The organism is Algoriphagus iocasae (assembly GCF_014206875.1).
GTDB lineage: Bacteria > Bacteroidota > Bacteroidia > Cytophagales > Cyclobacteriaceae > Algoriphagus > Algoriphagus iocasae.
In genome coordinates, this window is record NZ_JACIJO010000002.1 from 173,015 (window position 1) to 230,685 (window position 57,671).

Here is a 57,671-nt window from a genome sequence, read left to right on the forward strand (position 1 = left end):
TGACTTACATAAAGATTGGTTGGATTGATTCCGTATTGAGTCAGTGCCCCAATAAATTCCTCCTGCTCACTTTCTGCTACAGAAAGCGGGTCGAAATAAGAAAAGGTGATCTTCTCTGGACTGTAAGAATTAAATGTTCTGACTGTTTCTTCGATGGATTTTTGTAGCCTTTTCATTCCACCTGGCAGGTTATCTCCTACCAATAAAATATCAACATGAATCGGCTCAGTCAATTGCGACAGCACTTCTTCAGTTGCCGGATGCAAAGAATATCTTTTTTCCTCCGTTAAATCGATCCGAAAATTGATGATTTGGGAAAGAACCACAAATAGAATTACTCCTCCGAAAAGGATCAACCATGGCATCAAACTATGTAGGGCTGACTTTTTCATTTATTCTTCAAAGTCAAAATGCTCAATCCTAAAAACAGCCAGATCATTCCCAGCATAAAAAAGACATCTTTTGAGTCCACCACCCCACGGCTAAGGTTGATATAATGAAAACTCAGGCTTAACTCCTCCACCCAATAGGCGAAATCTCCCACTTGAAGATCGGCTAAGGCCGAAAACCCGAAGTATAACACAAAACACAAAAACACGCCTAGGACAAAGGCCAAAACTTGCTGTGAAGTCAAAGAGCTTGCAAATAATCCTACCGCCGCGAAAACTGCTCCGATCATCAAGAGCCCAATCCACGATCCGAAAAATCCTGCTTGATCCAGGTTTCCAACCTGATCACCCAATTGAATTATGCTAAAGAAATAGAGTAAAGTCGGCAAGACAGCCAGAATCACCAAAAACAGAAGTGCAAAATACTTGGCTAAAATGATTTGGAATAAAGAAAGCGGGGAAGTTCGAAGTAATTCCCAAGTTCCTGTTTTTCGCTCATCCGCGATAGTTCTCATAGCAATAGCCGGAACCAAAAACGTGAATACATAAGGAGTATATGAAAACAAGGCTTCTAGATCTGCATAGCCATATTCCAATACACTGCTTTCAGGAAAAACCCAAACAATCAATCCGATAGCCACGAGAAAAAGTGCTAAAACCAAGTAACCCAAAAGGCTTCCAAAAAACGCATTGATTTCTTTTAGAAACAGACTCTTCATTTAGTGATTTCTCTGAAAATTTGCTCCAAATTCTTTTTGCTTTGACTCATGCTGATCAAATTAAGATTACGCTCCTGCACAATCTTCATGACTGATTTTCTGGCTTCAGATGCATCCTGGCAGATAATATTTACTGAGTTTTTGCCTTTGTTACCATAGGAAGTGGCTCCAATGGATTCAAACCATTCCAATTCTAAACTTTCTTCAGTTTCCAATTCCAATCTCACTTCCGAACTGGTGGATTTTAGATTTTCCAAAGCCTCCGCAGCAAGGATCTTGCCTTTGTTGATGATTACTACATCTTGACAAATCGCCTCCACCTCCTGCATGATATGAGTGGACAAAATCAAGGTCTTGTCTTTGGCTATGTCTGAAATGAGATTTCTGATTTCCACCAATTGGTTAGGATCTAATCCTGTCGTAGGTTCATCCAGAATAACCACCTGTGGATCGTGGATCAAGGCTTTTGCCAACCCAACTCTTTGGCGATAGCCCTTGGATAACTGTCCTATTTTTTTGTGTTGCTCTGGATTTAAACCAGTCTTCTGCAACAGGTCTTTGATCCGTTCTTGTCTTTTAGCCCCTCTGATTCCATAAATGCCGGCCGAAAACTCTAAGAATTCCCGAACATACATATCCAGATACAAAGGGTTATGTTCAGGTAGATATCCAATCATTGGACTGACCAGCTTTGGATTTTCAAGGGCATCCTTCCCCATCACTTTGACAGCGCCTCCATCAGCTTGAATAAATCCTGTGATAATTTTCATCGTGGTGGATTTACCTGCACCATTTGGCCCTAAAAAGCCCAAAATCCTCCCAGGGCTAGCCGAAAAAGACACCGTATCTAATGCTTTTTGGGTTCCGTAAAGTTTGGTAAGTTGGGATACTTCGAGTGACATTGGGCTAATTTAAGCTATCAAAAGTACGGAAATTTTATAGTTTCGTTCGATCAAGATTCCTAAGCTTATTCTTTAGAAATCCCATGATCTTAAGTGAGGATTTCACTAATTATCCAAGACTTTCTTTTCGGAAAATTACTTGGCACTTGCAAGATTCCCCAGCAAAAGATCGATTTTGGTAACACCTACATACTCAGCGACAAGCTCCTGCTTTTTATTATAGCAGAAAATAGAAGGAAGACTTTTGATCTGAAGATAGCTTGCCACATTCATGTCTGCATCCAACAAAAAATGTACGTTTGATCGATCTTTAATTTCCAGATCATTCACAAAACCAATTACTTCTGGTTTTGGCTGCACGGTCGTGAAAATGAGGTTGTACTCTTTAAATTCATCGATTCTCTTTGAAATCTCACCCAGTTCATCTTGGCATAAATGACAAGTTGAATTGAAATAAATGAAAAGGGTAGGTTTGTCGCCTGCCAACTGGTGAATAGAACTTACTTTCCCATTAATATCATACATATTAAAATCCGGCAATAGTTTTGGAGTCGAGGTGTTTGCCGCAACTTCCAATTTCTCCGGCTGAAAAGAATACCCCATAATGGCAGTAGCTCCCAATAATAGTACGATCAAAATGATCAGGTTTAATTTTTTCATAGTATGATTTCAGAAAGAATAAGTGGCAATTTAACCACTATCCACACTGAAAACAATCTAAAGCGTGATTGTTAGGTTATCAGCCAATTTTACCTTGTAATAAAAAAACACCTATGAATTGATTTCATAGGTGCTCCAGTAAATCGAAGGTTCTAAATAAATTATTTCTTCCCCTTTGGTCTCAAAGGTCTGCATTCCACATCAGCGACAAAGTAATTAGGATGTGTTTCCAGAGTTTGGACCATGGTCGTAGCCACATCAATTGGTCTCATCATGTTTTCATTCGCATCCACACCAGGGATATCATCAAAGAAGTTTGTCTGGATCGAACCCGGGTAAATTGTCGAAACTTTTATTCCAAAGTCTCTAAGCTCCATGTATAAAGAATGAGATATTCCACGGACTGCATGTTTGGTCCCAACATACCCTGCAAACTTATTGACGCCATTCAAACCAGCTATGGAAGCTACATTTAAAATATGGCCTTCATCTGCTGCTTTCATCCCTGGAATCAATCTTTTTGTAGTGTAAAAAATCCCATGAACATTAGTGTCAAACATGGCTTTCCAGTCCTCTGATGAAAAAGTCTCCGTATCCCCAGCAACTCCAAAACCTGCATTGTTCACTAAAATCCGAATATCATTTCCAAGCTTAGCTACTGTTTCCTGAAAGGCATTTTCTACAGAGTCTTCCTTTGCTACATCACAGGTAAAAAAATGAAAATTCTCGTGATTGAAATCAGGAGCATTTCTTCCCCAACCTGCCACGATACTTCCTTTTTCGATTAAATGCTTGACTACCTCCAAACCTATCCCCTTACTTACCCCAGTGACTACAGCAATTTTATTTTTAAGTTCCATCTATTGAATTTTTGAGTTTTCTATCTAAAGCTTTTTCCTCTCAAATAGTTCTTTAATCGTATCTAATTCAGGTAATTCTTTTATTTGATAGACCTACTTCAGTGTATTTTTCTAAATTTGATTAATTAGAATCTAACCATCAACCATGAAAAAATTACTTTTACCCTTGCTGATTTTTCCAATTATTGGAACAGGAGCAGCACTCGCTCAGTCTTCTCTCAGACCAGCCATTGACTCTAAAGCAAACGCCATTGAGTCAAAAGTAGTCGAGTGGAGACGAGATATCCACATGCACCCTGAATTGGGAAATCAAGAATTCAGAACCGCCAAAAAAGTAGCAGACCATCTTCGATCCTTAGGAATCGAAGTCACGGAAGGCGTTGCCGTCACTGGAGTTGTAGGATATTTGAAAGGTGGAAAACCAGGCCCAACCGTAGCTTTAAGAGCTGATATGGATGCCTTACCTGTGACAGAACGAAACGATTTGCCATTTAAATCTGTCAATACTGCAACTTACAATGGACAAGAGACAGGAGTAATGCACGCCTGTGGTCACGACACTCACGTTGCGATTTTGATGGGAGTGGCTGAAGTTTTGGCTAGCATGAAAGATGACTTGGAAGGAAATGTAAAATTCTTCTTCCAGCCAGCAGAGGAAGGCGTATATGATGCAGATATTGCGGGAGCTGAATTAATGGTGAAAGAAGGAGTAATGGAAGATGTGGATGCGGTATTCGGCCTTCATATTGCCTCTCAAATGGAAGTAGGGAAAATCGGATACAGATCCGGACCTGCCATGGCAGCGGTTGATAACTTAGAAATCACTCTTACTGGTAGACAAGCACATGGAGCTTCCCCTTGGTCAGGCATCGACCCAATTGTGACTTCTTCCCAGATTGTCATGGGGCTTCAAACCATACTTTCCAGAAGTGTAAATATCACAGAAAACCCTGCCGTGGTTACCGTCGGAGCGATTCATGGCGGAATCAGACATAATATCATTCCAGAAAAAGTGGAAATGATCGGTACGATTAGAACTTTTGGAGATGATCAACAGGCTTTGGTTCATAAAAGAATCACCGAAATCGTTACCAATATCGCTGAAAGTGCAGGCGCTGAAGTTGATCTGAAAATCGAAAAACTATACCCTTCTACTGTAAATGATCCTGCTTTAACAGCTGAAATGCTACCAAGTATTCAAGCAACAGTTGGTGAAGGCAATGTCATCAGCATGCCTCCAATTACAGGTGCAGAGGATTTCAGCTTTTTCCAAAGAGAAAAACCAGGATTGTTTATTAATCTCGGCGGGATGAAAAAAGGCGGTGACCCATCAAAGACCCCATCTCATCATACTCCTGGATTTTATATTGATGAAGGTGGTTTCACCCTTGGAGTAAGAACCCTGAGCTACTTTGTGGTAGATTACATGGGGAAAAAGAAATAATTTCTGGTAAAAAGATGACAGCCTATTGTTAACCACTTCAAGTCCTAAGATGATAGATAGCCCTTTCCATTTATTTTTGGAAGGGGCTTTTTTTTTAGCTAAAAATTACTGTAAAAAAAGGTTCCTAAACCACATAGACACATAGTAAGCATAGAAAAAAACTATGCAACTCTATGTGGCTAATATATTATGCGGTTCAATTAATTAACTCTTTTGAAACAAATACAACTATTATCCAAAACTCATTGGACATGATCAATTTGGAACCTCATGAAGGATTTTGAGAGAATTTAAATCCTTCGAAAAATTATTGAATAATAAGTTCCCTAAACCACATAGACACATAGTAAGCATAGAAAAAAACTATGCAACTCTATGTGGCTAATATATTATGCGGTTCAATTAATTAACTCTTTTGAAACAAATACAACTATTATCCAAAACTCATTGGACATGATCAATTTGGAACCTCATGAAGGATTTTGAGAGAATTTAAATCCTTTGAAAAATTATTGAATAATAAGTTTCCCAAACCACATAGACACATAGAGTAAGCATAGAAAAAAACTATGCAACTCTATGTGGCTATGTGGTAACATTTCTTCCTCATTTATTCTAAGATTTTATCCTTTAAGGTTGAAATTAAGGCGAATAAAAACCTTTGACGAAGGACTTCGAAGAGCATCCTGATTTAATGCTTACCGAATATTTAATCTCCCAAATCACATAGATTCAATAGATCAAAAACTATTTAACTCTATGTGCCTATTTGGTTTAAAAAGGGGATTTAACTTACTGATCAAACCACCAAGGCGGTGTATCGTTGCTGCTATTTTTGAATTCACTACATCTTAAGCAGGTTTTAGGATAATCATCCAATGGCCTCGTTGGTGAATAGGTGCACACCTCGGCATTGAAAAAAGGAACATCTGCTCTTGTGGTATAAATCCTAGTCAGATTGACTTTGGCAACTTCAAAATAGCCTAGAACTATTTCACTCTCGTCATTTACGTTGTAAAGATTGCCTAGAACAGGTGCTGGGGGCGTATCAAAAACGGAACCTGTATTACCCACAAGTTCTTTGATCCTTCGCCAATATTCATATGCTTCTTTGTTGGTACTGACTTGCCTCACATTGAAGTAATGCCTACTCAAGAATGATTCATCTATGATTCGCTGGGCTACAATCCGCTTGGATTGATTCCCTTCATTATTCAGAAGGTCTCCATTGACCAAGGTAATTCTTTCTGGATCCGGATAACCAAAAACGTAACAATCTGGCGGAGCTCTATTAAATGGATTTGGGAAAAATGTCAAATTCCAGTAATAGGCCTCATCCACATCCCATCTCAGATAATACCCTCCTGTTTGTTGAGGTAGTGTCGCTTCAGTTTCTATAGAAATAAAAGGAGTTTCTGGCTGATCCTCGATAATTCCTCGGGTAAATGAATAAGAAAGTACATCAGAACCTACCACTGATGGCATCGTTTGGGGTTTTGATCGATACATTTTCCCTTTTACTTCGATTTCAAGGTAGATCTCGGAAGCAGATTCCAAATCAACTCCTGAGTTCATTTCATACTGCCCAGCTTTAGTTTCTGTATAAAGTACCGAAGCAAAACCATCTCCATATATTACCATCAATTTGATATTTGCCCCAGAAACAGGCCTTGGCAGATCATTCAACACATAATTTTTATTATCCTCAAATAATGGCTCTCGGTCTTTGGAAGTAGTTTCTGAAAGAAATACCAATTGAGGTTCATTGAGATTATTCACTTGGCCGGATACAATCAGCTTTTCTACTCCTTTATCCAAAGGGAAATCTATTTGCTCTACACAGGAATTGGCCAAAACAAAAATCAAGAATGCCGCAAAGGCCCGGATCAATTGAAACTTATTCATCAGCACCTCCTCCAAATTTGATACTGTAAGAAATAGAAGGGAAAATCGCTCCCAAAACGGCTAATCTATAGGGTCTCAACTGCTGTGAATCTCCATCTTTTTGCCAAAAAACAGAATAGGCATTTCGACGTCCCAATAAATTATATATGCTAAAGTTTAGGCTGTCTCCTTTCTTAGAAAAAACCTTCTCTACGGTATAAGAAACATCCACTCTGAAATAATCAGGAACCCGATATTCGTTTCTCCCTGAATAATCAGGCACAAACAATCCATTTAAAATATAGGAGGCATTGACTGCCGAAATTGGCCTTCCCGTAGAGTAATTCACACTAAAATTAAACAGCCCTCTTGGATACATTTTTCTACTTAAGATAAAATTGACTTCATGAGGCTTATCATAATTGGATGGAAACCATTCTCCATCATTTATCTGCTCCTCAGGGTACAGGCTGGTTGTTTTAAAGAAGGATCTGGAATACGTGTAAGCCAACCATCCAGTCACAAGCCCCATGTTTTTCTTAATCAAAAATTCCATTCCATAGGCTTTCCCTTCTCCAAAAACCAATTCTGTTTCCAAATGTGGGTTTTGAAATATCTGAGCAAAATTTCTGTACTCAATCTGATTATCTGTCAATCGGTAAAAGGCATCTACAGAAAACTCCCAGGTATTTCCTTCTGAGTTATGGAAAATCCCAACAGAGAAATTATCTGATTTTTGAGGGGCAATATTGGTAGTACTCAGCTGCCAAAGATCGATTGGAGTTGGTCCAAAGGTGTTGCTAACTGACTGCACATACTGAAACAATCTGGCATAACTTAATTTCAAAGAAGTCCTGAGATTGATATTCCTCCTTAATGAAAAACGGGGCTCAAATCCTGAATAACCTACAATTTTACCATCTCCTTTGACCTCTGTTCCTGAGATATTCTCTTCTGTAATAGGAGCGCCCTCCACATAATTGTAGACCGTATCAGGTCCCATTTGTGAAAAGGTTGAATATCGAATTCCGGCAACTATCCCAGTTTTTTCTCCTAGGTCCCACTCTATTTTCGTAAAAAGCGAGGCTTCTAAACCTTTTTCCTTTCCTACTTTGGATTCCTGAATGGATGAGAAATCTCCATATGGACTTAATGTTTCAGGTTTTCCTTTATAGTTAATCGCCTCAACTCCTCCAGAAACAGAAATATTATCTTTTGCCCAAACTCCCGAAAACTTACCCTGCTGATACCGCATTCCATTGCTCACAGAGGCAGCTTCAATCCCTTCCGGGTCAAAAAATGAATTATTGAAATCACCATCTGCGATTAAAGCTGAGACGGAGAAATTCTCACCTAAGACTCCTTTGTAAATAGCTGAACTTACCCGATTGGTCCAATCATACCCAAACTCATCAGAAAATTTAAAATAGTCACTGGTCAATAAGGTATTAACCTTTAACACGTGCCCTTGAGCCAGATTCCAGGATAATCCTAGGTAGCCATCATAAAAATTCAGTTTGCTGTTTTTTAGATCATAATTTCTGGCCTGATTCAGTAGCCAATTGGTATTTGAAATACGAGCTCCGCCAATAATGCTGATTTTATCCTTTGCTAAAGGCCCCTCTATTAAAAACTTTCCATTTGAAGTTCCAATTCCTACTTGCCCTCCCCAACTTTCCCGATCTCCATCTCGCATTTGGATGTTTAAAGCAGACCCTGATCTACCTCCAAAATTTGCCGGTAAGTTGCCTTTATATAAAGTGAAATTCTCGGTGACATCCGTGTTGAAAGCAGAAAGAAATCCCAAAGCATGATTTGAGCTCAAAACCATCACCTCATCCATTAATAAAAGATTTTGATCTGTTTTGGCTCCACGAACATTGATTCCGGATGTCCCCTCTCCCACTGTGCTTACTCCGGGAAGTAACTGCAAGCCTTTAAAAATATCAGCTTCTCCCAAAAATGCGGGGATTGCTTTCAGCTCCCTTGTCGTCAATTTTGTAATTCCCGTGATCGGCTCTCGGACATTTCTATCCGGCTGATCCGAAATAACCACCACTCCTTCCAACTCATAGCTTTTATCCTCCATTTGGAGGTTCAGAACTGCATTTTCATAAATACTGATCTCTGTAAAAAGTGGGATTTTGGCTAAATTCCTAAATGACACCCGATGTAATCCCGGTTTCAAATTGATCAGATAGGTGCCAAATCTATCAGAGGATATCCCCGTGAATGAACCATCTACATGAAGACCAACTCCTTCAATAGGATCACCCGAATCTTTATCGGTTATTTTCCCTGTCAAGACATAACTCCCAGCCAAATTGCCAAGATTTTTACCAAAAGTGAAACTCAGAGAATCACTTTGACCAAAGGCTGGAATTGACCCAAGCATTATCAGGATGATAATTAACTTGATGACATGGTTCATTCGAGGTTATTTAAAAAACAGTGGGTTTATTTTGCTACTTAAAATGACTAATATTTTTTAGGATAACTAAAGAAATTATATGAAAAACAGTCTTTTACATCCTTGTGACTAATTCCGCCATCAATTTCGCCATAATTGGCTCCGCCAAAGCAGCAGCAGCTAGTACCTCAGCAATAGTGACTTTTTTGATTTTACCTTCTACACCAAGGTCAGTAATTGCAGAAATCCCAAAAACCTCCAAGCCCATCTGTCTCGCAACAATGACTTCAGGAACAGTACTCATCCCTACTGCATCAGCTCCGATGCTCCGTAAATATTTATACTCTGCAGGAGTTTCCAGATTGGGACCTTGCACGCCTGCATAAACTCCGGTGTGGAACATGAAATTATTTTCCAGCGCGATATTCTGAGCCAATTTGATCAACCTAGGAGAATAAGCATCTGACATATCTGGAAAACGAACTCCAAACTCATCTAGGTTTTTACCTCTCAAAGGATTCTCAGGAAATAAATCGATATGATCATTGATGATCATTACTTCCCCGACATGCTGAGAAGGATTAAGTCCCCCACAAGCATTTGAAACCAATAGACTTTGCACACCGAGGAGTTTCATCACCCTCACAGGAAAAGTCACTTCCTTCATCGAATAACCTTCATAATAATGAAACCGGCCTTTCATCGCCACGACTTTCTTTTCACCTATTTTTCCGAAAATCAATTTTCCAGAATGGCTTTCTACCGTGGAAATCGGAAAATAGGGAATCTCACTATAGTCAATTTCAATATCCACCTGGATTTTCTCTCCTAATTTCCCGAGACCTGTTCCTAGAATAATTCCGATATTCACGGGCTCAGCATGAAGGTTTTGAATAAAGTGATAGGCTTCTTTTATCTGATCAGCGTAGTTCATTGTTTCAAAAATTCTTAATTAGTAAAGATATTAAAATTGGCCCTTGGGCAAACCATTCGATTAAACAGCTTGTTTAGGCTGACAAAATACACCGGAAATGATCAAAATCATCGTTGGCACCAACCGAAAAAATTCAGTCTCTAAAATTATCGCAGAACTCTATCAATCTATCCTTTCTGAAAAAGGAGCAGCTTCTGAAATCATGGAATTAGAAAATCTGCCAATTGATTTTATAGAGACAGCATTGTATGAAAACAATGGGAAAAACGAGGACTATAACCTCTTCCACGATAAGCTAGAGGAAGGAGAAAAATTTGTGTTTATCGTTCCGGAATATAACGGGTCATTTCCAGGAATCTTAAAAACGTTTATTGACGGGATGAACTATCCCAATACTTTTAGAAATAAAAAAAGTGCCCTAGTGGGCATCTCTTCTGGAATGGGGGGAGGTGGCATCGCATTGAGCCACCTCACCGATATATTCCATTATCTGGGTATGCATGTCCTTGCTCTCAAGCCAAAACTTGCCAAAATAGAGCAAAATATGTCAGATAACCTGCTCACCAACAGGCTTTACATGGACTTATTGCAAACCCAGGCAGACATGCTGCTTGAATTCTAAGCTTTAGTCCACATTGTCGTGCAAGAATCTGTTATTTCCCAGAATCTCATTATCATCGTTCAGATTGTACTTGCTGATGCTTTGCTCTGAACTGTGCTGAGGTTCGTTCAATTTCACATTCTTACGCTGGTAAGCTGGCACTTCCATTTTCTCTTTCAATTCTTCCGGAGTCGGATTGAAAGTACGGTTGCCTCTTAACTTCTCGAATCTCTCATGAGCTCTTTGAATCGCTTTTTGCTTCATTTGCTCATAATAGTCGTTTGCAAAAACCGGAGCCGCTGGCTCAGACTCTTCTTTGTTTGGCTGAGGCTCACTTTTGTCCTCTTCCTCATATAGATCATGAACGATCTTTTCTGGTTCAGGCTTGACAAATTCAAATTCAGCCGCTTCTTCTTGCTTTGGCTTCACTTCGAAATTAAACTCAGGTTCAACTTCTTCTTCTTTCTCCATTTTTGGAGCAGGCTTTTCTTCTACTGGCTTGCTAGCCTGTGGAGCAGCTTTAGGGAAAGAGAAAACAAATGTAGAACCATTGCCTACAGCCTCTTCTTTCACTTTTTCGCTCTTTCCAGAGTCTAGGTTAATCACAGTTTTAACAGCTTCCTGCTCAGGCGCTTTTTCTACTACACTTGGAGCAATGATAGGTGTTGGCAAAGGAGTTTTCATTTCTGCTTTTTTCGCAGCTCCTTGCAATCTGTCCATTTCAAAACCAGTAGCAATCACAGTTACTCGGATCGCTTTGCCTAATTCAGGATCAATACCTTGACCGAAGATCACCTCTGCATTATCACCTGCTTTCTCCTGGATATATTCAGTGATTTCACTCAATTCGTCCATAGAAAGTTCCTCGTCCTCACCGGACATAATAGATAGCAAGATTTTCTCAGCACCTTTGATATCCACATTGTTTAGCAATGGAGATGAGATCGCAGCACCAGCCGCACGGATAGCTCTTCCTTCTCCCTCTTCGGTAGAAGATCCCATTACTGCAGCACCGGCATCTTTCATTACCGTTTTCACATCTTCAAAATCTACGTTTACATCCTGATGGATAGTAATGATTTCAGCGATGGATTTTGCAGCGGTCGTCAAGATATCATCTGCTTTTCCAAACGCAGTTCTGATCGCAAGATTTCCGTAAATCTCTCTCAGTTTGTCGTTCAAAATCACCAACACGGTATCACAATTCTCACGAAGTGACTCGATACCCTGCTGTGCAACATTCATTTTCTTTTTACCCTCAAACATAAATGGAGCAGTGACAATACCCACTGTCAAAATGTTGAGTTCCTTGGCGATTTTAGCAATGATCGGAGCTGCACCTGTTCCGGTACCGCCTCCCATTCCTGCTGTGATAAACACCATTTTGGTATTATCCGCCAATAGCTCACGAATCTCATCCTGAGACTCAATAGCCGCATTTTTACCTTGCTCAGGATTTGCTCCTGCGCCCAAACCTTCTGTAAGGTTAGCTCCCAATTGAAGTCTCAAAGGAACTGGACTGGACTTCAAAGCTTGCGCGTCAGTGTTGACAACGACAAACTCTACATCCTTAATTCCTTGGCTGAACATGTGGTTTACGGCATTGGAGCCGCCCCCACCTACGCCAATTACTTTGATAATCGACTTTTGATTTTTTGGAAGATCAAATCTGTAATCTTTCATGTTATCTGACATATTTATTTTTGGTGAATTAGTTTCTGTTGTTAGTGGAAAGTTTAATTGGGGAAATAATCAGCAAGACCAATTACCTCCCCTCAATCATAAGCCCTAGTAGGTAATATCGTCTCCTATATCATCAGTGATCAAACCTTTCAGTTTTGCACCGATACTTCTGAAAATATCTTTTGAAAGCAGCTCCTTATTTTCCTGTCTTACTATGGGGCCTTCATTCGCTCTTCTTTTTTTATATCCTTCTTCGCGCTCATCCAGAGATTTGAAGCCTGCCAATACCAACCCGACTGAAGTGGCATACATAGGAGATTTCACTTCCTCCACCACTGATCTACCCAAATGCTCATTTGGATAGCCGATTCTTGTGTCGAGGCCAGTCATGTATTCAAACAGTTGGCTGATGCACTGCAACTGAGATCCGCCTCCTGTCAATACAATCCCTGCTGCCAATTTTTTGTAATGACCGGATTGCATGATTTCATTCTGGACGATCTCAATGATTTCCTCCATTCTTGCCTCAATGATGGAAGCAAGGTTTCTGATTGAAATTTCTTTTGGCGGTCTATTTCTCAGGCCTGGGATAGACACTATTTCATTTGGGTTGGCCTCATTGGCAATGGCTTTGCCAAATCTGGTTTTAAGGAGTTCAGCTTGGTTTTGCATCACCATGCATCCTTCTTTGATGTCAGTGGTGATGATGTTTCCTCCCAAAGGAATCACTGCTGTGTGGCGAATAATATTCTCGTAGAAAATGGCAATGTCAGTGGTTCCTCCACCGATATCTACCAAACAAACACCGGCTTCTTTTTCCTCTTCGCTCAATACCGACAAGGAACTCGCCAATGGCTCGAGAATCAACTGCTTGGAAGTGAGGTTGGCTCTACGAACGCATCTGTTTATGTTATTAATTGCTGTGGTTTGTGCGGTGATAATGTGGAAATCAGCTTCAAGCCTTGTTCCTGACATCCCTACAGGATCTTTAATTCCACCTTCGTAATCGACGGTGTAATCCTGAGGCATCACATGGATAATGCTGTTTCCTGGAGGCACGACGATATTTTCCATATCACTGGATAGTCTTCGCACATCTTCTACCGTGATTTCATCTTCGGTAGGAGTTCTCATGATGCTACCATGCACAATTTTGCTTTGAATGTGCTGTCCAGCAATACCGACAATCACCTCCACGATATCCACATCAGCCATTTCGGAAGCATCTTCCACGGCTTTTTGGATCGCATGAACGGTCTTGTCAATATTCGTGACCACACCACGGTTGACACCATCAGAAACGGCTTTCCCCATTCCGAGTACTTCGAGTTTGCCAAACTCATTTTTTCGGCCGATGATCGCACAGATTTTGGTTGTTCCAATATCCAGTCCGACAATTAGTCTTTCATTTTCCATTCCCAAGCTATTATTCACAAACAATTTGATCTTTAAACTTTACGCTTACCCTTGCATAGGCATTCCAGCCTTTTCGTGGTAATATCTCCTTATAGAAGACTTCAATCTTTTTAAACTTCTCTTCAATATCCTTCGCATCACCGAACTCAATCACCTGCTTTCCCACTTGCTGCATCATTCGGATATCTGTCTTCGAATTCACTTCCAATTCAGGAATCTGTGCCGACCAAAACTCATCTTCAACAATGAAATTGATCAGGTCCATTAACTCAGGCATTTGCTCTATCACATCTCCTTTTTCCATCAGCAATTCTGCCTGCTTACCCTGCAAAATCAGCACTCGGCTGGTGTATGAAGGAGAGGTGGGAATCACCTTGCCCTCCACAGTGATGTATCCATCAGCAGCATATGGCCGCGCAATTCTTGCAATTGGCTGATGCTGCTCTATCGTTAAATTCAAAATTCCTTTTTGACCAATCGAAGCCTCCACTGATTTGATAAATGGATGGCCATTCAATCGCTTTTCGATCTCTCTCAATCGTACTTCCTCTAGCATCAAACCTGCTTTCAATTCTGGAAATGCCGCTTTCATGATCTCCTGGATTTCTTTGTCTTCGACAAAATAAACCCCGCTTACTCCCTTGATATTTATCTCCGTTCCTTGGAATGTCTTGTACATTGTCTGCTTCTCCACAAAACCTATGAAGCCGACCAGCACTGCGCAGAGCACCAGAAAAACAAGCGTCTTTTTGATCCTGATCTTTTTCATACGACATTCAGTTTTTGTCTGGAATTCATCCAAGAAGCGATTCCTGGTACCAAACGGTCAATATCTCCTGCGCCTAAAGTCACCAAAACTTCAGGTGCTGATTTCTGCAAGTAATCCATCAATTCCCCCTTGCTCAACACCAGTTTTTTCTTGGAATTGATTTTTTCCAAAAGCATTTCAGAAGTCACTCCTTCAATCGGAAGTTCTCTCGCAGGATAGATATCCAGCAAAATCACCTCATCTGCCAGAGAAAGACTTTCAGAAAATCCATCTGCAAAATCTCTGGTTCTGGAATATAGATGTGGCTGGAATACCACGGTTAGTTTGCTAGCCGGATACATGGCAATCACCGAACTCAAGCATGCTCTGATCTCTTCTGGATGATGGGCATAATCATCGATGTACACTAATGAGTTTTGATTGACATGAATTTCAAATCTCCTTTTCACTCCACGGAAAGAAGCCAGACCCTTCTTGATTTCCTCGTCTGTAATTTCATGCGCTGAAGCAATCGCGATTGCTGCCAATGCATTTTCTACATTGTGGAAACCCGGAATAAACAGCTCCAATTGAGAGATCACTTTCTGCCCATCCACATAATCAAAAACAAAAGATCCCGGACGTGCCTGAATATTTTCTGCACGGATTCCTTCTGATCTCAGGCCATAAATTCGAGTAGGCACTTTTGGAAGCCTTGCTGCTCCCAACCGGTCTGCTGCATTGTACTGGATAAACAGCTTTCCTTTTTTATCTATCAGTTTGATAAACTCTCCAAATCCATCCAAAATGGTGTTTTCATCTCCATAGATATCCAAATGATCCGCATCGGTGCTAGTCAAAACTGCTTCGTTTGGATGCAATCGCAAGAAGGATCTATCGAACTCATCAGCCTCCACCACCACAAATCTTTGCTTCTTGGATTTCTTCTTACCCAAAATCAAATTGCTTTCATAGTTCTGGGTAATTCCTCCTAGAAAAGCTGCAATCGGCTTTCCGGCATCTTTAAATAAATGTGCGATCAAAGAAGAAGTAGTGGTTTTCCCGTGGGTTCCAGCTACAGCAATGGTGTAGAAATTTTTGGTCACCATTCCCAAAACCTCTGATCTCTTTTTCAGAGTAAATCCATTTTCCTGGAAGTACGCCAGTTGGATACTGTTCTTAGGTATCGCCGGAGTCCATACTATCAAAGTAGATTCTGGAGACTTCTTCACATTGGCTGGAATTGTATCCAGCGAATCTTCAAAAGTCACGTTCATGCCTTCGGCGATCAACTCATCAGTCAATGGAGAAGGGGTACGGTCATATCCGGATACATTGTATCCCTCATGCGCAAACCAACGAGCCAAAGCACTCATGCCTATGCCGCCGATTCCGAGGAAATAAACCCTATGTACACCTTCGAAGCTCATGCTACCAATTGTTCTAATTCTTTTCTAATGCCAATCGCCGCATCAGGCTTTGCCAAACTTTTAATATTTGCTCCCAATGCAATCCCGATTGCCGGATCCTGCATCAGTTCGTCTACTTTCAATTTCAATTTCCCAACCGCCTCATTGTCTTTCAGAAGCCAAGCCGCATCGTGGCTGACATAGGCCATCGCATTTTTTGTCTGATGATCCTCAGCCACATTGGGAGAAGGAATGAAGATTACTGGCTTTCCTACCAAGGAAAGTTCAGAAACCGACAATGCACCAGCACGGGAAACAATCACATCTGCTGCTGCATAAGCCAAGTCCATTTCGCGGATAAATTCCCTCAAATGGATATGTTTTAATCCAGAAGCGTCAGTCTTTTCAAGCATGTCTTTGAAATAGAATTTGCCTGACTGCCAAAGAACCTGATAACCCGCTTTGTCCAGTGCTTTCATGTCTTTCAGCACCGCTTGATTCAAGGTTCTTGCTCCCAAAGAGCCTCCTAAAATCAAAATGGTTTTTCTTTCCTCTTCCAATCCAAAGTGCTTCAGCGCTACTTCTCTCTTACCATTTAATTCCAGAATATCTTTTCTCACAGGGTTACCTGTGTAGGCAATTTTATTCGCAGGGAAAAACCGCTCCATCTCTGGATAAGCGACGCAAATTCTTTTCGCTCTCTTAGCCAAAATCTTATTGGTAAGTCCAGCATAGGAGTTTTGCTCCTGAACCAAAGTTGGAATTCCCTTTCTTTGCGCAGCGAATAAAACCGGTCCGCTTGCATATCCTCCTACTCCTACCACCACATCTGGGCGGAAATCCATTACCATTTTTCTAGCCTTCATCAGGCTTTTCAAAAGCTTGAAAGGGAATTTCAAATTCTCCAAACTCAAGCTTCTTTGCAGACCTGCCACTGGCAAACCTTCAATCCTATAGCCTGCTTCAGGAACCTTTTGCATTTCCATTTTGCCAAGCGCACCCACAAAAAGAATCTCGCTGTCCGGAAATTCTTCTTTCCAGGCATTCGCAATGGCAATCGCCGGATAGATATGTCCTCCGGTTCCTCCGCCACTGATCATGATGCGATATGTTCTTTTCGTTTCGATGTTATACTGGTTTTAATCTTGATTTATTCGCTGCAGTAACACTGCTCATTTCTTCATCCTGATGATCTCCTCGACTGACAGACAGAATGATTCCCAAAGAAATCCCTGTAAATACCAATGAAGTACCACCCATACTTAATAGAGGCAAAGGCAATCCGGTAATCGGTCCTAATCCGACCGCAACGGCCATGTTTACCAAAGCCTGAATCACTAATGCAAAGCTCAATCCGGCAGATAATAAACCTCCAAATGCCTTATTGGAATTGGCGACAATCCGCATCCCTCGATAGAGCAAAGCCAGATATAAAAAGAGAACTGAAACGCCTCCAACCAAGCCATATTCTTCGATGATAATTGCATAAATGAAATCTGAATAAGGGTGAGGAAGTGAGTTTCTTTGCTCACTGTTCCCCGGTCCTTTTCCAGTCACCCCTCCAGTAGCAATCGCGATGTAAGATTGCTCTGCCTGGAATGGAACATCTTCCTTATCCATAAATGCCTCGATTCTGGAGAAGAAGGTTTCCCCTCTTTGTCCAAGAAATACCGCTGCTGTCAATCCGAGCATACCTACCATCACTACCATTGCCAGATATTTCACCGGAACTCTCCCCACAAACATGATAAGCAGGCAGGTCAACAAAAGGAGAATGGCTGTGGACATATTTGCCAAAGCGATCAATAAACAGATCACGCCGATCGCAATAATGATCGGAACGAAGGTGTTTTTGAAGTCTTTGATATTATTCTGTTTGCTCGCCAGCATCGCTGCCAAAGCTGCAATCAGGGCTAGTTTTGCTAAGTCTGAAGGTTGGAAAGCCTGGTTAATCACAGGGATCGTCAACCAACGATTTGCCTCATTGATATTGGAACCAAACATGTAAGTCAGTGCCAATAGAGGAATGGACAAGTACATGGCCAGTCGGGCATACAAAGCATAATTTCTATATGGAATCTTATGTGCAAACCACATCACTACCAGTGAAACCAATACCAGAAATGAATGTCTGAACAAATACACTTCCGTATTGCCGCCAGCATATTTATAGGCCAAGGAACCCGTGGCGGAGTAAACCACCAGAATGCTGAACAGCGACAATAAGATCACAATCCCCCAAATCAGAGGATCTCCCTTAAAGTGCTCATCTATCCATGCTTTAAACTGATTCATGCGATGGTTTCTGGTTTGAGTTCATTCACTGCGGATCGAAATTGCTCTCCGCGATCTTCATAATTCTTAAATAAATCAAAGCTGGCACAAGCCGGAGAAAGCAAAACCACATCTCCCGGTACTGCCAATAATTGTCCCCAGCTCACTGCTTCTTTGATACTTTGAGTTTCTCTGATTTCTGAAACAGCTCCGCTGAAAGCTTTTTTCAACTTCTCATTGTCTTTTCCTAGGCAGATCAAACATTTCACTTTTTCCTCCACCAAGCGGACAACCTTACTGTAATCATTTCCTTTATCCACTCCACCTGCTATCCAGATCAAAGGACTATCATATGCATCCAAAGCATAAGCAGTAGCTTCTACATTGGTTCCTTTGCTGTCATTGACAAAGCTGACTCCGTTGATCTCTCTGATCAGCTCCATACGATGAGAAGCATTTCTGAAAGTGCCAAAAGCCTCTTCCAACTTTTCCGCTGGCACTCCTGCTAGCAAAGCTGCAGTTCCTGCACACATGGCATTCATATAATTATGCTCACCTTTCAAAGAGAGTTTGTCTAAAGCAATTGAGATACTCGTCTCATTTACCTTCAATACCAATTGTCCGTCATGGACAAATCCACCATTTTCCTGAGTTGAATTGGTGGAAAACCAGAACAATTCCGGCTTTACTTTATTCTTATTTAAGCCTTCCGCAGTCAAAGGGTCAAGAGCATTCAAGATGACTTTATCCCGCTGGCCCATATTTTTAAACAACCTAAATTTGGACTGTAAGTAATTCTCTAGCTTGTAGTCATAGCGATCCAAATGATCAGGAGTGACATTTGTCAAGATTGCAATTGCTGGTCTAAAGCAGATAAATCCATCAATTTGATAGCTGCTGCATTCGATAACCCACCAATCGTGATCTCCATCCAACAATTGAGCAGCCCAGCTTTTGCCGACATTTCCTGCCAATCCCACATCCAAACCAGCTGACTTCAACAAATGGTAAGTGAGCAAAGTGGTGGTCGTTTTCCCGTTTGTCCCGGTAATTGCGATCACTTTCCCTGCACTGAATCGATTGGCAAATTCCAACTCATCAATAACCGCAATACCTTCGTTCAATGCTTTCTGGACGATATAGGCTTTTTCCGGAATCCCTGGAGATTTGATAATCAAATCAGAATTGAGAATAATTGCTTCAGAGTGCAACCCCTCTTCGTAGGGGATTTCTTCCAACTCCAACTGCTCTTTTCTTGCCTCTGAAATCTTACCCGAATCTGAAACCCACACGGCAAAGCCATTCCGTTTTGCGAGCATTGCTGCCCCCAATCCGCTTTCTCCGGCTCCTAGTATGGTTATTTGTTTCATTTTCTTTTATCTCAATTTTAAAGTCGCCAATGTGATGACTGCCAGTAAAATCCCAACAATCCAAAACCGGGTTACGATTTTGGCTTCAGGGATACTTTTCTTTTGATAATGATGATGTAGTGGGGACATGAGGAAAATCCTCTTCCCTTCTCCATATTTCTTTTTTGTGTATTTGAAATAGCTCACCTGCAGAATAACACTGGCATTTTCAACCACGAAAATCCCACACATCAACGGAATCAATAATTCCTTTCGAAGTGTCAAAGCCAATACTGCGATCACTCCTCCAAGCATCAAGCTTCCTGTATCTCCCATAAAAACCTGGGCTGGATATGCGTTGTACCAAAGGAATCCGATACATGCTCCGATAAATGCGGATGCGAAAATCACCAACTCTCCAGAGTTAGGGATATACATAATATTTAGGTACTGGGAGAAAATGGCGTTACCACTGATATAGGCAAAAATGGCGATTGTAAGGCCTATTATGGCCGAAGTTCCAGCTGCTAATCCATCAATCCCGTCCGTGATATTTGCTCCGTTAGAAACTGCCGTGATGATAAAAATCACCACAAGAATGTACAGTACTGGAGTCATTGCCTCACCCAAAAAGCCTAAAAGCGTCTCATAATTGAGCTCGTTATTTTTTACAAATGGAATAGTGGTCTTCGCAACTTTTACATCCTTAAATGCCGGAGTTTCAACTATTCCTTCCTCAATAGAAACAGGGTTTTGGAATTCACGAATCACCACATCCTCATTGAAATAAAGCGTAGCTCCCACGATAATCCCGATTCCGATTTGACCGACGATTTTGAATTTACCTGCAAGTCCTTCTTTGTTCTTTTTGAATACTTTGATGTAATCATCCAAAAAGCCGATTGCTCCTAACCAAATAGTGGTGATCAACAAAAGAATGATATAGATATTATTCAGGTCTCCGAAAAGCAGTGTTGGAATCAGAATCGCAGCAATCATCATCAATCCCCCCATAGTTGGAGTTCCTTTTTTCTGATTCTGTCCTTCTAGCCCCAGATCTCTTACTGTTTCTCCAATCTGCTTTTTTCGAATCCAATCGATGATTTTATGACCGAAACTGATGGTGATGATCAATGAAAATAGCGCAGCCATCCCAGCCCTGAACGAAATGTATCGAAATACACCTGTACCAGGGATGTCCAAGACTTGATCTAAATATTCAAAAATGGGATACAACATCTCAGCTCTGGGTAAATTGAGTTAATAATTCTGTCACTACTTCTGCATCATCAAAATGATGCTTGACACCTTTTATTTCTTGATAATCTTCATGGCCTTTGCCGGCGATCAAGATGATATCTCCTTTTTGGGAAAGCATACAAGCCGTTTTGATGGCCTCTCTGCGATCTTCTATGGTCAATATTTTTCTGATTTCTGTTGGACCAATACCTGCCTGCATGTCCTTCAAGATTTCCATAGGTTCTTCAAACCTTGGATTGTCAGAAGTCAAAATGGCTTTATCACTTTCCTGAACAGCTATTTTAGCCATCACAGGTCTTTTGGTCTTATCGCGATTTCCACCACAGCCAACTACTGTGATCAATTGCTCATTTCCAGTCCGGACTCCGTTGATGGTTTTCAGAACATTATCCAAAGCATCTGGTGTATGCGCATAATCCACGATGGCTGTGATGCCGCCGATCGAAATTCGATCAAAGCGGCCTTTTGCACCTCTGATTCCTGAAAGTTCTCTCAGCACTTCCTCTTCATCTTCTCCTAACAGAACCGCTGTGCCCATCACTCCAAGAAGATTATAGGCATTAAATGATCCGATCATTCGGAACCAGATCAACTTGTTATTGATCTCTAATTCCAATCCTTCAAGCGTATTGGAAATGATTTTTGCCTTAAAATCTGCAGGAGACCTCAGCGCGTAAGTCTGATGAGTCGCTTTGCTGTTTTGAAGCATCACCATCCCTCTTTTATCATCCGCATTTACTAGTGCAAAAGCATCTTTCGGTAATTCATCAAATAGCTTTTTCTTCGCCTTGATGTACTCGTCAAAGGTTTTATGATAATCCAGATGGTCGTGAGAAATATTGGTAAAAACGGCCCCGGCTAGTTTCAATCCGGCAATTCTTTCTTGCACAATTGCATGGGAACTCGCCTCCATAAAACAATGAGTACAACCCGCATCTAGCATTTGACGAAGGAGGCTTTGTACACTGACTGAATCCGGAGTGGTATGCGTAGCAGGAATTACTTCTGAATTGATTTTATTTTCTACCGTAGAAAGCAAGCCAACACTATATCCCATCGCAATGAAAAGCTGATGAAGAAGCGTGACCGTAGTGGTTTTCCCGTTTGTTCCTGTTACTGCAACAACCTTGATTTTATCCGAAGGATTATCAAAATAATTGGCCGCCATGATTCCCATTGCTTTGGAAGAGCTCACCACCTGTACATAAGTGATACCTTCTTTTAGCGGCTCTGGCAAAGTTTCACAAACGATGACCGTAGCACCTTTTTCGATGGCAGTATCGATAAAATCATGACCATCAACTTGAGTACCGGGAACAGCCACAAAAACGGATCTTTCAACCACTTTGCGGCTATCAAAGACAATATTCTGAATCCGCAATTCCATGTCACCGGTAGTGCTGATCAGAGATACTTTATATAATATGTCTTTTAATACTTTCATTTAGCCTAAAACCAGATTGATGGTTGCGTTTTGAGTTAATGTAGTTCCAGGGGAAAGCGATTGGGTTTTGACCACTCCTTTTCCTGAATAATTGACTTTCAAACCTTTGTTTTCAAGAATAAATAGGGCATCCCGTAATGGTAAACCTGATACATCAGGGATTTTAGCCTCATCTGTTTCATTGTTTTGCCATTGGATTTGATCTGAATTTGAGACCATTTTCACCCATTCCTCTGCATTCGCTGCACCAGCCTTTACTCCTAGTTCTTCGAAAATCTCATTCAATTCTCCTCCTCTACCTGCTTTGATAAATGGAACTTTTGAGTCGTTATTTTCAGCCTGGAAAATCTGGTTTTGATTGGATGGATTCAATTCGATATCCAAAGCGTAAATCCTATCTGCGATCTCTTTAAATACTGGAGCAGAAACATCACCACCATAGGCAGCAAAACCTTCCGGACTATCGATCACCACAATCATGGAGTATTTCGGGTTGTCAGCAGGGAAATAGCCAGCGAAACTTGTATAGTATTTTCGGGTATATCTCCCGTTTACCAACTTCTGCGCTGTTCCAGTTTTACCTGCAATTTTATAGTCTGCATTGGCTATGTTTCTAGCTGTACCTCTGATAACTACTCCCTCTAATAGCTCTTGTAATTGCTTGATGGTCTTTTCAGAAGCAATTCGATCTCGAATGATTTCAGTATCAAATCTTTCCTGAATAGTATTCCCTTTAGAAATTGACCGTACGATCATAGGCTTGACCATTGTACCGCCATTGGCGACAGCATTGTAAAGTGCCAGCGTATGCAGCGGATTCAACTTGATTTCGTACCCAATAGAGATCCATGGAAGAGAGGTTCCATACCAGTTTTTATCTCCAGGCTTCTTGAAATAAGGCTTTCCTTCTCCGACCAACTGGAATCCAACTGGCTCTTTTAAACCAACTTTATCGACATAGGCCATAAACTTGGAAGGGCTCGAGCCAAAATATTCATCCACCAATTTTGATATTCCAACATTCGAGGATTTCTCAAATGCCTCACGGACAGTCAATGTGCCGTAGCCTCCGTTTTTTGCATCGGTCATGGTACGGTCATAAAATTTATGAGCACCATTTCCAGTCTCTACTTTATCATTTAAGCTGATTTTATTCTCTTCCAGAAGGGCCAAAATCGACAACAATTTAAAAGTGGAACCAGGCTCGGTATTCCCCTGATCTCCAATGGCGAAATTGTAGTTTTCACCATATCCATTGCCGCTCTTATTTTTTTGAAGGTTGGTAATGGCTTTGATCTCACCGGTTTTTACCTCCATCACGATAACAGAACCAAATTCCGCATTTCGATCTACCAATTGCCTTCTCAATGCTGTTTCAGCAACATCCTGAATATTTACATCCAGGGTCGTCACGATATCTGACCCGTTTTCTGGCTTCACATCTTCCGCATCGAAAACCGGCTTCCAGCTACCTCCGGCAAGTCTTTGGAACAAAGCTTTTCCGTCCGTGCCTTTCAAGTACTCATTGAATGAATATTCGATTCCTGCACCGTATTCATCTTCATTCAAAAAGCCAACGGTACGGCTGGCAAGGGAATTAAATGGTCGATATCTTTTTTCTACTTTTTCAAACAGCACTCCTCCGCCCAAACGGCCTCCTCTAAAAATTGGCCACTTAGACATTTCCTGCATATCCTGATAGCCGATTTGTCTTCTATTAAGAACCAAATACCGCTTATTGTCTTTTCGTGCATCGTTGATCATCCGCTTATAAGCTGTTGCGGATTTGTCTTTATAAAATGCTGAAAGCTTCTGGGCCAAAGAGTCGATTTTTGCCTTGTACCGATCTTCTTTGACAATTGTTGGATCAATTGCTACTCTATAAAAAGGTAAACTTGTGGCCATCAAACTTCCGTCACCGGCATAGATATTTCCCCGAGTGGCTGGCACCTCTCTATATTGGAAATTGATGGTTTCGGCTTTTTCTCTCCATTTGTCCCCCTCATCTAGTTGGAGCTGGGCAATACGGTAAGGTATTGCGGCCGCAACCAGCGCAACAAGGATGAATACCACCCTCACTCGGAGCAATATGGATCGTTTTATATTCACTTATCTACCTCGATCTTGATCGGTGGTTGATTTAATTCTTCTATTTCTTGTGCCGAAACACGTTTTGCCACTTCTGACTGCATGCTGCTTAGCATGTACTCAGCTTCAAGCGTAGTTACATCCGCACGAAGGTCCTCGACCTCCTGCTGTGCCTTTTCAATTTTTCGCACCATGTTTTCAGCATGGTGATTACTCCAGATATAGATCAACGCCAAAAGGACTACAAACCCAACTGGCGGAACCAACTGCACCGGGACACCTTCTCCAAGCAACCCCGTCACATTTAACTTTTCTTCTATCCAAGTGAATATGGTCTTTCTAGGACCTCCACTCTTTTTGGAAGCATTTTCCTTTTTAAGTTTCTTCTTAAAGCTGTTCTCGCTCATTTCCCTGTCTTTTTAGCAACTCTCAGTTTTGCACTTCTTGCTCTTGGATTCCTTGCTATTTCTTCCTCATCAGCGACTACCGCTCCCCGTACTACCGGTTCAAGTGGCCTGATCAGATTGCCATAAAAATCCTTTTCTACTTCTCCCTGAAATTTTCCTTTTTGAATCAGGTTTTTGACCAATCGGTCCTCTAAACTATGATAGCTCATCACTACCAACCTTCCCTCTGGCTTTAGCAATTCCACAGCACTCAGCAACATTTCTTCCAAAGCTCCCATCTCATCGTTCACTTCTATTCTCAAAGCCTGAAAGACCTGAGCATAATATTTGAAATCCTTGCCTCGAGGGGCATATTTCTTCAAGAAAGACGTAAACCCTTCTGTCGTTTCAAAAGGCTGCGAAGCCCGCTCAGCGACAACTGCTTGTGCCAAGGTTTTTGCGTTTTTTACTTCTCCATAAATGCCGAAAATCTTATGAAGCTTAGATTCCTCATAAGTATTGAGCACCTCTTTGGCAGAAAGATCCGCCGACTGATTCATCCGCATGTCCAGACTACCACTAAAGCGGGTAGAAAATCCCCGACTAGGTTCATCAATCTGATGGGAAGAAATTCCCAGATCCGCCAAAATCCCATCAACCTTCTTCACACCATGTAATCTGAGATACCTTTTCAGATCCCGGAAATTGGCTTCCACGAAAGTGAACCGGTCATTTTCCGGAATATTTGCAATGGCATCTGCATCCTGATCAAATCCATAAAGATGGCCTTTGTCCAAATGCTTGAGGATCTCACGTGAATGCCCACCTCCACCGAAAGTGACATCGACATAGGTTCCGTTGGGGTCAATAGCCAAGCCTTCAGTGCATTGAGCTAGCATCACTGGAATATGGTAAACAGACTCTGTCATGGTTTAGGAGAGGTATTTTTCCATCAAAGCCGACAAGTCAGCCGGATCAGGGATGACATGCTTGGCATGATTTTCAGGATTCCAGATTTCTATTCGTGCCCCGTTTCCGGCGACAACTACTTCTTTTTCAAGTCCTGCGTAAGCCTGAAACGTTTTCGGTATCAAAAGCCTACCGGCGCTGTCCAACTCCACATCGACTACAGTATTGAAAAATGCACGCTGCAATGCACGCTGTTCAGGATTGTTGATGTTCAGAGATTTTATCTGATTTTCTAACTTCCTATATTCCACCATAGGATACAAAGCCAAACAATGATCCTCTGCCATCCGAAGCATCAAAGTAGTCCCATTAGCCTCTGGTATCGCTGCCTTAATTTTTGCCGGCAGCGCCAGACGACCTTTCGGATCTAGCTTACAATCGTAATGGCTGTTGAACATCGCTTTCTTTTTCCCTGATATATGTGGTAAAGACAAAAGTAATAAAATGATATACACATTCTACCACTTTCCCCCACTTTTTCCCACTTTCTCTTAAAAGTAGCCAAAAGTTTCATCCAAGCCAATATTTTTCAAAATATTTCAAGGAATATTTCAGAGATATTCAGATGATTAACAGCCCATTATAAAATTCAAAAAACCTCAATTATTAACATTCTGGAGGGCTTTTTTTCCTGTAAAATCCAATTTTATTGAATCATTCCCAGAAGAGGGGTAGAAAAGTGGAGAGATTTCCCAAAATTTTTAAAAGAATCTCCAAAGCCAGTTTATTTTTCTCAATTCAAACATATACTACCCTACAAATCTTGTAGACTTAATTGAATATTAATTTAGATTTGTAGCTACGCTCCTCACCTATGAAAAAATTAATCCTACTAGCACTGATTCCCTTCCTATTTGGATGCAATACCTCCACAAAAAAAACCGCGAATTTTGAAGGAGAATGGCATGGATATTTAGATTTAGGAGATGACCATCTTCCTTTTTGGATCAATCTGGAAAAATCTGAAAATCAATGGACTGCTTATCTGATAAATGATCAGGAAAGACTAGCCGTCCCAGATGTCACCATCAAGGGTGACAGCATTCATATTGAAATGAATGCCTTTGATTCAGAGGTATTTGCGAAGCTAGATGAGGATGGAGTAATACGTGGAAGATATCAGCGCAATTACCAGGAAAACTATAAATCTGCATTTGTTGCGGAAAGAAATATCCAAACAAGATTCCCTGTTCTGGAAGAACCAACTTCTGATTTTTCCGGGAAATGGGAGTTTGAATTCACAAGATCAGACAGTAGCACTTATCAGGCAATTGGAGTTTTCAAGCAAAATGGTAATAAAATCACGGGAACTTTTCTAACCAATTTTGGAGACTATCGATTTTTGGAAGGAAACGTCAGCGGAGACACTTTTTTTCTAAGTGCATTTGATGGAGGACATGCCTTTTTCTTTACCGGTTCCGAGTCAAATTCCGGAATAGTATCTGGCAGATTTAGGTCAGGCCCAATTTATTTTCAGACCTTTTCCGCTATTAGAAATAAAGATTTTGAATTGCCGGAAAACAATGATCTGACTCAGCTAAATGAAGGGTATGAAACACTTGACTTCAGTTTTCCGGATATAGATGGAAAGATCATTTCTCTTGGCGATTCGACTTTTGAGGATCAAATTGTCTTGGTTCAGCTTTTTGGAACTTGGTGCGCCAACTGTATGGACGAAACAAATTTTCTGGCTCCCTGGTACGAGGAAAATAAAGGAAAAGGGATCGAAGTAGTTGCTTTGGCTTTCGAAAGTAAGCCTGATTTTGAATATGCAGTAGGCCGATTAAAAAAACATGCCGAACGATTTGATGTTCCTTATCCGCAATTGATTGCCGGGGTTTCCAACAAAGAAAAAGCTGGCGAAGCTCTCCCTGCACTTAAAGAAGTGCAAGCTTTCCCGACGTTAATTTACATGGATAGAAACCATAAAGTAAGGAAAATCCACACAGGATTTAACGGTCCGGGAACAGGAGAATATTATGCTAAATGGGTTGAAGAGCATAAACTTTTTATCGACAAACTCTTGGCCGAATAAAACTTAAACTGCTTTCAAAAGCCTAGTAGAAAGCACTCTATAGGCAAATATCAAGCTGATGACCATCAATATTGACGCAAGATAAAATGAAGCTCCTGGTAGATAAATCGGAGCATCTTCAGAACTGAAATAAGCGAATATTGAATTCATCATCAATGGACCAATAATAGATGTCAAACTGACTAAGCTGGTCAACGCTCCTTGCAATTCTCCTTGTTGATTAGAGGGGACCTGACTGGAAATTATCCCTTGCAATGCCGGTCCGGAGATTCCTCCCAAACAATAAGGGATCAAAAAGACAAACATCATCCAACTCAAAGAAGCAATACCGAAGCAGAAGAGTCCAATGGCATTTAATGCAATCCCAAAATAGACAGACTTTGCCTGACCCAATTTGGGAATCACGACCCGAATCAATCCTCCCTGAACTATCGCCACCAATAAACCAACCACTCCCAGGGAATATCCCACCATCGCCTCATCCCAACCAAATTTAAACATGGTATAATAGGACCAATTGCTTTGGACAGCATGGCTGGAAATATAAATCAAGACCAATGATAAAACCAGGCCCGATATCACTGGATATTTTCTGAGGTGCATCAACGAGCCAATTGGATTTGCCCTTCGCCAATCAAAAGCCCGTCTTTCCGATGCCTCCAAAGATTCTGGAAGAACAAAATACCCGTAAAGAACATTTAATAAGGACAATGCCGCGGCGACTAGAAATGGAGCTCTAGGCCCAAATTCTGCACCGGCCATTCCGCCAATTACAGGTCCAATGATAAACCCCAATCCAAAAGCAGCTCCAATAAGTCCAAAATTTTGAGATCGTTTTTCTGGAGTACTGATATCAGCAATATAAGCGGTGGCGGTAGTGAAACTTGCCCCAAAAATCCCTGCTACAAGGCGACCTACAAAAAGCCAAAAAAGTGTTGGGGCAAAAGCATGAAAAACATAATCAATCCCTAATCCCAGCAAGGAAAGTAAAAGTACAGGTCGTCTACCAAATCGATCGGAAAGCCCACCCATAATTGGTGAAAAAACGAATTGCATGGCTGCAAAAGAAAAAAGCAACCAGCCACCATATTGTGAAGCCTGACTTAGTCCCTCTCCTGTCAATTCCTCGATCAAACTCGGCACCACCGGTATAATTACGCCTAGACCGATCACATCCACCAAAATGGTGATGAAAATAAACAGCAAGGAACGCTTCGAGTTTTGTCGCATGATTTAGTGAAAGTTCAAACTTAAAATTCTTGATGCAATTTTTTGTCATGGTCCTCGAATGAGAACAAAAAAAAGACCTGCTCATTGGGCAGGTCTTTTTCGAAGCATCAACACACAATTACCTTTTCAGGCATTTATCTTTCTTAAAACGATCAATTACTTGTTATCGTTTTTTTTCTGTAGTTCTTCTTGAAGTCTTTTTTGAAATTCCTGGATTTTGGCTTGATTTTCCTTTTGCCAAACTTCCATTTTACGCTGGTATTCTTCCATTTTTGGCTGCATCTCCTTCTCCCAAGCCTTCATTTTTTCTTCAAACTCCTTCAATTTTGGTTCATTTGATTTTTGCCATTCCTGCATCTTCATTTCAAACTCTTTCATTTTAGGCTCATAGGCCTTCTGCCACTCCTGCATTTTAGCTTCGAATTCCTTCATTCTTGGCTCATTGGCTTTCTCCCATTCTTTCATTTTCAGCTCATACTCCTTCATTCTAGGCTCATTTTCTTTCTCCCAAGCCTTCATTTTCTCCTCAAACTCCTTCATTTTAGGAGCCATAGTTTTCTCCCACTCAGCTGCTTTTTTCTCCATATCTGCCGCTCTGGCATCCATTTCTTTTTTCCACTGCTCCTTTTCGGCTTTGGTCATTCCCACTGTGTCTTTGTGAAAATCCTTCCATTCAGTCCCATCAAAATCCCAGAACCCTTCTATGCCCTCAAACTCTATTGGAGGCATTGGAGCCATCTCAAATTCCATCGGTGGCATCGGTGCCATTTCAAATTCAAAATCTGGAGCCGGAGCCATTTCGAAATTCATTTCAGGTGCAATTGCCAATTCAAAGTCCATCATTGGAGCCATAGCCCCTTCTGGAAACTCAGGCATGGGAGACAATTCCAATTCCGGCATATTTTCAAGAACGACTGTCTTGCCATCATGCTTGTAAACGAAAGTGCCTTTCTTATTACCCTTCATGATCACTGTATCACCCTCTCGTATGATTGTATCCCCTTTGATCTGAATGCGGTACTCCTTACGGTCTTTCAGTTCGATCACCTCATTATTTTCATTCACCCAAACTGGGTTTCCATCTGTGATAATGATTTTCTCACCCTTTTCAGGAATGGTGTCTAAAGTCAAAGCAAGGTTTTTCGTTGATCTAGTGGAGACCACAGAAGAAACTTCTGTTTGATTGATAGGCTGAATTTTTTCCGTTTTGGCAGGAGCATCCTGCTGCGCACTTGCCATCAGGCCGGCACTAAGTATTAATGTGATTAACATAGGGATAGAAATTATAGGGTTCTGAGGATATGTCTGAGCTGGGTAGCCCATGATTCTTTTGATTCTTTGTAGGGTTGGATTTCTTTTTTTGCCAGCTGCAAGCGCTAACTCGGGCGGATTTTGCTTCGCAAAGTTTAAAACCTCTGCAAGTCCATAAGCCAGTTCCTTGGCAGAAACTCCCGCTGATACTGCTAGATCATCGGATGCATTTTCACGCAATTCTTTCACAGTCTGACTCATCCACCAGAAGCAAGGATGGTAGAAGAAAACCACCTCTAAAGTAGATTGAAGCAGATTTGCCAAATAATCATTTCGCTTGACGTGGGCTAATTCATGTGCTATGATTGCTTCCAGTTGAGCAGGTGAAAGCTGAAATATCAAACCTGCTGGGATTAAGATTACGGGTTTCAAAAACCCAAAAGTGATTGGAGAAAGTCCTACTTCAGATATTCTAAGCTGCACTTTTTTGGAGATCCCTAAGTTGGAAGCCATTCTAGACACTGTCTCGTTCAACTGGGCATCTAGACTAATGCTGGATGATTTTCTGAGAATCCGGATTTCTGAAAGACTGTTTACCAATCTAAAGAGGAAGAGAATTGCTCCCAAAAACCAAAAATTAACGAGGATAGGTAATTGACTTTCGATCCATTGGATCAGTTTAGGAATCAGACTTTCTGAAGCTGTGGCTGAAATTTCTCCCATTTGACTCCACACCATCGCGTCCAAAACCAGGTCTTCTGAAGCTGTGGTTGCAACTGGGATATCAAGTTGGTAGATAAATGTAGCAACAGCCGCTATTAAAGTGATGCCTAAACTTCCAAGGGCCAGATTATATTTAAATGCTGGAGTTCGGTGAGAAAACAACTTGAGTAACACCCAAAGAGAGGCTCCAATTAATACAAGCTGCCAAACAGAATGCACCAAGGTCCATCCAAGGGCATACAGCAAATGATCCGGTATCAAATCGTTTAAAATTGTCATCAGGAATTCTGTTCTAGTTGGTCTAAAAATTCTCTTATTTCATTCAATTCTTCCTTAGAAGGATTTTCTTGTCCAAGTGCCTGCATCACAAGCTTTTTCGCCGAGCCTCCAAAAGCAGTAGCCATCAGATTTTTGATCAGAGACTTTTGAGTTTCTCCCTGATTGGTGGCAGGCTTGTAGATGTGTGTTCTACTTTTTTCGTCTCTAGTCACCATTCCTTTGGCATGCATGATCTGCATGATTTTCAGCGTGGTGGTATATCCGGTTTCTTTGGTTTTAGAAATCTCCTCGTGAATCTGTCTCACACTGGCTTCTTTCTTTTCCCAAAGCAGGGATAAAATCTCAAGTTCGGCTTCTGTAGGTTTGCTCATGGCTTTGTTATACGACATCTTTCGTACAAAGTTATACGAAGACAATCGTAATATCAAAAATTCTACGAAAATAATCGTATTAAAAAGTGTTAAACATCTCTAATTCAATTAAAATGCCTCAAAAAATAAAATAGATCTCAGAAATCTCAACTCTAAAAATTAGAGAAGGAACTTTCTTACCTAGACATTAGTTGTATAAACATTGAATTTTTAAACAAAACCAACTAAATACCATGAGTAAGAATCAAGCATTATTAAGACCGATCACACTCGGGAATCTTAATTTATCGAATAGAGTCTGGATGGCTCCAATGACTAGATCTAGAGCAGCCAATCCTGAAAACAAACCATTTGAAATTCACGCAAAATACTACCAGCAAAGAGCTTCTGCCGGATTGATCATTACGGAAGGATCCCAAATTTCCAAAAGAGCTGTAGGGTATATTAATACGCCTGGAATTTATTCGCAAGAGCAAGTAGATGGTTGGAAAAAAGTAACTAAAGCCGTGCATGAGGAAGATGGACATATTTTCATCCAGTTATGGCATGTAGGAAGGATCTCACACCCTGACTTCCATAATGGAGAGTTGCCATTGGCACCTTCTGCCATCAACCCAAATGAAAAATCCTACACTCCGGAAGGCTTTAAGGAAACAGTCACTCCGAAAGCGATGAGCATTGAGGAAATCAAACAGACCATCGAGGACTTCAAAAATGGAGCGAAAAATGCGATGGAAGCTGGTTTTGACGGAGTAGAAATTCACTCTTCCAATGGCTATTTATTGCATCAGTTTTTTAACAGAACAAGTAATGTCCGAACTGACGAATACGGTGGAAGCATTGAAAACAGAGCAAAAATCCTTTTTGAAGTAATCGAGGCAATTAAGGAAGTGATGCCAGAAAATAAAATCGGTGTAAGATTGAATCCATCACTAAATGGTGTTTTTGGTATGAAAGCTGACGAAGAAACCATTCCGACTTTTGACTACATTATCAAGAAGTTGAATGAATACGATTTGGCCTATCTACACTTATCAGAACCTTTCAGTGACGTATCGGACATTCCATATTTGGAACCAAACATCGCCAAAAGGTACAGACCTATGTATAAAGGTACGTTGGTGATAAACAATCAATTTGATCAGGAAAAAGGAAATAAGATTATCGAAGAAGGACTGGCAGATGCTGTAGCCTTTGGAAAGTTGTTTATCTCAAATCCTGATTTACCTATTAGGTTTGAAAGCGAAGCACAGTTGGCAGATTGGGATCAGGACACCTTTTACACTCCTGGTGAAAAAGGATACACTGACTACCCATTACTAGAAGAAACAATAGTTGGTTAATTACCGAAAGGGCCGGAAATTCCGGCCTTTTCTTTACATTTAAAAATGTGTTTAGTAGCTATTTCCTGGAAAAATCATCCAGAGTACCCACTGATTATTCGAGCTAATCGAGATGAATTTTTCGATCGCCCGACTGCTAAGATTCATTTGTGGGAATCTGGTTTTTATGGAGGAAAAGACCTAAAAAGCGGTGGAACCTGGATGGGTTTTAACCCTAATGGAAGATGGGCTTTGCTTACCAATTATCGAGATTTTAATAATCCAAGGAAAGCTCAAATCAGCAGAGGAAAATTGGTGCAGGATTTTTTAGAAAGCACAGTAGCACCAAAAGAATATCTGGCTTCGGTTGAAGCACATCGAGATAAATATGATGGTTTCAATCTGCTGGTTTCCGACGGAGTAAAACTCTTTTATTTCAGCAATTTTGGAAAAGGAATCTCTGAAGTAGCTCCTGGAATTCACGGGCTAAGCAATGGCTTATTAAACGACCCATGGCCTAAAGTTGAATTGGCTAAATCTGAATTAAACCAAGTGACTTCGGAACAATTTACTGTCGACAAGCTGTTAGGAACACTTATTTCAAAGAAAACTTATCCAATCAGCCAACTCCCAAACACAGGTGTTCCTGAAGAAATGGAAATTGGGCTTTCGGCTCAGTTTATCCGATTGGGAGATAATTATGGAACAGTTTCGTCTACTGCTTTGACTTTGGATAAAAGTGGAAAAGTATGGATGAAAGAGCGGAGTTTTCAACCTGATTACAGTAAATTCACCGATGAGACCTATTCGTTTCATAGCTCAAACCTAGAAATTGATGAACCAGAAAATATATGATGTCCTGATCGTGGGCGGAGGACCAATTGGCCTTGCTTGTGGTGTTGAAGCTCAAAAAGCGGATCTTGACTATGTAATTCTTGAAAAAGGAGCTTTGACCAATTCCATTTTCAACTACCCCATCAACATGACTTTTTTCTCCACTTCAGAAAGATTGGAGATGGCCAATATTCCTTTTATGTCTATCGGGAATAAACCCACCCGAACGGAAGCATTGGAATATTACAGAAGGGTTTTCCTTCATTTTAATCTAAATGTCAAGCTTTACGAAGGAGTAGAAACCTTGGCTAAAAACGGTGAGAATTTCGAGGTCAAGACCTCCAAAGGAACTTATCAAACCAAAAAGATTATCCTAGCTACTGGCTTTTACGATCTTCCAAATCTAATGAATGTTCCCGGCGAGGATTTGCCAAAAGTTCAACACTATTACAAAGAACCATGGCCCTTTATCGGCCAAAAAGTATTGGTAGTGGGCGGAGCGAATTCTGCTGTCGATGCAGCATTGGAAACATGGAGAAAGGGAGCTGAAGTAAGTATGGTTCTGTTGGAAGATGAAGTCGACGAAAATGTGAAATATTGGGTTCGCCCGGATATCATGAACCGCATCAAAGAAGGTTCGATCAAAGCTTTTACGAAATCCAGAATCAAAGAAATCCGAGAGCATGAAGTTGTGATCAACACTCCAGAGGGTGAGGTAACAATTGAAAATGATTTTGTATTGGCGATGACAGGTTACAAACCCAATTTTGCCCTACTCGATCAATTGGGAGTGGAAATGAGCCAGGATGAAAAAAGACAACCCTGCTACGATGAGTTAAATCAGGAATCTAACGTACCGGGAGTTTATTTGGCAGGTGTGGTTTGCGGGGGACTGAATACAAGGGAATTCTTTATCGAAAACAGCATCGTACATGCAGAGATGATTATGAAGGATATCAAAGAAAAGTTGGGTTGATTTGTACCTTATTCAACCTTAACTTTTCCCCAATAAACAGTAAAATCTTCTGCTTCCGTATTTGGATCAGTTTTTTTCATCCAATGTATCTTGTCATCAACCATGACAAATGATTCATAATACATCTCAGGAAAATTCACAGGAAAGACGTTTCCAGAATTATCCATAAATACTGTCTTTCTGGATATTTCTTTGAATAGTTGATCCCGCTGTTCTTTTGTTATTTCTTTAGCTTTATAGAGGCTATATAGACTTTTGCTGGGTTTAGTACTGTAAGTAATTAAAAATCCATTTTTTACCTGAGCTATACCTTGAATCCGAGCAGGGAAGGGCTCATTTTCTGGATCACTCACTTGCCCTAATACATAAGCTCCGTTTTCAACTCCTTCATTTTCTTCAAAATCCGATAATGGAATAGCAAGACTTGATAAAAAAGCAGGATTGCCATCATTCCATTCGTAAGTATATAAAACAAGTTCGTTTTGAAATATTAAATACATACGATTTTCCTCCTCATTAACTACAAATCGAGGCCTGAAATCTTCGAATGGAAATGTCTTACCTGATAGAAACTTGGATCCCTCTGGAAAGGGGACTATCAGACGAACTTCATCAGTCTTTAAGTTGGCCAAAATCAGATTTCTTCTTTTTTGAAGATATTCCGGACTGTATTCCTCTGCATTCTCTAGTAAATCAAGAGAATACAAAACATATTCTTCCCCATTAATTGAAACAATCTGACTGTCTGCAAGTAAGCTAACTGGCCCTCCAAAACTTACCTGATTTTTCACTGGTTTTCCGGCCATTATCAATTCCCCATTTTTTTGAAAAACTCGTTGGCCAGACATATAATCTACAACCACAATATTTCCTTCTTTGGACAAAGTCAAGGGTTTGGTCATAGAACCAAAAGCACCAGGTACATCACCGGATTTACTCCATTCGTATTCTAGTTCTCCATTGCTTTTGTTGACGACAAAAACCTTGGAATTTAAAAAATCCTTGAAAATCACATGCTTTTCATCGGCAGTCTGAAATAGAAACGCTTTTGCCAAAATACCTTTGACAGTTACCGAATCTTCAACTTCGATGGAGACTTCTTTTGGTTGATCAGTTTCTGATATTTCATTGTTGGGGGTTTGGCAAGAATAGACACTAATTAATAAAAAGTAGAATGAAAGCTTTTTCATCATATATAAAATTGGTGGTTCCTTAACAAGATTATCAAAACTAAGGACTTCTGCAACATCTCGAAGAATATAAATTTCTATCTCTCAACAGAAAATGGCTAACTTTGCATTTCTATGAAAAAGAAACCATTTACAGTTGTCTATGAAGACAACCACCTTTTAATCGTCAATAAAGCTGCGGGCATCTTGGTCCAAGGTGATAAGACGGGCGATAAAACCTTGACGGACTACCTCAAAGATTACATTGCCAAGAAATACGATAAGCCAGGAGCAGTTTTCCTTCACCCTATCCACAGACTGGACCGACCGGTTAGCGGTTTGGTGGCATTTGCGAGAACTTCCAAAGGACTTGAGCGCATGATGGAGCTATTCCGCAAGCGCGATATCCATAAAGTATATTGGGCCATTGTCAAAAGAAAGCCTCGTGAAGAACAGGGCAAATTGACTCATTGGCTTACAAAAGACGAGCAGAAAAACTTTGTCACTGCGCATGATCGAGAAGTGCCAGGATCCCAAAAAGCAGAATTGAACTACAAGACATTGGGCTTTATGAATGACCATTGGCTTTTGGAAGTTCGACCGGTTTCCGGTAGACCTCATCAAATCCGTGTTCAGTTGGCATCCATGGGCTGTCCAATTAGAGGAGATATCAAATATGGCTTCGCAAAGCCAAACCCAGACGCAAGCATCAACCTGCATGCTTTCAATCTGGTCTTTGTTCACCCGATCAAAAAAGAAAAGCTTTACTTAAGAGCGGCAGTTCCTGAAGAAGAATTCTGGGAGCAGTTTTTGGAGTTTGAAACTGTCAAAACCAAAGACCAACATCTGGACAATTCCTTCTCTGGATAACAGAATAAATCCACTCAATTTTATAACCTTTAGTTTGAATCATAGATCGCTAAAGGTTATTTTTTTGCTCCTTTTAGTTAATATTGATAGACATTTCTCAAAATCATGAAAAACTTCCTTCTACTTTTAGCAGCAATTGCATTCTTGGCTTCTTGCTCTCCAGAGCCAAAATCCAAGACCATTTATATCGTCCGTCATGCAGAAAAACAGCTGGTGGGAGATGATCCTGAGTTGGCACAATCTGGGGCACTTCGTGCTCAAAAGCTCGCTCAAATTCTATCAGATCAAGATATCAAACATATTTACAGCACTAACTATCAAAGAACAAAACAAACTGCACAACCAACTGCCGATGAATTTGGATTAGAGATCGAGTTGTACGACCCAAGAAATAATGATGAACTGGTTGAGAAATTAAAATCGGTAGATGGAAATGCTCTTGTAGTTGGCCATAGCAACACGGTCGGGCAGATCGCTAACTATTTTGTAGGAGAAGGAGAAAAATTTCAAGACCTGGATGACTCTCAATACAACTTTATTTACATAGTCTCCTTAGATGAAAACGGATCTTCCGTGATTACAAAAACATATAAGGATTATTAAACCAAAACCACTTCGATGCCTTTCTCCTCTAATTTCTGGAGAAATAAATCTGGAATTTTGGCATCCGTAATAATCACATCCACGTCTTCTAGTTCGCAGATTTTTCCAAAACCTTTCTTGCCAAATTTTTTAGAATCTGCCAAGACGATGGTTTTCTGAACATTCTTGATCATTTCGGCATTGAGATGAGCTTCCATCATATTGGAAGTAGTCAATCCATGCTCCAAACTGACTCCATCCACACTTAAAAAGAGTTTGCTGCATGCAAAATTCTTTAACATCTCCTCTGCATAATGTCCCACAGCAGAGCTACTGCTTTTTCTAACGACCCCTCCCAATTGCACCAATTCAATTTCAGGTGAATCAATCAAAGCTAATGTCACATTCATTGCTGCAGTCAATACAGTCAGCGGCTTATTTCTTGGGATTGCCTGAGCAAAAGCCACCACAGTGGTACCAGAACCAATTAAAATCGCTTCGTTATCTTCCAGATATTCCAGCGCTTTTTCCGCGATTTTGTTCTTCTCTTCTACTTGCTCCAGCTTTTTCACATTAACGGATCGATCCGACACATATGGGGAAACGGGAGTTGCACTACCATGCGATCTATACAGCAAGCCCTTATCTTCTAGAAGTTTAAGATCTTTTCTGATCGTCACCATGGTCACTTCCATGCTTTTGGCAAGGTCAGAAACGGAAACAAAACCCGCCCGATTTAGCTCATCCAGTATATATTTATGTCTTTCAGCAATGGTCATAGCTTTCTTTTCTGACCTAAAAATAAGTAAAACAATAGGAAAGCATACTATTTTCAGAAAAATATACTTTCTTTTTATTTCCTTTTCTTTCTTTTTTGTTTACTTTTAAAACGATTTAGATAGAAATGAAAAGAGAAGAAAACATAAACCAACTGAAAAACGCCGAGAAAGTGTGGGACATCGCTGTAATTGGGGGTGGTTCATCTGGCTTAGGCGTAGCTTTAGATGCTATTTCAAGAGGTTTATCTGTGATATTATTGGAGAAGGCGGATTTTGCAAAAGGGACTTCCAGCCGAAGCACCAAACTGGTCCATGGCGGAGTCCGCTATTTAGCGCAAGGTGATGTAATGCTTGTTTTGGAAGCATTGAAAGAAAGAGGAAAGTTGCTTAAAAATGCCCCTCACCTTGCGCATGACCAGCCTTTTATCATCCCTATCTACACCTGGAAAGATCGAATTCAATACATCGTCGGTCTCAAACTTTACGATTGGATGTCTGGACGATTAAGCTTGGGGAAATCCAAATTCATTTCCAAAAAAGAAACTATCAAGAGACTACCAGCAGTCCTACAAAAAGGTTTGATGGGAGGAGTTGTTTATCACGACGGGCAGTTTGATGATGCGCGCCTTGCTTTGGATATTGCTCAAACAGCTGACGAAGCAGGCGCATGCCTTTTGAATTACACCAAAGTCAACAATCTTTTAAAGACTGAATCTGGCAAAATTTCGGGTTTGAACGTTCAGGACTTAATAGGCAAGAAAAAGTATTCAATTCAAGCTAAAATGGTGGTAAATGCCACCGGGGTATTTGCGGATAAAATCCTTCAAATGGATAATCCTGAAGCTCCAAAGATGATTCAACCTAGTCAAGGAATCCATTTGGTGATGGACTTGGACTTTTTAGGTGGCTCTGATGCTTTGATGATCCCAAAAACCCGGGATGGAAGAGTTCTCTTTGCCGTTCCATGGCATGGCAAATTAGTGGTTGGGACGACAGACACTCTTCGGGAAAAACCAAAATTGGAACCTGAAGCTTTGCAAAAGGAAATTGATTTTGTGTTGGAAACTGCGGGCGGCTATCTCTCCAGAAAACCAACCCGAGCAGATGTAAAAGCAGTTTTTGCCGGCTTAAGACCCTTGGCAAGACCACAGGAAGGCAGAACAAAAACCAAAGAGATTTCAAGATCACATAAAGTGATAATTTCCGATAGCGGATTGGTCACCTTGACAGGTGGCAAATGGACGACTTTTAGAAAAATGGGAGAAGATACTTTAGACTATTTCCAGCAAATCACAGGAGAAAAACCTGCTTCCAGCAATTCTTTGGACATGAAAATCCATGGATATACTGAGCAGCTTCCCGCTGGACACTGGCAACTTTATGGATCCGATGCAAAAGCCATCCTAAAACTTGCATCTGAAAACTCAGAATTAGCAGAGAAGCTTCACCCAGATTTCCCAAATATTGCCGCTGAAGTAATTTGGGCAGTAAGAAATGAAATGGCAATGAAAGTTGAGGATGTGCTATCAAGAAGAATTCGTATTTTGATCCTTGATGCTCAGGCGGCGATTGATTCTGCTGAAAAAGTAGCGCAAATCATGGCCAAAGAGCTCAAGAAAGATGAAACCTGGATCTCAAAGGAAATTCAGGACTTCAACAAGGTGGCGGAAAAGTACTTAATCAAAAAATAATCCGCCATGACCTAAGATTATTAACCCCATCCGTTTTGGTTGATTCATCACGGATAATACCCAAAAATAATGACCCAAGAAAAACCTTACCTGATGGCTTTGGATCAGGGCACAACCAGCTCCAGAGCAATCATTTTTGACAAAAAAGGGCAAATTGTTTCGGTTGCCCAAAAGGATTTTAAACAGCACTTCCCTCATTCTGGCTGGGTAGAACATGACCCCAATGAGATTTGGACCAGCCAATCCAATGTGATGATCGAATCATTGGTTAATAATGGAATTAGAGCCAATCAGATTGCTGGAATTGGAATAACCAATCAGAGAGAAACCACCATCGTCTGGGAAAGGAAAAGTGGAAAAGCGATATACAATGCCATTGTCTGGCAAGATCGACGCACGGCTTCTTATTGCAACGAACTGAAAGAAAAGGGGAAAGCAGAATTGGTAGCTTCCAAAACAGGGTTAATTATTGACGCTTACTTTTCCGCTACCAAAATCCGATGGATTCTGGAAAATGTGGAAGGTGCAAGAGCAAAAGCTGAGGCCGGAGATCTCGCATTTGGAACCGTGGATTCCTGGCTTATCTGGAATCTCACTGCTGGAAAAACCCATATTACCGACATCACTAACGCCAGCCGAACCATGCTTTTCAATATCCATACTCAGGAATGGGACAAGGAACTATTAGAACTATTTGATATTCCAGAGTCAATGCTTCCAGATGTGAAATCCTGTAGTGAGGTCTATTGCGAAACAGCGGGAGATGTGTTAAGCACCAAAATCCCGATTGCTGGCATCGCCGGAGATCAGCAAGCAGCGCTTTTCGGCCAACTCTGCACCGAGCCGGGAATGGCAAAAACCACTTATGGCACAGGATGTTTCTTGGTCATGAATACTGGAACTGAAGCAGTAAAATCCGAAAACCAATTGCTTACAACAGTTGCTTGGAAAATTGGCGATGAAATCAATTATGCACTAGAAGGCTCCGTCTTTATTGGTGGAGCAGCTGTTCAGTGGCTACGGGATGGAATCGAATTGTTTGAAAATGCCAAGGATTCTGAAAAGCTGGCTACAAGCCTAGAAGATAACGATGGTGTTTATTTCGTTCCTGCCTTGACAGGTTTGGGAGCTCCACACTGGGACCAAAACGCTAGAGGTGCATTTTTCGGAATTTCCAGAGGAACCACCAGCGCACATTTGACAAGGGCAGCATTGGAAGCCATCGCTTATCAAGTTTATGATGTTTTGAAAGCCATGGAGAAAGATTCGGGTAAACCTACCCAAGAACTTCGGGTGGATGGCGGAGCAACAGCAAACAATTTCATGATGCAGTTTCAGGCGGATTTACTGGACTGCGAAATCAAAAGACCAGAAATCATAGAAACCACTGCAATCGGGGCGGCATTTTTGGCTGGTCTTGCAGTAGGATTCTGGAAAGATAGAGAGGAAATTCAATCCCTTTGGACGGCAGATAAAAGCTTTACTCCGAAAATGGAGGCATCCAAACGAGAAAAATTATTACATTTTTGGCACAAAGCTGTAGAGCGTTCTAAAAACTGGATAGAATCATGAATCCATATGTAGCAGAAATTATAGGAACTGGCCTCCTCCTTTTACTTGGATCGGGTGTTGTAGCAAATATGCTTTTGTCCAAAACCAAAGGCCAAGGTGGCGGAATTATGGAGATCAGTACGGCTTGGGCTTTGGCAGTTTTTGTCGGAGTAGTTGTTGCCGGACCATACAGCGGTGCACATTTAAACCCGGCTGTAACGATTGGATTGGCATTGGTAGGAAAATTTGATTGGGCGATGGCTCCTGGGTACATCGGAGCACAAATATTAGGAGCAATGATCGGCGTGGGACTTGCCTGGTTTCATTACAAAGACCATTATGATGCCACGGAAGATGCAGGACTTAAGGCTGCTCCTTTTGGCACCTCTCCTGCTATCAGAAATCTTCCTTTAAACTTCTTTTCGGAGGTGGCAGGAACATTTGTTCTGATTCTAGTGATCCTCTATAATGCAGGAGTTAAGATTGAAGATGCAAATCAAACCCCAATTGGAATGGGCTCATTGGGAGCAATTCCAGTGGCTTTTTTGGTTTGGGTAATTGGTCTGGCTTTGGGGGGAACAACCGGATATGCCATCAATCCTGCACGTGACTTTGGCCCAAGACTAATGCATTCCATCTTACCAATCAAGGGAAAAGGAAGTTCGGACTGGGGATATGCCTGGGTACCAATTTTAGGACCTATCGCAGGGGCCGCTGTAGCAGCAGGATTGTATTTGATTGCAGGAGCTTAACAAGCTGGAAAACTGGATCGACGGAAAAATTATTCTAGGAAATTATAAAAACGAAAGGCCTGAATCTTATTTGATTTCAGGCCTTTTGTTTAGTCCGATATTTAAATCATTTCAAAATCTCTCTCGCAATTACCATTTTCTGGATCTCTGAAGTCCCCTCCCCAATCGTACAAAGCTTAGAGTCTCGATAGTATTTTTCAACAGGATAATCCTTTGTAAAACCGTAACCACCGAAAATCTGAACTGCATCATTTGAAACAGAAACACATATTTCAGAGGCATAATATTTAGCTTTTGCAGACGCCAAGGTCACTTTTTCTCCACGGTTTTTAAGGTCTGCCGCTTTCATAATCAAAAGTTTCGCAGCCTCCACTTGGGTAGCCATATCGGCTAATTTGAAAGAAATCCCCTGGTATTTACTAATAGCCTTACCAAACTGCTCTCGTTCTTTTGAATATTGAATAGAAGCTTCCAAAGCTCCCTTGGCAATACCTAAGGAAAGTGCAGCTATAGAAATTCTTCCCCCATCCAAAATTTTCATTGATTGGATAAAACCTTCTCCGACATTCCCCAAAATTTGGGATTCATGCACACGGCAATCGGTAAATATCATTTCTGCGGTTTCCGAAGCCCGCATTCCCAGCTTGTCTTCCTTTCTCCCACCTTTAAATCCGGGAGTTCCTCTTTCCACTATAAATGCGGTCATTCCATGACTGTCACCAACTTCACCTGTTCGGGCAATTACTACCGCCACATCTCCAGAAACACCATGTGTAATGAAATTTTTTGCACCATTAATGACCCAGTGATCTCCATCTTTCACCGCAACTGTGCGCATATTTCCGGCATCTGAACCTGTATTTGGCTCCGTGAGACCCCAAGCTCCCAACCATTCGCAGGTCGCCAACTTTGGAAGGTATTTTTGTTTTTGCTCATCATTTCCAAACATCATAATATGCTCGGTACAAAGAGAATTATGAGCTGCCATTGACAGTCCAATCGAAGGATCCAATTTAGAAAGCTCCACGATCGCGGTGACATATTCAAAATATCCAAAGCCTGAGCCTCCATATTCTGTGGGAACCAAAACGCCCATCAGACCAAGTTCTCCAAGTTTCTTAAAAAGTTCTTTCGGGAAAAACTGGGAATCATCCCACTCTTTTCTGAAAGGGGTGATTTCTTTGGCTCCGAAATCACGGATCATATCTGCTATCATCCGCTGATTTTCATTTTCATTAAAGTTCATAGAGAAGTTATATGGGTTTATATATTCATTTAACCCTAAGATTCAGAATAAGTTTGGTTTCCACAAATCATCCCTAACCATAGAAAATTTTATGATATTTATACTTTCCACCTAAATGTCTTTGTCAGAAATAGTTTATCCTACTATTTTTCGAAAGAAGAGCTTAAAATCAATTTTAAATTTCCTTTTTCAGCTGAAGATTTTTTGATTTATTCAACTTCAAATCAACTATTTATGCGAATTATTCGAGTATTTTCTCTATTCTTTCTAGTTCTTACTTTTTCGACCAATTCATTTTCCCAATCAATTTTTGAAGTTTTAGATAGTCTGAAAGTAGAATTACAACAAAGCAAAACCCCTACTGAAGAAGCTGCCATTCTATCCGAATTGACTTGGTTTTATGTTCAAGTCTCATTGGACACAGCTGTAATGTATGGGAAAAAAGCAATTGAAGTTGCCAATGATTTAAATGATCCGGTACTTCTTAGCCAAGCTTACAGCGACCTTGCCTATGCCTGGATGGAAAAAGGTGAGTTGGTAAACGCAAGAGAAAACTATCAAAGTGCGCTGGATATTCGCTATGAAATCGGAGACTCCTCCAAAATTTATGGAACAATCACCAATTTAGGTTCTGTCTACCAACGGGATTTTCAGTCGGATTCTGCAATGGCTAATTATTTGAAAGCTTTGGCATTTTTCGAAAGATCAGGAAATGAGCGCAATGCAGATTTTATCAGAAATAATATCGGTGTCATATACCTTGAACTTAAAAATTACCGAAAAGCACTTGAAATTCTGGAGCAAGTAGCCAAATACCGAGAAGCAAATGAGGATTATTATAACCTCGCAACCACATTGAATAATTTGGGAAGCATACACAAGCATCAGGGAGATGATAAAAAATCTGAGGAAACCTATCTGAAGGCTCTGGAAATCTATAAAGATATTGGTGATGCTTATTACACCTCAACGACCTATAATAATCTGGCCACTTTATACAATTCCCAAAAACGAAGTAAACTGGCGATAGAATTTGCGGAGGAGGGCCTCAAATTAGCTGAACAAGCAGGTGCAACCTATGATTATGTCTTGTTATTATCAAATCTGGCTCAATCTTACAGCGATCTGAAAGAGTTTCCCAAATCGAAACAGTATTATCTAGAATCTGTGGCAGGTTTCAAAGCTCAAAATGCTGAAGAAGACTTGATGACAATGTATTTGCTCATGTCTCCGGTTTATGCTGCCTTAAACATGCCAGATAGCTCTGCACATTATACACAAGAATACATTGCACTGCAGCGAAAGCTCAGCGAACAAGAAATTTTAGAGCTTACTTCCGACTTGGAAACAAAATATCAGTCCGAGAAGAAAGACAAGGAAATTGCTGAAAACCAATTGGCTTTACGAACCAAAAATATCCAATTGTTTGGATCCCTAGGATTGGCGGTTATCCTGGCAATTGTCGGGTATCTTTTGTACAATCAGCAAAAGCTGAAAAACAGACAATTACAACAAGAAGTGGAATTAAAAGCGGCTTTGGCACAAATAGAAACTCAGAACAAACTTCAGGAACAGCGGGTTTTGATTTCCCGTGATCTTCATGATAATATTGGCGCCCAACTCACTTTTATCATTTCAGCAATTGAAAATCTGAAATATTTTGATCCAATCAAGGAAACCCTGAGTCATCGATATGAATCCATAGCTGACTTTGCCAAACAGACCATCACAGAACTACGTGACACGATCTGGGCGATGAATGCCGGGCAAATCACTTGGGAGCAACTAGCCTCAAGAATTTCCAATTACCTTCAAAACGCAGAAAAAGCTTCCTCCATAAAATTTGATTTCCAAGTATCTGAAAACCTTACTTCGGAACACCAACTTGCATCTGCTGATGGGATTCAAGTTTATAGAATTCTTCAGGAAGGAATCCAAAACGCTGTAAAATATGCGGATCCTAATACTATCTCGGTAAAAGTCTATGAGCAAGAGTTATCTCTCCACTTGGAAATAAATGACGATGGAAAAGGTTTTGATGAATCTAAAATTCTTCCGGGCAATGGGCTTTTTAATATGAGAAAAAGAGCGGAAGAGCTCGGAGGAACTATTTCCATCATTTCTGAAAAAGGAAAAGGAACTCAGATCCATCTTATTTGGCCAACTAATTCCTAACCTTTCTCCACATATACTCTAAATGCCGTATGGTTTTAGGATATATCTTCTTCTAGTTTTGAACATGTCTAAGTTTCATTTTTTTGAAAGAGCACATGTTCGTATCGATTTTGGAAAAAGGAGGAATAGGATTGCTGGTTTTCATCGTCCTGATAGCAATAGCATTTCTTCATTATTTACTTTTTAGAGAATACGTTTCCCAGGAAAAAATCCAGGAAAAAAGGATCAAAGACATGGAAAAGTTGGTGAAAATAGAAATTAACCGCTCCAGATCCTTAAACAATCAGGTTGACAATCTGTCTCAAATCAAAGAGAAAACACAAGATCAACTAGACCTGATCAAACTCCAGGTTGATGCTATCGATAAAGGCTCTAAAAAATAGTCTCATTGTTACAATTACAATCTAATCAGAAAATTGAATTGGATTGTCTGAAGCTGGATTTATAGATTTTAACGAATAACTTAGCTAATATTGAATTTCAGCACCCTATTATTCTGATAAATATATTTCTATTATGAAAAGACTTTTCACTCTTATAATTACAGCAATTTTAATTTCAGTTTCTGCCAATGCCCAAGAAATAGCTGGGCAATGGAATGGGATTTTGAAAGTTCAAAGCACCCAACTGAGATTGGTTTTTCATATCGAAAAAACTGAAACCGGTTATACCTCCAAAATGGATAGTCCAGACCAAGGTGCATTTGGCATCCCTGTTACGGCGACAAGTTTTGAAAATGGTACTTTGAAAATATCGATCACCAATGCAAGAATCGAATACAAAGGTACGCTTGAGGATGAAGGAAAAATCATTGGAGTTTTCACACAAGCGGGGCAACCTTTTCCCATGAATCTGACCAAAGGTGAAGTAGAAAAAGAAGTAGCTAACCGACCTCAAGAGCCGAAACCTCCTTTTCCATATTTGTCAGAAGAAGTGAAATTCGAGAACCCTAAGGCAGGAATAACCTTGGCAGGAACCCTGACCATGCCAAAAGATGGAAGCAATTTCCCTGCGGTAATTTTAATCAGTGGCAGTGGAGCACAAAACCGGGATGAAGAATTAATGGGACATAAACCGTTTTTGGTTTTATCGGATTTTCTCACGAGAAATGGAATCGCCGTTTTGCGGTATGACGATCGAGGTACTGGAGAGTCCACCGGTAAATTTAGCACTGGAACAAGCTCAGATTTTGCCGATGACGCAGAAGCAGCTTTTGATTATTTAAGAACGAGAAAAGAGATCAATTCGGAAAAAATCGGATTTGCTGGACATAGTGAAGGAGGAATCATAGCTCCAATGGTGGCCGCAAGAAATGCAGATGTTGGATTTATCATCCTCATGGCAGGAACAGGAATCCCAGGTGACCAATTACTTCTGCTTCAGCAGAAACTTTTGGGAGAAGCAGCTGGCATGAATGAAAACCAGCTTGCTGCAAATGACAATATCAGCAGAAAGGCGTTTGAAATCATTAAAACTTCTGCAAATCCAGAAAGAGATTTATCCGATTTTATGATTGAGACGTTCCGAAGTCTTCCTAAAAATCAGATCCCAAATGGAATGACTGAAGCAGATTTTGTGAATGCTCAAGTGAATCAAATGACCAGTCCTTGGATGAAGTATTTTATCCAATACAACCCAGCTCCTACTTTGCAAAAAGTGAGCTGCCCTGTCTTAGCAATAAATGGTTCAAAAGATTTACAGGTTGCTCCAAAGGAAAATTTAGAAGCTATCAAAAACGCACTGGATGAAGGTGGAAATTCGGATGTTAAAATCGTAGAAATTCCAGGTCTAAATCATTTATTCCAAGAAAGTAAAACCGGAGCTCCAAGTGAATATCAAAGCATTGAGCAGACGTTTTCACCTATGGCAATGGAAGAAATCCTAAATTGGATCAAAACTCAGGTAAACTAGAGGGGATTATTTCATCCCCTCAAATTTTGATTTTACATCTTTAAACTTCGATTTTAACTCTTCGAAACGCTCGTAGGCATCTTGCCCTGGTTTCTGATCAGCCTGACCTAGCATTGATCCTAAATATCTTACCTGATCCTGAAGCATTGGCTGCATGTATGTACCGTCTTCTGTGACCAGTTCATGGTAAAGAACATCCAGCTGATCCTTTTTGACTTTTGCACTTCGAACTGGATTTTCTTTGTCCAATACAAGTTCTAATGCTTCTCTTTCTTTTTCGATTTCAACAATCAATTTCTCCACTTCATCTCGGAAAGACTGAATCTGTAGGGACAATGCTTCTTGCTCAGCCACATCTGCATCCGTCACCATGGTAACTCTTGGGTCAAGCACAACTTCAAATTCTCCTTCTACCATTTCATCACCAGCAATCAATCTTGCTTTATAAGTACCAGTTGCCACCATTGGTCCATTTCCTGTGTAAGCTTTTTTAGGATCCTTATCCCATCCCCCTTGGTGCCTCATGTTCCAGTTAAAATGGTTCATCCCTGCCTTGTTTGGTAAACCTTTGGAAGCTGGAGCTTCAGAAAACTCAGTAGACATATTTCTAGTCGTATCAACCTCAGGTTCCTTTGGCCCATCGGCCAAATAGGCGTGAACCACTTCTCCTTTTTCATTTAGAATCTCTAAACGTAGATTTTCCTTCTTTTCTGCCAAATAGTAATCCAGATTCGCGGCAGCTCGTGGATATTCAGGGCCATTAGTTTCTCCTCTTGCAGAAAGGAAATTTCTTATTGCTGGCTTGGTTTCAAACAATACTACTCCTCTATTTCCGATGGAAGTGATTCCTCTTAAACTGATCAGGTTATCCAAAATCCAGAATCCACGTCCCATCGTTGACATCACCAAATCATCTTGGTGAATCTTGATATCTGTAATCGGCGTTACAGGAAGGTTGCTTTTAAAAGGCGTCCAGGTTTCTCCATCGTTCATCGAAATAAATAAACCAAACTGAGTTCCGGCATAAAGAACTCCTTCTTTCTCAGGATCCTCTCTTGTTACCAAAGTTGGGTAATCAGCCGGGATTCCGTTTGACCCGGTGCTCAATAACTTCCAGGATTTTCCATAATCTTCAGTCTTGTAGATATATGGCTTGTCATCACCCATTAGGTATCTCAAAACAGTAACATAAGCTTTAGCAGGATTGTGAGGAGAAGGTTCCACAGCATCCACTCTTCCACCCTTCGGCATGTCTGGTGTCACATTTTCCCAGGTTTTTCCTCCATCTTTTGTGACATGAACAGGTCCATCATTGGCGCCTACCCAAATCAAACCTTCTTGGATGGGAGATTCACGAATGGCGTAGATCGTACTGTAATATTCCTCTCCTGTCACATCTCTGGTAATTGGAGAGCCAGGCACCACTTGTTTGTCTGGTTCAAAAGCTGTCAAATCCGGAGAAATAATTTCCCAGGTTTTGCCATCGTCTGTTGTCTTGTGCACATACTGAGAAGTATGATAAACCACGTCAGGATTGTGTGGCGAAACATGAATTGGTGCAACTCGCTGGAATCTGAATTTCAAATCTTTAGGATTGTGTCCATAGATATTTGCTGCTCCCACATAATATTGCATCTCCTGACCGGACGTTTTATCATAAACTCCAAATCGCCCTTTACAATTAGAATAGACAATATTAGGATTTCCAGGCTTTGGCACGGCCGGCCCAGTTTCACAACCTCCTACATTGATGAAAAATGCATTGGCACCAGCTTGGGCACTGAATGGAGGCATACTTGGAACTGCTATCGCGCTGTAATTATCCTGCTGACCAGCATACAACCAGTACGGATATTGATCATCCACTTCCACCGTGTAGAGTTCAGCTGTCGGTTGATTAAATTGGGAGGACCAGCTTTTTCCTGAATTCTGGGTAATGTTTGCTCCACCGTCATTTGCCTGAATCCAAATTGTAGTGTCATTTGGGTTAATCCATATATCATGATTATCACCATGAGGAGTAGAAATGGATTTCCAGGATTTACCTCCATCAAAAGACCTTAGAAACCTTAAGGAATTGTTATATACCGTGTTGGCATCTTTCGGATTTGCGTAAATGTTGGTGTAATAAAACGGTCTATTCGTCAAGTTGGCATTATCGGAAACAAACTCCCAGTTTTCTCCTCGGTCTGCAGATCTATACAATCCTCCCTGATCGTCAGATGCTTCAATATTGGCATACACGACATTTGGATCTGCCGGAGAAACTGCAAAATCAATTTTCCCTGTAAGGCCAGTTGGAAGTCCTTTACTTAATTTATTCCAGGTTTTTCCTCCGTCAGTAGATTTATAAACGCCTCCTTCCGAAGATCCAGAAGTAATGGTCCAAGGTTTTCTTTCTCCCCTCCAAGCTCCTGCATAAATAGTATTTGGATCATCTGGAGCAAGTTCAAGATCGGAAACACCAACGCTGTCAGAATGGTAAAAAACCTTTTCCCAACTCTTTCCACCATCGATCGTTTTGAAAACTCCTCTTTCTTCATTTTTCTGAAAAGCCTGACCAATGGCCGCCACATATACGATATCCGGATTATCTGGATGGATCTCGACAGAACCAATTTGCCCACTTTCCTTGAGGCCCACAAAAGCCCAGGTTTTTCCCTCATCTGTGGTTTTGTAAACACCCTTTCCTGTGATCACATTGGACCGTAAGCCATCAGAGCCAGTTCCTACATAGATAATTTCAGGCTTTTTCTGGTAAACAGAAATTGCTCCGATGGAAGGTGTTGGAAAATAGCCATCAGAAATATTTTCCCAGGTAATCCCGTAATCTTCTGTTTTCCAAACCCCTCCTCCTGTGGCTCCCATATAAAAAAGTGAAGGCTTTGAAGCAACCCCAGCGACGGCAGTCACCCTTCCTCCTCTAAGTGGGCCGACATTTCGGAACTTATAGGAATTTAAAAGAGGGGTTAAGTCCTGGCAAAAGGCAACAATGCTCAATGGAATAAGAAAGGCGGTGGTCAGTAGCTTTTTTAGCATAGAGTTTTTCGGTTGATCGCAGAATATAATCGGATTTTGATTGAAAAAACAAAGCAATTATAGGAATGGAAAAAATGTGATGCTATGATGACTTTAGAAGCAATGGTGTTAAGCTATTCTTGAATCTATATTCCATTTTGGAAAAAAATAATTCTAAATTTTTTCACCTTTTGATAGGGGTAAGTGCTAGATGAGTTGTCCTATTTATAATAACCATTCAAAACCTTAACTTGCAGGATCAGCAAAATGCCTCCATGCAAACAAGCGATCAAATGATTTTTCAGTCGATCAAGTCAGGTGATGAAAATGCACTGGAGATGTTATTTAAAGAATATTATCAGCCCCTCTGTCGCTACGCAAATTCCTATTTGGGAGATCCCGATGACGCAGAAGAAGTGGTGCAAAACTGCTTTATCAAGCTTTGGGAAAAAAGAGAATCCATTCTCATCCAAAGTTCAGTCAAATCCTATCTCTATCAGATCATCCGAAATGCCTGTCTCAACGAAATCAAGCATCAAAAAGTGAAAAGAAATTATGGAGAAATGATTTCTCAGGAAGGAGAGCAGTTGGGAGAAGCTTCAGATCAATCCACTCTCAAAAGCGAATTGGAGGAGAAGATTGCAATTGCACTTCAGACTTTGCCACAGCAATGTAGATTGATTTTCACCATGAGCAGATTCGAAGAATTGAAATACAAGGAGATCGCCGACCAATTAAACCTATCTATCAAAACGGTAGAAAATCAAATGGGTAAAGCCCTGAAATTGATGCGCACGCAATTACAGGAATATTTACCGTTGATTATTTTGATTTTAAACATCAGTCTGGAAGGATGAACGAGCAAGAAGAATTCTATATCGACAGTCTGATCGCCAAATACATCGTTGGCGAAATAAGCTCTCAAGAAGAAAAGCAGCTGATGGATTGGTGCGCACTTTCTGATCAAAATCAAAAAGTCTTGGATGATGAATTGCTGATTTTCCAAAAGGCGAATCTTGGCTCAGATCAATCTTTTGATGCAGAACTCGCCTGGAAAAAGATCCAGCCTAAAATTCAAAAGACTAAAAAAGGAAAAGTCATTGCATTTCCAGTTTGGAAAGTGGCCGCCGGATTTATCCTGATTTGCGCCATGGCCTTCCTGATTTATCAGCAACTCAACCAACCTGAAAAGTTTGAATTTCTGAGTGAAAATCAAGTTGAAACCCAAATTCTTCCCGATCAAACAAGCATTTCTCTAAACAGAGGTTCTGAGGTAAATGTGGAGTACAATGAAAAGAAAAAGACAGGGCTCATTAAACTGAGTGGAGAATCTTTGATATCAATTCCCGAAGACAAAAAAGTAAACTGGCAAGTTCAGGTAGACCAGCTTTTGATAGAAGATATCGGGACGGTTTTTAATGTGAATGCGTATCCAGAAAACCCGATTGTCGAGGTGACTGTCATCGAAGGTGAAGTCAGGATGTATTTGAATTCACAGGAGGGCATAAACATAAATCTATTGGCAGGAGAAAAGGGTACTTTCGATAAATCTACCGGAGTATTTTCCAAAGCCGAGGCAGAATCAAATGTTGCTGCCTACAGTTCAAGATCTTTCTCTTATTTCAATGATGATTTAGCTTCGATTATTGACCAACTTTCTGAAGTTTATCAAAGGCCTATAAGACTCGAAGGAGCAATTGGAAATTGCCGATTGACGGTAGATTTTGAAAATGAGGAATTGGATACGATTTTGGGCATCATTGCCGAAACCTTAAATTTGGAAATCAAAACATCAGGAAACGAAATCGTACTTTCCGGAGAGTCCTGCAATTAATTTTTTCAATGAAGCATCACTTTTACCAGTTTGCATTTGCCCTGATACTGGCAATAACCTCATGCAGCTATGTCATAGCGCAGCAAAATTCTCTTTTGGAAAAAAGAGTCAGTATGAATGCTGAGTCAGAACCACTTGATGCATTCTTGAATCGCTTGTCCAAGGAAGTTGGAGGTGTATTTTCTTACAGCCCCTCCACACTGGACATCAACAGAACAATTACTGGGAGTTTTTCTGATCAATCATGCCGGGAAGTTCTGGAAGAAGTTTTTGATGGATCGATCAATTACAAGCAAAAGGGTGTCTATCTAATTCTAACTCCTGCCCCACCAGCTGAAAAAGAAATCACAATTAGTGGCTACGTGGTGGATCAAAAATCAGGGGATAGAATCCAAAATGCGACTGTTTATAACCCCATCACATTGCAATCTTCTGTCACGGATGAATTTGGTTTTTTTGAATTTCAGGTAAAAAATCCAGCTGAAGAAAATTTTGAATTAATCGTCAAAAAGAAGGATTATGCTGACACCTTGCTCGTCGAAAGCCGAACATCCAGATTTCAGAAAATTTTCTTGAAAGGAGAAGGAGAAGATGCTTCACCTATCGTTCGCAGCCTCACGGAGCCGATGAAAAACTTTTGGATCTGGACCAAAAACTCGGTTGGATTTACCAACCTGGAAAACGTCCCGGACACGCTGCATCGAGGTTTTCAACTTTCATTCGTTCCTTTTATTGGTACCAACAGAAAAATTTCTGGCTCGGTAACCAATGATTTCTCTCTCAATGTTTTGGGAGGTTTTTCCGGAGGAACAGAAAAAGTTGAAATTGGCGGGCTTTTCAATATCAACCGAAGAAATGTAAAATTCTTTCAGGCGGCAGGACTTTTCAATCAGGTCGGCGGTACAGTCAAAGGCTTTCAGGTGGCAGGTTTAACAAACGTCAATTTGGATTCTGTAAAAGCAGCCCAGTTTGCCGGGATTGCCAACTTCACCACAGGTCCAGCTTCAGGCTTACAGACCGCTGGTGTTTTTAATATTTCTACTTCTGACATAAAAGGTGTTCAGCTTGCTGGAGTTGCCAATTACACCCATAAAAATGTCTATGGCGGTCAAATAGCAGGGATTTTGAACATTGGCAAAAATGTGAATGGATTCCAACTTGGATTGCTAAACTATTCTGACAGCACCTCTGGCACGCCCATTGGTTTGATCAGTTTTGTGAGAAAAGGCTACCATAAAGTGGAAATTGGAGCTGATGAAGTACTTCCACTGAATATTTCTTTGAGGACAGGAACGAGAGGATTTTACAATATGATTTTCGCTGGGATGCGTCCTGAAAAAGCTGATTCTGTAACCTGGGCTTTCGGATATGGTGTGGGCACATCACCCAGGCTGGCGAAAAAGCTATTTTTAAATTTTGAGCTTAGCTCACAGCAATTGATCAAAGGAAATATCCAAGCTTTAAACCTGATCAACCGAGCCTATTTAGGCTTAGATTACCAGTTTGCAAATAAGGTCGGCATCTACGCAGGACCTAGTATCAATCTTCGTGTTTACGACAGCACTTTCAGTGATCACCCGGATTTATTTTCTTATATGAACCCTAAAATCATCTCTGAAAATGACTTCCAAGGTGATCTAAAAAGTCAACTTTGGTGGGGTTTCCGAGCTGGAATACGCTTTTTTTAAAATTTCTGAAAAAAAATTACTGACCGAATAGGGGTTGGAAAGTTTTCGATTGTCATAGAACCGAAAACTAAACCAACATTATGAAAACGGTTCAAAGACTTATAGTAGCAGCTCTTTTATTTGGGTTTAATCCTATTGACTCATTTTCACAGTCTGAATCAGATACTACCGAAAAAGAGATCATCAATCATACGGAGCTTCAAATTTCTATTGTTCCTTATTTGGGAACCAATGGAGGTAATTCAGGAAATACGATCAATGATTTCTCATTCAATTTATTTGGAGGTTATTCTGCAGGTACAAACAAACTGGAATTAGCGGGCTTATTTAACATCAACCGATTTGATGTAAAGCATGCGCAATTTGCCGGGATTTTCAACCAAGTAGGAGGTTCATTTGAAGGAGCCCAATTTGCAGGAATTGTGAATTCCACTTTGGATTCCATCCAGGGTGTTCAGGGCGCTGGAATCGTAAATTTCACAACTGGAAAAGTGGATGGAGCCCAAATGGCCGGAATCACCAATTTCACCAGCAAGTCAATGAGAGGATTCCAAGGTGCCGGAATTTTGAATTTCGCTGGTCAAAATCTTACTGGGTTTCAAGGCGCGGGTATTGCTAATTTCGCAGGAGGAAATGTCCACGGAGTCCAAGCGGCAGGAATTTTGAATTTCACTCCAAAAGATGTCCAAGGTGCGCAAATCGCGGGTATTCTGAATTTTGCCAGAAATGTAAAAGGAAGTCAAATCGGATTAATAAACTATTCCGATAGCATCACAGGAGCTCCAATTGGATTGATCAGTTACGTGAAAAGCGGCTATCACACCTTGGAAATAAGTACGAATGAGGTCATGCCACTGAACCTTGCATTCAGGACAGGGACAAGAAGTTTTTATAACATTATCACTGCAGGATTCCGACCAGAGATTAGAAATGAAACTGTCTGGGCTTTTGGATATGGTCTAGGAAGCTCTCCGAGACTTGGAAAAAACACCTTCTTGAACATCGAACTGACTTCTGAACAAATGCAAAAAGGCAATGTCGAAGCGCTGAATCTGATCAATCGGTTTTATATAGGAGCCGATTTCCAAGTGGCTAATAAGTTTGGGATTTTTGCCGGTCCGACTATCAATTACCGAATTTACGAAACATCCTTTGACCAGCATCCAGAGCTATTTTACTACAACGGATTCCAAACTTTTTCGGAACATACTTTCCGCTACAATAAGGATCTAGCTGGTCAATTCTGGTGGGGATTCCGTGCTGGAATCCGATTCCTATAATCCTTTAAAATCCTAAAAACAACCTTCCTGAATTTATTCAGGCTGGAATCCTATTGTCTAAAAACCCTAACAAGCACATGGAAACAATATTAAAAACCTATTTATTTCTAATGCTTTCTCTTTTAAGTTTTGCGGCCAAAACTCAAACTCTTTCTCAAACTATTAGAGGGAAAGTGGTAGACCAAGTGACTCAAATTCCAATGCCCGGAGCAACAGTCATGGTGTTAAATACTGATCCGCTTTTGGGTGAAATCACCAATGAACTTGGAGAATTTAAAATCCCTGCTGTCCCTATTGGTTCGCAAACCTTACGGGTAAGTTTTGTAGGCTACAAGGACATCATTCTTCCAAATATCCAGGTCAATTCCGGTAAGGAAGTGGTTTTACAGATTGCATTGGAAGAGGATATCACACAAATCCAAGAGTTTGTAGTCACCGCCACTGACAAAGACCGAACTATCAATGAAATGGTTGTAGTCAGCGGAAGAACGTTCTCCGTGGAAGAAGCCAGAAAGTTTGCTGCCGCAGTGAATGATCCGGGAAGAATGGCTATTTCGTTTTCAGGAGTTGTGGGAACAGATGATGGGAATAATACGATCTCTGTCCGCGGAAACAGCCCAAACGGTTTGCTTTGGAGAATGGAAGGAATCGACATCCCTAACCCAAATCACTTTGTCAATCCTGGCAGTTCGGGAGGCGGAGTGTCTATTTTGAGCAGCCAACTGCTCGCCAATTCGGACTTTCTTACAGGAGCTTTTGCTGCGGAATATGGCAATGCACTTTCCGGAGTGTTTGATCTAAATCTCAGAAAGGGCAATAATGAAAATCAGGAATTTACTGTTCAGGCTGGCTTTTTGGGATTGGATCTTGCGGCAGAAGGACCAATCGCTAAAAATTACCGAGGCTCTTACTTGGTCAATTATAGATATTCAACACTTTCCCTACTTTCAAAACTAGGCTTACCATTGGGTGATTTTGTCACCAACTTTCAGGATCTGTCTTTCAATGTGTACCTTCCCACTGGCAAAAAAAGCAGTATTTCGCTTTTTGGATTTGGTGGATTGAGTGATCAAAAAAGTAATGCAGAGTCTGACTCCTTGATTTGGGAGAGTGAAGGAGACCGATATAGTTCCAAATTTTTGTCCAATACCGGGGCTGTGGGAATCAAGTATTCAACGACATTAAACCAATCCAACTTCCTGCAAACAACTCTTTTGGCTTCGGGGAATACTATTGGAGATCAAGGTTCGCGTTTGGACAATGAATATTTTAATGAAGATCGCTACGATGAAAAATTCAGTAATTCCAAAATCACTTTCAGTTCGGTTTTAAACTCCAAACTCTCTGCACGATCCAGCTTAAGATCTGGTATCTATCTGAACCAATTGTACTACACACTCTATCAGGAAAATTATGATAAGGACGTAAAACGTTTGGTAAAAAACATTGATTCAGATGGAAGTACTCAAAGTATCCAGGCCTTTTCCCAGTGGAATTATCGGGCCACAGATCGGCTGACGGTGAACTTGGGATTACATTACCTCCAGCTTTTGCTGAATAACTCAAATTCACTTGAGCCTAGAGCGAGCATTTCCTATGAATTGGATGAAAAACAGCGCCTGAGCTTCGGATATGGACTTCATAGTCAAGTTCAGCCACTTGGGACTTACTTTGCAGAAAAAGAAATATCAGGCCAAATCACTTTGCCAAACCACGACTTAGACCTGAGTAAATCACACCATTTTGTATTGGGATACGATCGTTCACTCAATCCTTTACTTCGTCTAAAAATCGAAACCTATTACCAGCATTTATTCCAGATTCCAATCAAAGAAGGAGCTGATCAAACCTATTCCATTATCAATCAGGAATGGTCATTTGCAACCGACCCATTGATCAATAAAGGCTATGGAAAAAATTATGGAGTGGAAATGACTTTGGAACAGTTTACCCATAACAATCTCTATTTCCTTCTTTCAACTTCATTGTATAATTCCCAATACAAAACCCAAGAAAATGTCTGGAGAAACACCCGATTCAATGGAAACCTGAATGTCACTTTTACTGGCGAGAAAGAATTTGAATTAAGAAAAAACAGAACATTGGGAATCAATATTCGGGGAATTTACGGTGGAGGATTGCGGACCACTCCAATCCTGCTGGATGAATCTATTCAAAAAGGCGAAACCGTACTGGATGATTCCAAAGCTTTTGAAGAACAAAATCCTGCTTATTTCAGAACTGATTTGAGGTTAAGTTTAAAAAGGAACAAGGA

The 57,671-nt window shown here is 40.7% G+C and carries 47 protein-coding genes (2 of these 47 running past the window's edge); 19 read left to right on the forward strand and 28 right to left on the reverse strand.

Features of this window, described 5'->3' with window-relative positions; genetic code table 11:
• The 5 genes from gldG to FHS59_RS08215 all read right to left on the reverse strand — a co-directional run.
• Nucleotides 1-392, reverse strand: the 5' portion of a protein-coding gene (gene gldG, locus FHS59_RS08195; RefSeq protein ID WP_184494660.1) for a gliding motility-associated ABC transporter substrate-binding protein GldG. It extends 1,297 nt beyond the left edge of the window; the window shows 392 of its 1,689 coding nt (coding positions 1-392); its start codon is at nt 390-392; its stop codon lies beyond the left edge, outside the window.
• Nucleotides 389-1,108, reverse strand: coding sequence for a gliding motility-associated ABC transporter permease subunit GldF (gene gldF / locus FHS59_RS08200; protein ID WP_184494661.1), 720 nt, complete (start codon nt 1,106-1,108; stop codon nt 389-391). The genes gldG and gldF overlap by 4 nt, the downstream gene beginning before the upstream one ends.
• Complete coding sequence (gene gldA, locus FHS59_RS08205) at nt 1,105-2,010, reverse strand: gliding motility-associated ABC transporter ATP-binding subunit GldA (RefSeq protein WP_184494662.1); 906 nt, start codon at nt 2,008-2,010, stop codon at nt 1,105-1,107. Before gldA ends, gldF begins: the two co-directional genes overlap by 4 nt.
• Nucleotides 2,011-2,145: 135 nt before the next feature.
• Nucleotides 2,146-2,670, reverse strand: a complete 525-nt coding sequence (locus FHS59_RS08210; RefSeq protein ID WP_184494663.1) for a TlpA family protein disulfide reductase — start codon at nt 2,668-2,670, stop codon at nt 2,146-2,148.
• A gap of 161 nt (nt 2,671-2,831) precedes the next feature.
• On the reverse strand, nt 2,832-3,530 hold the full coding sequence (locus FHS59_RS08215) for an SDR family oxidoreductase (protein WP_184494664.1): 699 nt from the start codon (nt 3,528-3,530) through the stop codon (nt 2,832-2,834).
• A 145-nt stretch (nt 3,531-3,675) separates the two neighbouring features.
• Here FHS59_RS08215 and FHS59_RS08220 point away from each other — a divergent pair, with 145 nt between their 5' ends.
• Nucleotides 3,676-4,974, forward strand: coding sequence for an amidohydrolase (locus tag FHS59_RS08220; protein ID WP_184494665.1), 1,299 nt, complete (start codon nt 3,676-3,678; stop codon nt 4,972-4,974).
• 792 nt (nt 4,975-5,766) lie between these two features.
• On the opposite strand, the gene FHS59_RS08225 is transcribed toward FHS59_RS08220, so the two are convergent.
• The 3 genes from FHS59_RS08225 to FHS59_RS08235 all read right to left on the reverse strand — a co-directional run bounded on the left by FHS59_RS08225 (nt 5,767) and on the right by FHS59_RS08235 (nt 10,202).
• Nucleotides 5,767-6,879 (reverse strand): DUF4249 family protein, encoded by a 1,113-nt coding sequence (locus FHS59_RS08225; RefSeq protein ID WP_184494666.1) that lies wholly within the window; start codon nt 6,877-6,879, stop codon nt 5,767-5,769.
• The gene (locus FHS59_RS08230) at nt 6,872-9,289 is read right to left on the reverse strand and encodes a TonB-dependent receptor (RefSeq protein ID WP_184494667.1); all 2,418 of its coding nucleotides are present in this window, start codon (nt 9,287-9,289) and stop codon (nt 6,872-6,874) included. The genes FHS59_RS08225 and FHS59_RS08230 overlap by 8 nt, the downstream gene beginning before the upstream one ends.
• Nucleotides 9,290-9,383: 94 nt before the next feature.
• Complete coding sequence (locus FHS59_RS08235) at nt 9,384-10,202, reverse strand: purine-nucleoside phosphorylase (protein ID WP_184494668.1); 819 nt, start codon at nt 10,200-10,202, stop codon at nt 9,384-9,386.
• A gap of 97 nt (nt 10,203-10,299) precedes the next feature.
• On the opposite strand from FHS59_RS08235, the gene FHS59_RS08240 reads away from it, so the two are divergent.
• Entirely contained in the window at nt 10,300-10,824 is a 525-nt protein-coding gene (locus FHS59_RS08240; RefSeq protein ID WP_184494669.1) for an NADPH-dependent FMN reductase, read from the forward strand.
• A 3-nt stretch (nt 10,825-10,827) separates the two neighbouring features.
• Here FHS59_RS08240 and ftsZ read toward each other — a convergent pair whose 3' ends face one another.
• The 13 genes from ftsZ to mraZ form a co-directional block, all read right to left on the reverse strand.
• Complete coding sequence (gene ftsZ, locus FHS59_RS08245; RefSeq protein ID WP_184494670.1) at nt 10,828-12,486, reverse strand: cell division protein FtsZ; 1,659 nt, start codon at nt 12,484-12,486, stop codon at nt 10,828-10,830.
• Between the two features lie 105 nt (nt 12,487-12,591).
• Nucleotides 12,592-13,902, reverse strand: coding sequence for a cell division protein FtsA (gene ftsA, locus FHS59_RS08250; RefSeq protein ID WP_184494671.1), 1,311 nt, complete (start codon nt 13,900-13,902; stop codon nt 12,592-12,594).
• 10 nt (nt 13,903-13,912) lie between these two features.
• Nucleotides 13,913-14,671 carry a cell division protein FtsQ/DivIB gene (locus FHS59_RS08255; protein WP_184494672.1) on the reverse strand — a complete coding sequence of 253 codons (759 nt, stop codon included), beginning with the start codon at nt 14,669-14,671 and terminating at the stop codon, nt 13,913-13,915.
• Nucleotides 14,668-16,080 (reverse strand): UDP-N-acetylmuramate--L-alanine ligase, encoded by a 1,413-nt coding sequence (gene murC / locus FHS59_RS08260; RefSeq protein ID WP_184494673.1) that lies wholly within the window; start codon nt 16,078-16,080, stop codon nt 14,668-14,670. The genes FHS59_RS08255 and murC overlap by 4 nt, the downstream gene beginning before the upstream one ends.
• The gene (gene murG / locus FHS59_RS08265; protein ID WP_184494674.1) at nt 16,077-17,159 is read right to left on the reverse strand and encodes an undecaprenyldiphospho-muramoylpentapeptide beta-N-acetylglucosaminyltransferase; all 1,083 of its coding nucleotides are present in this window, start codon (nt 17,157-17,159) and stop codon (nt 16,077-16,079) included. Before murG ends, murC begins: the two co-directional genes overlap by 4 nt.
• 28 nt (nt 17,160-17,187) lie before the next feature.
• The gene (locus FHS59_RS08270) at nt 17,188-18,354 is read right to left on the reverse strand and encodes an FtsW/RodA/SpoVE family cell cycle protein (protein WP_184494675.1); all 1,167 of its coding nucleotides are present in this window, start codon (nt 18,352-18,354) and stop codon (nt 17,188-17,190) included.
• The gene (gene murD, locus FHS59_RS08275) at nt 18,351-19,703 is read right to left on the reverse strand and encodes a UDP-N-acetylmuramoyl-L-alanine--D-glutamate ligase (RefSeq protein ID WP_184494676.1); all 1,353 of its coding nucleotides are present in this window, start codon (nt 19,701-19,703) and stop codon (nt 18,351-18,353) included. Before murD ends, FHS59_RS08270 begins: the two co-directional genes overlap by 4 nt.
• 6 nt (nt 19,704-19,709) lie before the next feature.
• Nucleotides 19,710-20,921 carry a phospho-N-acetylmuramoyl-pentapeptide-transferase gene (mraY, locus tag FHS59_RS08280; RefSeq protein ID WP_184494677.1) on the reverse strand — a complete coding sequence of 404 codons (1,212 nt, stop codon included), beginning with the start codon at nt 20,919-20,921 and terminating at the stop codon, nt 19,710-19,712.
• Between the two features lies 1 nt (nt 20,922).
• A complete protein-coding gene (locus FHS59_RS08285; RefSeq protein ID WP_184494678.1) occupies nt 20,923-22,386 on the reverse strand; it encodes a UDP-N-acetylmuramoyl-L-alanyl-D-glutamate--2,6-diaminopimelate ligase in 1,464 nt (487 codons plus the stop codon).
• Nucleotides 22,387-24,495: a penicillin-binding protein gene (locus FHS59_RS08290; protein WP_184494679.1), complete on the reverse strand. Its 2,109-nt coding sequence runs from the start codon at nt 24,493-24,495 to the stop codon at nt 22,387-22,389.
• Nucleotides 24,492-24,881 carry an FtsL-like putative cell division protein gene (locus FHS59_RS08295; RefSeq protein ID WP_184494680.1) on the reverse strand — a complete coding sequence of 130 codons (390 nt, stop codon included), beginning with the start codon at nt 24,879-24,881 and terminating at the stop codon, nt 24,492-24,494. The genes FHS59_RS08290 and FHS59_RS08295 overlap by 4 nt, the downstream gene beginning before the upstream one ends.
• Nucleotides 24,878-25,789 carry a 16S rRNA (cytosine(1402)-N(4))-methyltransferase RsmH gene (gene rsmH, locus FHS59_RS08300; protein ID WP_184494681.1) on the reverse strand — a complete coding sequence of 304 codons (912 nt, stop codon included), beginning with the start codon at nt 25,787-25,789 and terminating at the stop codon, nt 24,878-24,880. Before rsmH ends, FHS59_RS08295 begins: the two co-directional genes overlap by 4 nt.
• Before the next feature lie 3 nt (nt 25,790-25,792).
• Nucleotides 25,793-26,227, reverse strand: a complete 435-nt coding sequence (gene mraZ / locus FHS59_RS08305; protein ID WP_184494682.1) for a division/cell wall cluster transcriptional repressor MraZ — start codon at nt 26,225-26,227, stop codon at nt 25,793-25,795.
• A 416-nt stretch (nt 26,228-26,643) separates the two neighbouring features.
• On the opposite strand from mraZ, the gene FHS59_RS08310 reads away from it, so the two are divergent.
• A complete protein-coding gene (locus FHS59_RS08310) occupies nt 26,644-27,864 on the forward strand; it encodes a TlpA family protein disulfide reductase (RefSeq protein WP_184494683.1) in 1,221 nt (406 codons plus the stop codon).
• A 3-nt stretch (nt 27,865-27,867) separates the two neighbouring features.
• Here the strand turns inward: FHS59_RS08310 and FHS59_RS08315 are convergent, their stop codons facing one another.
• The 3 genes from FHS59_RS08315 to FHS59_RS08325 form a co-directional block, all read right to left on the reverse strand.
• The gene (locus FHS59_RS08315; protein ID WP_184494684.1) at nt 27,868-29,094 is read right to left on the reverse strand and encodes a TCR/Tet family MFS transporter; all 1,227 of its coding nucleotides are present in this window, start codon (nt 29,092-29,094) and stop codon (nt 27,868-27,870) included.
• 156 nt (nt 29,095-29,250) lie between these two features.
• Complete coding sequence (locus FHS59_RS08320) at nt 29,251-31,347, reverse strand: M56 family metallopeptidase (RefSeq protein ID WP_184494685.1); 2,097 nt, start codon at nt 31,345-31,347, stop codon at nt 29,251-29,253.
• Nucleotides 31,347-31,736 carry a BlaI/MecI/CopY family transcriptional regulator gene (locus tag FHS59_RS08325; RefSeq protein WP_184494686.1) on the reverse strand — a complete coding sequence of 130 codons (390 nt, stop codon included), beginning with the start codon at nt 31,734-31,736 and terminating at the stop codon, nt 31,347-31,349. The genes FHS59_RS08320 and FHS59_RS08325 overlap by 1 nt, the downstream gene beginning before the upstream one ends.
• Before the next feature lie 215 nt (nt 31,737-31,951).
• Here FHS59_RS08325 and FHS59_RS08330 point away from each other — a divergent pair, with 215 nt between their 5' ends.
• From FHS59_RS08330 to FHS59_RS08340, 3 genes are read left to right on the forward strand one after another with little or no spacing between them, the layout of a single operon-like run.
• Entirely contained in the window at nt 31,952-33,061 is a 1,110-nt protein-coding gene (locus FHS59_RS08330; RefSeq protein WP_184494687.1) for an alkene reductase, read from the forward strand.
• Nucleotides 33,062-33,106: 45 nt separating this feature from the next.
• Nucleotides 33,107-33,895 (forward strand): NRDE family protein, encoded by a 789-nt coding sequence (locus tag FHS59_RS08335; RefSeq protein ID WP_184494688.1) that lies wholly within the window; start codon nt 33,107-33,109, stop codon nt 33,893-33,895.
• The gene (locus tag FHS59_RS08340) at nt 33,876-34,850 is read left to right on the forward strand and encodes a YpdA family putative bacillithiol disulfide reductase (RefSeq protein WP_184494689.1); all 975 of its coding nucleotides are present in this window, start codon (nt 33,876-33,878) and stop codon (nt 34,848-34,850) included. Before FHS59_RS08335 ends, FHS59_RS08340 begins: the two co-directional genes overlap by 20 nt.
• Nucleotides 34,851-34,858: 8 nt before the next feature.
• Here the strand turns inward: FHS59_RS08340 and FHS59_RS08345 are convergent, their stop codons facing one another.
• Nucleotides 34,859-36,040, reverse strand: coding sequence for an NHL repeat-containing protein (locus FHS59_RS08345; RefSeq protein WP_184494690.1), 1,182 nt, complete (start codon nt 36,038-36,040; stop codon nt 34,859-34,861).
• Between the two features lie 114 nt (nt 36,041-36,154).
• On the opposite strand from FHS59_RS08345, the gene FHS59_RS08350 reads away from it, so the two are divergent.
• On the forward strand, nt 36,155-36,889 hold the full coding sequence (locus tag FHS59_RS08350; RefSeq protein WP_184494691.1) for an RluA family pseudouridine synthase: 735 nt from the start codon (nt 36,155-36,157) through the stop codon (nt 36,887-36,889).
• A gap of 105 nt (nt 36,890-36,994) precedes the next feature.
• Nucleotides 36,995-37,492, forward strand: a complete 498-nt coding sequence (locus FHS59_RS08355; protein ID WP_184494692.1) for a SixA phosphatase family protein — start codon at nt 36,995-36,997, stop codon at nt 37,490-37,492.
• On the opposite strand, the gene FHS59_RS08360 is transcribed toward FHS59_RS08355, so the two are convergent.
• Nucleotides 37,489-38,250 (reverse strand): DeoR/GlpR family DNA-binding transcription regulator, encoded by a 762-nt coding sequence (locus FHS59_RS08360; protein WP_184494693.1) that lies wholly within the window; start codon nt 38,248-38,250, stop codon nt 37,489-37,491. The genes FHS59_RS08355 and FHS59_RS08360 overlap by 4 nt on opposite strands.
• Before the next feature lie 125 nt (nt 38,251-38,375).
• Between FHS59_RS08360 and FHS59_RS08365 the strand changes: the two genes are divergently transcribed.
• From FHS59_RS08365 to FHS59_RS08375, 3 genes are all read left to right on the forward strand, one after another.
• On the forward strand, nt 38,376-39,941 hold the full coding sequence (locus tag FHS59_RS08365) for a glycerol-3-phosphate dehydrogenase/oxidase (protein WP_184494694.1): 1,566 nt from the start codon (nt 38,376-38,378) through the stop codon (nt 39,939-39,941).
• A 69-nt stretch (nt 39,942-40,010) separates the two neighbouring features.
• The gene (gene glpK / locus FHS59_RS08370; protein WP_184494695.1) at nt 40,011-41,513 is read left to right on the forward strand and encodes a glycerol kinase GlpK; all 1,503 of its coding nucleotides are present in this window, start codon (nt 40,011-40,013) and stop codon (nt 41,511-41,513) included.
• Nucleotides 41,510-42,244 (forward strand): MIP/aquaporin family protein, encoded by a 735-nt coding sequence (locus tag FHS59_RS08375; protein WP_184494696.1) that lies wholly within the window; start codon nt 41,510-41,512, stop codon nt 42,242-42,244. Before glpK ends, FHS59_RS08375 begins: the two co-directional genes overlap by 4 nt.
• 106 nt (nt 42,245-42,350) lie before the next feature.
• On the opposite strand, the gene FHS59_RS08380 is transcribed toward FHS59_RS08375, so the two are convergent.
• A complete protein-coding gene (locus tag FHS59_RS08380) occupies nt 42,351-43,490 on the reverse strand; it encodes an acyl-CoA dehydrogenase family protein (RefSeq protein WP_184494697.1) in 1,140 nt (379 codons plus the stop codon).
• A gap of 234 nt (nt 43,491-43,724) precedes the next feature.
• Between FHS59_RS08380 and FHS59_RS08385 the strand changes: the two genes are divergently transcribed.
• The 3 genes from FHS59_RS08385 (at nt 43,725) to FHS59_RS08395 (ending at nt 47,576) form a co-directional block, all read left to right on the forward strand.
• Nucleotides 43,725-45,665: a tetratricopeptide repeat-containing sensor histidine kinase gene (locus FHS59_RS08385; protein WP_184494698.1), complete on the forward strand. Its 1,941-nt coding sequence runs from the start codon at nt 43,725-43,727 to the stop codon at nt 45,663-45,665.
• An 83-nt stretch (nt 45,666-45,748) separates the two neighbouring features.
• Nucleotides 45,749-46,048 (forward strand): hypothetical protein, encoded by a 300-nt coding sequence (locus FHS59_RS08390; RefSeq protein ID WP_184494699.1) that lies wholly within the window; start codon nt 45,749-45,751, stop codon nt 46,046-46,048.
• Nucleotides 46,049-46,181: 133 nt separating this feature from the next.
• Nucleotides 46,182-47,576: an alpha/beta hydrolase family protein gene (locus FHS59_RS08395; protein ID WP_184494700.1), complete on the forward strand. Its 1,395-nt coding sequence runs from the start codon at nt 46,182-46,184 to the stop codon at nt 47,574-47,576.
• Nucleotides 47,577-47,582: 6 nt separating this feature from the next.
• On the opposite strand, the gene FHS59_RS08400 is transcribed toward FHS59_RS08395, so the two are convergent.
• Complete coding sequence (locus tag FHS59_RS08400; protein ID WP_184494701.1) at nt 47,583-50,615, reverse strand: WD40/YVTN/BNR-like repeat-containing protein; 3,033 nt, start codon at nt 50,613-50,615, stop codon at nt 47,583-47,585.
• 254 nt (nt 50,616-50,869) lie between these two features.
• Between FHS59_RS08400 and FHS59_RS08405 the strand changes: the two genes are divergently transcribed.
• The 5 genes from FHS59_RS08405 to FHS59_RS08425 all read left to right on the forward strand — a co-directional run.
• Nucleotides 50,870-51,451 carry an RNA polymerase sigma-70 factor gene (locus FHS59_RS08405; protein WP_184494702.1) on the forward strand — a complete coding sequence of 194 codons (582 nt, stop codon included), beginning with the start codon at nt 50,870-50,872 and terminating at the stop codon, nt 51,449-51,451.
• Nucleotides 51,448-52,428, forward strand: a complete 981-nt coding sequence (locus tag FHS59_RS08410) for a FecR family protein (RefSeq protein WP_184494703.1) — start codon at nt 51,448-51,450, stop codon at nt 52,426-52,428. Before FHS59_RS08405 ends, FHS59_RS08410 begins: the two co-directional genes overlap by 4 nt.
• A gap of 8 nt (nt 52,429-52,436) precedes the next feature.
• Nucleotides 52,437-54,116 carry a peptidase associated/transthyretin-like domain-containing protein gene (locus FHS59_RS08415; RefSeq protein ID WP_184494704.1) on the forward strand — a complete coding sequence of 560 codons (1,680 nt, stop codon included), beginning with the start codon at nt 52,437-52,439 and terminating at the stop codon, nt 54,114-54,116.
• Between the two features lie 80 nt (nt 54,117-54,196).
• Nucleotides 54,197-55,396 (forward strand): hypothetical protein, encoded by a 1,200-nt coding sequence (locus FHS59_RS08420; RefSeq protein ID WP_184494705.1) that lies wholly within the window; start codon nt 54,197-54,199, stop codon nt 55,394-55,396.
• Nucleotides 55,397-55,473: 77 nt separating this feature from the next.
• Nucleotides 55,474-57,671 carry the 5' portion of a TonB-dependent receptor gene (locus FHS59_RS08425; RefSeq protein WP_184494706.1) on the forward strand. It continues 151 nt past the right edge of the window, so the window shows 2,198 of its 2,349 coding nt (coding positions 1-2,198); its start codon is at nt 55,474-55,476; its stop codon lies beyond the right edge, outside the window.

Bases quoted from the DNA above. Each gene is read 5' to 3' on its own strand.
- gldF (WP_184494661.1), bottom strand. From the start codon at position 1,108: ATGAAGAGTCTGTTTCTAAAAGAAATCAATGCGTTTTTTGGAAGCCTT.
- gldA (WP_184494662.1), bottom strand. From the start codon at position 2,010: ATGTCACTCGAAGTATCCCAACTTACCAAACTTTACGGAACCCAAAAA.
- FHS59_RS08210 (WP_184494663.1), bottom strand. From the start codon at position 2,670: ATGAAAAAATTAAACCTGATCATTTTGATCGTACTATTATTGGGAGCT.
- FHS59_RS08215 (WP_184494664.1), bottom strand. From the start codon at position 3,530: ATGGAACTTAAAAATAAAATTGCTGTAGTCACTGGGGTAAGTAAGGGG.
- FHS59_RS08220 (WP_184494665.1), top strand. From the start codon at position 3,676: ATGAAAAAATTACTTTTACCCTTGCTGATTTTTCCAATTATTGGAACA.
- FHS59_RS08225 (WP_184494666.1), bottom strand. From the start codon at position 6,879: ATGAATAAGTTTCAATTGATCCGGGCCTTTGCGGCATTCTTGATTTTT.
- FHS59_RS08230 (WP_184494667.1), bottom strand. From the start codon at position 9,289: ATGAACCATGTCATCAAGTTAATTATCATCCTGATAATGCTTGGGTCA.
- FHS59_RS08235 (WP_184494668.1), bottom strand. From the start codon at position 10,202: ATGAACTACGCTGATCAGATAAAAGAAGCCTATCACTTTATTCAAAAC.
- FHS59_RS08240 (WP_184494669.1), top strand. From the start codon at position 10,300: ATGATCAAAATCATCGTTGGCACCAACCGAAAAAATTCAGTCTCTAAA.
- ftsZ (WP_184494670.1), bottom strand. From the start codon at position 12,486: ATGAAAGATTACAGATTTGATCTTCCAAAAAATCAAAAGTCGATTATC.
- ftsA (WP_184494671.1), bottom strand. From the start codon at position 13,902: ATGGAAAATGAAAGACTAATTGTCGGACTGGATATTGGAACAACCAAA.
- FHS59_RS08255 (WP_184494672.1), bottom strand. From the start codon at position 14,671: ATGAAAAAGATCAGGATCAAAAAGACGCTTGTTTTTCTGGTGCTCTGC.
- murC (WP_184494673.1), bottom strand. From the start codon at position 16,080: ATGAGCTTCGAAGGTGTACATAGGGTTTATTTCCTCGGAATCGGCGGC.
- murG (WP_184494674.1), bottom strand. From the start codon at position 17,159: ATGATCAGTGGCGGAGGAACCGGAGGACATATCTATCCGGCGATTGCC.
- FHS59_RS08270 (WP_184494675.1), bottom strand. From the start codon at position 18,354: ATGAATCAGTTTAAAGCATGGATAGATGAGCACTTTAAGGGAGATCCT.
- murD (WP_184494676.1), bottom strand. From the start codon at position 19,703: ATGAAACAAATAACCATACTAGGAGCCGGAGAAAGCGGATTGGGGGCA.
- mraY (WP_184494677.1), bottom strand. From the start codon at position 20,921: ATGTTGTATCCCATTTTTGAATATTTAGATCAAGTCTTGGACATCCCT.
- FHS59_RS08285 (WP_184494678.1), bottom strand. From the start codon at position 22,386: ATGAAAGTATTAAAAGACATATTATATAAAGTATCTCTGATCAGCACT.
- FHS59_RS08295 (WP_184494680.1), bottom strand. From the start codon at position 24,881: ATGAGCGAGAACAGCTTTAAGAAGAAACTTAAAAAGGAAAATGCTTCC.
- rsmH (WP_184494681.1), bottom strand. From the start codon at position 25,789: ATGACAGAGTCTGTTTACCATATTCCAGTGATGCTAGCTCAATGCACT.
- mraZ (WP_184494682.1), bottom strand. From the start codon at position 26,227: ATGTTCAACAGCCATTACGATTGTAAGCTAGATCCGAAAGGTCGTCTG.
- FHS59_RS08310 (WP_184494683.1), top strand. From the start codon at position 26,644: ATGAAAAAATTAATCCTACTAGCACTGATTCCCTTCCTATTTGGATGC.
- FHS59_RS08315 (WP_184494684.1), bottom strand. From the start codon at position 29,094: ATGCGACAAAACTCGAAGCGTTCCTTGCTGTTTATTTTCATCACCATT.
- FHS59_RS08320 (WP_184494685.1), bottom strand. From the start codon at position 31,347: ATGACAATTTTAAACGATTTGATACCGGATCATTTGCTGTATGCCCTT.
- FHS59_RS08325 (WP_184494686.1), bottom strand. From the start codon at position 31,736: ATGTCGTATAACAAAGCCATGAGCAAACCTACAGAAGCCGAACTTGAG.
- FHS59_RS08330 (WP_184494687.1), top strand. From the start codon at position 31,952: ATGAGTAAGAATCAAGCATTATTAAGACCGATCACACTCGGGAATCTT.
- FHS59_RS08335 (WP_184494688.1), top strand. From the start codon at position 33,107: ATGTGTTTAGTAGCTATTTCCTGGAAAAATCATCCAGAGTACCCACTG.
- FHS59_RS08340 (WP_184494689.1), top strand. From the start codon at position 33,876: ATGAACCAGAAAATATATGATGTCCTGATCGTGGGCGGAGGACCAATT.
- FHS59_RS08345 (WP_184494690.1), bottom strand. From the start codon at position 36,040: ATGAAAAAGCTTTCATTCTACTTTTTATTAATTAGTGTCTATTCTTGC.
- FHS59_RS08350 (WP_184494691.1), top strand. From the start codon at position 36,155: ATGAAAAAGAAACCATTTACAGTTGTCTATGAAGACAACCACCTTTTA.
- FHS59_RS08355 (WP_184494692.1), top strand. From the start codon at position 36,995: ATGAAAAACTTCCTTCTACTTTTAGCAGCAATTGCATTCTTGGCTTCT.
- FHS59_RS08360 (WP_184494693.1), bottom strand. From the start codon at position 38,250: ATGACCATTGCTGAAAGACATAAATATATACTGGATGAGCTAAATCGG.
- FHS59_RS08365 (WP_184494694.1), top strand. From the start codon at position 38,376: ATGAAAAGAGAAGAAAACATAAACCAACTGAAAAACGCCGAGAAAGTG.
- glpK (WP_184494695.1), top strand. From the start codon at position 40,011: ATGACCCAAGAAAAACCTTACCTGATGGCTTTGGATCAGGGCACAACC.
- FHS59_RS08375 (WP_184494696.1), top strand. From the start codon at position 41,510: ATGAATCCATATGTAGCAGAAATTATAGGAACTGGCCTCCTCCTTTTA.
- FHS59_RS08380 (WP_184494697.1), bottom strand. From the start codon at position 43,490: ATGAACTTTAATGAAAATGAAAATCAGCGGATGATAGCAGATATGATC.
- FHS59_RS08385 (WP_184494698.1), top strand. From the start codon at position 43,725: ATGCGAATTATTCGAGTATTTTCTCTATTCTTTCTAGTTCTTACTTTT.
- FHS59_RS08395 (WP_184494700.1), top strand. From the start codon at position 46,182: ATGAAAAGACTTTTCACTCTTATAATTACAGCAATTTTAATTTCAGTT.
- FHS59_RS08400 (WP_184494701.1), bottom strand. From the start codon at position 50,615: ATGCTAAAAAAGCTACTGACCACCGCCTTTCTTATTCCATTGAGCATT.
- FHS59_RS08405 (WP_184494702.1), top strand. From the start codon at position 50,870: ATGCAAACAAGCGATCAAATGATTTTTCAGTCGATCAAGTCAGGTGAT.
- FHS59_RS08410 (WP_184494703.1), top strand. From the start codon at position 51,448: ATGAACGAGCAAGAAGAATTCTATATCGACAGTCTGATCGCCAAATAC.
- FHS59_RS08415 (WP_184494704.1), top strand. From the start codon at position 52,437: ATGAAGCATCACTTTTACCAGTTTGCATTTGCCCTGATACTGGCAATA.
- FHS59_RS08420 (WP_184494705.1), top strand. From the start codon at position 54,197: ATGAAAACGGTTCAAAGACTTATAGTAGCAGCTCTTTTATTTGGGTTT.